This is a genomic window from Marinomonas sp. ef1, assembly GCF_002806845.1.
Lineage (GTDB): Bacteria > Pseudomonadota > Gammaproteobacteria > Pseudomonadales > Marinomonadaceae > Marinomonas > Marinomonas polaris.
Map to the genome: position 1 here is coordinate 57,672 of NZ_NHTT01000011.1, position 57,671 is coordinate 115,342.

At 42.4% G+C, this 57,671-nt stretch carries 41 protein-coding genes (1 of these 41 only partly in view); 26 read left to right on the forward strand and 15 right to left on the reverse strand.

What is annotated here, in order from left to right; all coding sequences use genetic code 11:
* Positions 1-931, reverse strand: the 5' portion of a protein-coding gene (locus tag CCS02_RS15730) for a peptide chain release factor 3 (protein WP_072840289.1). It extends 656 nt beyond the left edge of the window; 931 of the gene's 1,587 nt are visible here — the first part of the coding sequence; the start codon lies at positions 929-931; its stop codon lies off the left edge, out of view.
* Positions 932-1,325: 394 nt separating this feature from the next.
* On the opposite strand from CCS02_RS15730, the gene CCS02_RS15735 reads away from it, so the two are divergent.
* The 5 genes from CCS02_RS15735 to CCS02_RS15755 all read left to right on the forward strand — a co-directional run bounded on the left by CCS02_RS15735 (position 1,326) and on the right by CCS02_RS15755 (position 8,911).
* Positions 1,326-2,090, forward strand: coding sequence for an ABC transporter ATP-binding protein (locus CCS02_RS15735; protein WP_100637067.1), 765 nt, complete (start codon positions 1,326-1,328; stop codon positions 2,088-2,090).
* A 20-nt stretch (positions 2,091-2,110) separates the two neighbouring features.
* Entirely contained in the window at positions 2,111-2,977 is an 867-nt protein-coding gene (locus tag CCS02_RS15740; RefSeq protein ID WP_232617099.1) for an iron-siderophore ABC transporter substrate-binding protein, read from the forward strand.
* Entirely contained in the window at positions 2,977-4,953 is a 1,977-nt protein-coding gene (gene fhuB, locus CCS02_RS15745; protein WP_100637068.1) for a Fe(3+)-hydroxamate ABC transporter permease FhuB, read from the forward strand. The genes CCS02_RS15740 and fhuB overlap by 1 nt, the downstream gene beginning before the upstream one ends.
* An 85-nt stretch (positions 4,954-5,038) precedes the next feature.
* Complete coding sequence (locus CCS02_RS15750; RefSeq protein WP_100637069.1) at positions 5,039-6,694, forward strand: multidrug ABC transporter permease/ATP-binding protein; 1,656 nt, start codon at positions 5,039-5,041, stop codon at positions 6,692-6,694.
* Positions 6,695-6,730: 36 nt separating this feature from the next.
* On the forward strand, positions 6,731-8,911 hold the full coding sequence (locus CCS02_RS15755) for a TonB-dependent siderophore receptor (RefSeq protein WP_072840284.1): 2,181 nt from the start codon (positions 6,731-6,733) through the stop codon (positions 8,909-8,911).
* A 130-nt stretch (positions 8,912-9,041) separates the two neighbouring features.
* On the opposite strand, the gene CCS02_RS15760 is transcribed toward CCS02_RS15755, so the two are convergent.
* The gene (locus tag CCS02_RS15760; RefSeq protein WP_072840283.1) at positions 9,042-9,752 is read right to left on the reverse strand and encodes a 4'-phosphopantetheinyl transferase family protein; all 711 of its coding nucleotides are present in this window, start codon (positions 9,750-9,752) and stop codon (positions 9,042-9,044) included.
* Positions 9,730-10,305, reverse strand: coding sequence for a nitroreductase family protein (locus CCS02_RS15765; protein ID WP_100637070.1), 576 nt, complete (start codon positions 10,303-10,305; stop codon positions 9,730-9,732). Before CCS02_RS15765 ends, CCS02_RS15760 begins: the two co-directional genes overlap by 23 nt.
* A gap of 249 nt (positions 10,306-10,554) precedes the next feature.
* Here CCS02_RS15765 and CCS02_RS15770 point away from each other — a divergent pair, with 249 nt between their 5' ends.
* From CCS02_RS15770 to phnE (CCS02_RS15795), 6 genes are all read left to right on the forward strand, one after another.
* Entirely contained in the window at positions 10,555-12,447 is a 1,893-nt protein-coding gene (locus tag CCS02_RS15770; protein ID WP_072840281.1) for an ATP-binding protein, read from the forward strand.
* The gene (locus tag CCS02_RS15775; protein ID WP_100637071.1) at positions 12,448-13,815 is read left to right on the forward strand and encodes a sigma-54-dependent transcriptional regulator; all 1,368 of its coding nucleotides are present in this window, start codon (positions 12,448-12,450) and stop codon (positions 13,813-13,815) included.
* Positions 13,816-14,034: 219 nt separating this feature from the next.
* Entirely contained in the window at positions 14,035-15,078 is a 1,044-nt protein-coding gene (gene phnD / locus CCS02_RS15780) for a phosphate/phosphite/phosphonate ABC transporter substrate-binding protein (RefSeq protein WP_100637072.1), read from the forward strand.
* Between the two features lie 105 nt (positions 15,079-15,183).
* Entirely contained in the window at positions 15,184-15,969 is a 786-nt protein-coding gene (gene phnC, locus CCS02_RS15785) for a phosphonate ABC transporter ATP-binding protein (protein ID WP_072840278.1), read from the forward strand.
* Positions 15,957-16,751 carry a phosphonate ABC transporter, permease protein PhnE gene (phnE, locus tag CCS02_RS15790; protein ID WP_072840277.1) on the forward strand — a complete coding sequence of 265 codons (795 nt, stop codon included), beginning with the start codon at positions 15,957-15,959 and terminating at the stop codon, positions 16,749-16,751. Before phnC ends, phnE (CCS02_RS15790) begins: the two co-directional genes overlap by 13 nt.
* Before the next feature lie 22 nt (positions 16,752-16,773).
* Positions 16,774-17,571, forward strand: a complete 798-nt coding sequence (gene phnE, locus CCS02_RS15795; RefSeq protein WP_072840276.1) for a phosphonate ABC transporter, permease protein PhnE — start codon at positions 16,774-16,776, stop codon at positions 17,569-17,571.
* 81 nt (positions 17,572-17,652) lie between these two features.
* On the opposite strand, the gene CCS02_RS15800 is transcribed toward phnE (CCS02_RS15795), so the two are convergent.
* Positions 17,653-20,781 (reverse strand): efflux RND transporter permease subunit, encoded by a 3,129-nt coding sequence (locus CCS02_RS15800; RefSeq protein ID WP_100637073.1) that lies wholly within the window; start codon positions 20,779-20,781, stop codon positions 17,653-17,655.
* Positions 20,782-20,784: 3 nt separating this feature from the next.
* Positions 20,785-21,978: an efflux RND transporter periplasmic adaptor subunit gene (locus tag CCS02_RS15805; RefSeq protein WP_100637074.1), complete on the reverse strand. Its 1,194-nt coding sequence runs from the start codon at positions 21,976-21,978 to the stop codon at positions 20,785-20,787.
* A gap of 93 nt (positions 21,979-22,071) precedes the next feature.
* On the opposite strand from CCS02_RS15805, the gene CCS02_RS15810 reads away from it, so the two are divergent.
* Positions 22,072-22,650: a TetR/AcrR family transcriptional regulator gene (locus CCS02_RS15810; RefSeq protein ID WP_100637075.1), complete on the forward strand. Its 579-nt coding sequence runs from the start codon at positions 22,072-22,074 to the stop codon at positions 22,648-22,650.
* On the opposite strand, the gene CCS02_RS15815 is transcribed toward CCS02_RS15810, so the two are convergent.
* The 4 genes from CCS02_RS15815 to CCS02_RS15830 all read right to left on the reverse strand — a co-directional run bounded on the left by CCS02_RS15815 (position 22,651) and on the right by CCS02_RS15830 (position 29,028).
* Positions 22,651-23,541: a DMT family transporter gene (locus CCS02_RS15815; protein WP_072840268.1), complete on the reverse strand. Its 891-nt coding sequence runs from the start codon at positions 23,539-23,541 to the stop codon at positions 22,651-22,653.
* A gap of 132 nt (positions 23,542-23,673) precedes the next feature.
* Positions 23,674-24,987: a Na+/H+ antiporter NhaC family protein gene (locus tag CCS02_RS15820; RefSeq protein WP_072840267.1), complete on the reverse strand. Its 1,314-nt coding sequence runs from the start codon at positions 24,985-24,987 to the stop codon at positions 23,674-23,676.
* A gap of 310 nt (positions 24,988-25,297) precedes the next feature.
* On the reverse strand, positions 25,298-27,637 hold the full coding sequence (locus CCS02_RS15825; RefSeq protein ID WP_100637076.1) for a glucose/quinate/shikimate family membrane-bound PQQ-dependent dehydrogenase: 2,340 nt from the start codon (positions 27,635-27,637) through the stop codon (positions 25,298-25,300).
* A gap of 197 nt (positions 27,638-27,834) precedes the next feature.
* Positions 27,835-29,028 carry an FAD-dependent monooxygenase gene (locus CCS02_RS15830; RefSeq protein WP_100637077.1) on the reverse strand — a complete coding sequence of 398 codons (1,194 nt, stop codon included), beginning with the start codon at positions 29,026-29,028 and terminating at the stop codon, positions 27,835-27,837.
* A 332-nt stretch (positions 29,029-29,360) separates the two neighbouring features.
* On the opposite strand from CCS02_RS15830, the gene CCS02_RS15835 reads away from it, so the two are divergent.
* From CCS02_RS15835 to CCS02_RS15870, 8 genes are all read left to right on the forward strand, one after another.
* The gene (locus tag CCS02_RS15835; protein WP_072840264.1) at positions 29,361-30,815 is read left to right on the forward strand and encodes a circularly permuted type 2 ATP-grasp protein; all 1,455 of its coding nucleotides are present in this window, start codon (positions 29,361-29,363) and stop codon (positions 30,813-30,815) included.
* Positions 30,816-30,817: 2 nt separating this feature from the next.
* Positions 30,818-31,762, forward strand: coding sequence for an alpha-E domain-containing protein (locus CCS02_RS15840; protein ID WP_072840263.1), 945 nt, complete (start codon positions 30,818-30,820; stop codon positions 31,760-31,762).
* A complete protein-coding gene (locus CCS02_RS15845) occupies positions 31,759-35,118 on the forward strand; it encodes a transglutaminase family protein (RefSeq protein WP_100637078.1) in 3,360 nt (1,119 codons plus the stop codon). Before CCS02_RS15840 ends, CCS02_RS15845 begins: the two co-directional genes overlap by 4 nt.
* Before the next feature lie 28 nt (positions 35,119-35,146).
* Positions 35,147-37,726 (forward strand): circularly permuted type 2 ATP-grasp protein, encoded by a 2,580-nt coding sequence (locus CCS02_RS15850; RefSeq protein ID WP_084122443.1) that lies wholly within the window; start codon positions 35,147-35,149, stop codon positions 37,724-37,726.
* On the forward strand, positions 37,723-38,604 hold the full coding sequence (locus CCS02_RS15855; protein ID WP_100186840.1) for a transglutaminase family protein: 882 nt from the start codon (positions 37,723-37,725) through the stop codon (positions 38,602-38,604). The genes CCS02_RS15850 and CCS02_RS15855 overlap by 4 nt, the downstream gene beginning before the upstream one ends.
* Before the next feature lie 235 nt (positions 38,605-38,839).
* Positions 38,840-40,198, forward strand: a complete 1,359-nt coding sequence (locus tag CCS02_RS15860) for a DEAD/DEAH box helicase (RefSeq protein WP_100637079.1) — start codon at positions 38,840-38,842, stop codon at positions 40,196-40,198.
* 107 nt (positions 40,199-40,305) lie between these two features.
* Complete coding sequence (locus tag CCS02_RS15865; RefSeq protein ID WP_100186838.1) at positions 40,306-40,719, forward strand: hypothetical protein; 414 nt, start codon at positions 40,306-40,308, stop codon at positions 40,717-40,719.
* A gap of 94 nt (positions 40,720-40,813) precedes the next feature.
* Positions 40,814-41,218, forward strand: a complete 405-nt coding sequence (locus CCS02_RS15870) for a hypothetical protein (protein ID WP_100186837.1) — start codon at positions 40,814-40,816, stop codon at positions 41,216-41,218.
* Positions 41,219-41,268: 50 nt separating this feature from the next.
* On the opposite strand, the gene CCS02_RS15875 is transcribed toward CCS02_RS15870, so the two are convergent.
* Positions 41,269-43,260 carry a methyl-accepting chemotaxis protein gene (locus tag CCS02_RS15875; protein WP_198515395.1) on the reverse strand — a complete coding sequence of 664 codons (1,992 nt, stop codon included), beginning with the start codon at positions 43,258-43,260 and terminating at the stop codon, positions 41,269-41,271.
* A gap of 202 nt (positions 43,261-43,462) precedes the next feature.
* A complete protein-coding gene (locus CCS02_RS15880) occupies positions 43,463-44,854 on the reverse strand; it encodes an L-cystine transporter (RefSeq protein ID WP_100186835.1) in 1,392 nt (463 codons plus the stop codon).
* 311 nt (positions 44,855-45,165) lie between these two features.
* Between CCS02_RS15880 and CCS02_RS15885 the strand changes: the two genes are divergently transcribed.
* The 4 genes from CCS02_RS15885 to modC all read left to right on the forward strand — a co-directional run bounded on the left by CCS02_RS15885 (position 45,166) and on the right by modC (position 51,090).
* Positions 45,166-48,378: an HD domain-containing phosphohydrolase gene (locus CCS02_RS15885; RefSeq protein ID WP_198515396.1), complete on the forward strand. Its 3,213-nt coding sequence runs from the start codon at positions 45,166-45,168 to the stop codon at positions 48,376-48,378.
* 118 nt (positions 48,379-48,496) lie between these two features.
* Positions 48,497-49,255 (forward strand): molybdate ABC transporter substrate-binding protein, encoded by a 759-nt coding sequence (gene modA, locus CCS02_RS15890; RefSeq protein ID WP_100186833.1) that lies wholly within the window; start codon positions 48,497-48,499, stop codon positions 49,253-49,255.
* Between the two features lie 9 nt (positions 49,256-49,264).
* Positions 49,265-49,948 carry a molybdate ABC transporter permease subunit gene (gene modB / locus CCS02_RS15895; RefSeq protein ID WP_012068696.1) on the forward strand — a complete coding sequence of 228 codons (684 nt, stop codon included), beginning with the start codon at positions 49,265-49,267 and terminating at the stop codon, positions 49,946-49,948.
* 2 nt (positions 49,949-49,950) lie between these two features.
* The gene (gene modC / locus CCS02_RS15900) at positions 49,951-51,090 is read left to right on the forward strand and encodes a molybdenum ABC transporter ATP-binding protein (RefSeq protein WP_100637082.1); all 1,140 of its coding nucleotides are present in this window, start codon (positions 49,951-49,953) and stop codon (positions 51,088-51,090) included.
* A gap of 46 nt (positions 51,091-51,136) precedes the next feature.
* On the opposite strand, the gene CCS02_RS15905 is transcribed toward modC, so the two are convergent.
* Positions 51,137-51,949 carry a TOBE domain-containing protein gene (locus tag CCS02_RS15905; protein ID WP_100637083.1) on the reverse strand — a complete coding sequence of 271 codons (813 nt, stop codon included), beginning with the start codon at positions 51,947-51,949 and terminating at the stop codon, positions 51,137-51,139.
* 216 nt (positions 51,950-52,165) lie between these two features.
* Entirely contained in the window at positions 52,166-53,722 is a 1,557-nt protein-coding gene (locus tag CCS02_RS15910; RefSeq protein WP_100637084.1) for a Fic family protein, read from the reverse strand.
* Positions 53,723-54,967: 1,245 nt separating this feature from the next.
* Between CCS02_RS15910 and CCS02_RS15920 the strand changes: the two genes are divergently transcribed.
* Positions 54,968-56,263, forward strand: coding sequence for a tyrosine-type recombinase/integrase (locus tag CCS02_RS15920; protein ID WP_198515397.1), 1,296 nt, complete (start codon positions 54,968-54,970; stop codon positions 56,261-56,263).
* Between the two features lie 61 nt (positions 56,264-56,324).
* Here the strand turns inward: CCS02_RS15920 and CCS02_RS15925 are convergent, their stop codons facing one another.
* On the reverse strand, positions 56,325-56,534 hold the full coding sequence (locus tag CCS02_RS15925; RefSeq protein ID WP_100637086.1) for a hypothetical protein: 210 nt from the start codon (positions 56,532-56,534) through the stop codon (positions 56,325-56,327).
* A gap of 58 nt (positions 56,535-56,592) precedes the next feature.
* Positions 56,593-57,255, reverse strand: a complete 663-nt coding sequence (locus CCS02_RS15930) for an RNA polymerase sigma factor (RefSeq protein ID WP_100637087.1) — start codon at positions 57,253-57,255, stop codon at positions 56,593-56,595.
* Between the two features lie 124 nt (positions 57,256-57,379).
* Between CCS02_RS15930 and CCS02_RS15935 the strand changes: the two genes are divergently transcribed.
* Positions 57,380-57,571 carry a helix-turn-helix transcriptional regulator gene (locus CCS02_RS15935; protein WP_100637088.1) on the forward strand — a complete coding sequence of 64 codons (192 nt, stop codon included), beginning with the start codon at positions 57,380-57,382 and terminating at the stop codon, positions 57,569-57,571.
* Positions 57,572-57,671: the final 100 nt, after the last annotated feature.

Genomic DNA, 57,671 nt, shown 5'->3' on the forward strand with positions numbered 1-57,671 from the left:
GGTGTTTAGGGTCCATGTTGGCCTGAATTTTAAAAATAAAGCCGGAAAATTTTTCTTCCTTTGCTTCAACTTTGCGGGTATTAGTTTCGCGGTCAATAGGAGCTGGCGCCCATTCCACAAAGCCATCTAACATTTCACGAACACCAAAGTTAGAAAGTGCTGTACCAAAAAACACTGGCGTCAATTCACCAGCTAAATACGCATCAAGCTCGAATTCATGGCTCGCACCACGAACCAATTCGATTTCATCGACATAAGCAGCCCAATCATCACCAAGCAATTCTTTTGCCTTATCAGACTGTAGACCTTCGATTCGAATATCGTCCATCAAGGTATGGCCGCGACCACGAACAAATACATGAATCGTATCGGTATAAAGGTTATAAACACCTTTAAAGAAATCACTCATCCCAATCGGCCAAGTAATCGGTGCTGCAGCGATTTTTAGGACTTCTTCTACTTCATCTAACAATTCAATCGGATCGCGAATATCGCGGTCCATTTTGTTGATGAAAGTCAAAATAGGCGTATCACGTAAACGACAAACGTCCATCAACTTGATAGTACGGTCCTCTACACCTTTTGCTCCGTCGATGATCATCAACACAGAGTCAACCGCAGTAAGTGTTCGGTAAGTATCTTCCGAGAAGTCTTCGTGCCCAGGTGTATCAAGCAAGTTTACGATACGATCTTTGTATGGGAACTGCATCACAGAAGAGGTAATCGAGATACCACGCTGCTTCTCCATCGCCATCCAATCCGATGTCGCATGCTTATCACCTTTGCGGCCTTTTACAGAGCCAGCCGTTTGGATAAGCTGACCAAGCAGCAAAAGCTTTTCAGTGATGGTTGTTTTACCGGCGTCAGGGTGGGAGATGATAGCAAATGTGCGTCTATCGCTTACTTCATTAAGAAAATTCTGGTCTGCCATTAAAGTGTTCTTTTAGGTTATACGCGGGCTCTAAAACACTCGACATAAAAGCCAGTGCTCAACCCCGTTATGTTAATCGTGATTTCGTTGGCGACTATTTTCGCTGATCTCGGCTTTATAAACAATCAATGCCTATGGAATTAATCACTATTTAAACTTTCAGTCACTAACACCCTAAAATAACCATCCAATACAACCCACCGCAATGCACACAAACACAATCACCGAAAACATCAAAGGGCGAAGAGGGAAAAATCAACACCCCTTACAAATGATTTGCATTATTATTAACAACAGCAATAAAATAACCATCTCTCTGAGTATAAGTGCAAACACTCAAATACAGTTTTAATCACTTTCAAGCTTCGATTTAAAGAATGGTAGAGCCTTAAGAATGATAGAGTCTAAAGAACTGCAGTTTAGTATCGGTGACCGTTCACTATTAACAAACTTTTCAATGACCTTTGAGGCGGGAAAAATCTACGCTTTAGTTGGCCATAATGGGTCCGGCAAATCTACCCTTTTAAAACTACTTGCTCAGCAACAAAAACCAACAGCTGGCAACATTTTACTAAATCATCAGTCTATTGCTTCATGGTCTCAAAAAAAGTTTGCTCAGCAAGTGGCGTATCTTCCTCAACAAACACCGTCTACAGATAGCCTTTCTGGAAGAGATCTTGTCAGCTTTGGTCGCTATCCTTGGCATGGTTTACTCGGACGACTAAACAAAGAAGATCAACAATATATTGACGAGGCAATGGAACTAACAGATACAGCAGGCTATGCCGATCGGTTGGTTGACACCTTATCAGGGGGCGAGCGTCAGCGTTTATGGCTAGCCATGTTACTAACCCAACGGACACAATATCTCTTACTGGATGAGCCCCTTTCGGCACTGGATATCGCACACCAAGTTGACATGCTCAACCTCATCAAAAGTCTCAGTAAAAATCTCAATTTAGGCGTTATTATCGTTATCCACGACATTAATATGGCTGCGCGTTTTTGCGATCACATTGTGGCTCTCCACAGTGGTGAAATGATTGCTTCAGGCTCTGTAGACAGCATTTTTAATCAAGACCAATTGCAAAAAATCTATGGTATCAAGATGCATATATCTGAACATCCAGCCGGCTATCCAGTTGCTATGCCTTACTGATGGGAAAAGATTTTATAAAGATGAAACACTCAAAAATTTTAATCATATTTTTTGCTTTTTTTGCATCTAACATTCTTCACGCAGAACAAACAAAGCCACTTAGAGTAATGTCGATTGACTGGACTCAAACCGAAACCTTGATTGCTCTTGGCATAAAGCCTATTGCAATGGCGCAACAATCTGGTTACGAAGCTTGGGTTAAAGCTCCAGCCATTCCAAGCACAACTGCAGATGTAGGATTGAGAACACAACCAAATCTAGAAAGACTATCGGAGCTCAAGCCAGACAAAATTTTCATTTCACCTATGTTTACTTCACTTATTCCTAAGCTTTCCCATATCGCCCCTGTTACTAACATCACACTCTATAAGCAAGACAACATCTCTTGGGATGGTTTTAAGACCTTCACTCGTAGGCTTGGCGACGAGACAAATGCACAGGCAGAAGCAGAAACACTGATTTCCTCCTCAGAAAAAAAACTCGCCGATCTAGCGGGTCAAATAGCAAAAGACACACCACCACTACTGATGGTCCAATTTATGGACAGTAGGCATGTTCGAGTGTTTGGGGACAACAGTATGTACAAGGTTGCGGCGAATAATATTGGCTTAGAAAGCGCATGGAAAGAAGAAACCAATGCTTGGGGATTTTCGCTTGTGGGCATAGATAAGCTGATGAACATAAAAAGTCAAATCATCATAATTAAACCAATACCTGTTGGTGTTGAAGAAAACTTACAGCAAGATCTTTTTTGGCAATATTTAGTAAAACAATCAGGCCAACCCGCTTTGATAGTCGAGCCTGCATGGAGTTTTGGCGCTATCCCTTCCACCATTCGTTTTGCTGAATTACTCACCAACACTTTAAGCCATAAAGAGCAACAATAATGCGAGTTTTCCCTATTAGTTTTATCGCCATATTAACCGCCTGTGTTGCATTGTTTATGGGTTGGCAACTATCACTTAATGACTCTTTCTTACATAACCTAACCAGTTTATTACAGCCAAACTGGCTCTCTGATAACTCAATAAAGCTCCATTTAACCTGGTGGCCTCGCCTCTTTACTACCTTAATTTGTGGTGCGGCATTAGCGACCGCGGGACTTTTAATGCAGCAAGTATTAAGAAACCCATTAGCCTCACCAACCACCCTTGGCGTCGCAAGTGGTGCTAGCTTTAGCTTGATGATGGCCACACTCTATGCGCCATGGCTAATTGAACTATCGCACAGTTTAGTTGCAATGACCGGCGGTTTAATGGCCATGGGGATTGTTTTCGCACTTTCTTGGCGTCGTGCTCTTTCGCCTACAATTGTGGTTATCTCTGGACTAATTCTTAACCTTTACTTTGGCGCTTTCAGCTCTGTCCTACTCATAATGAACCAAGAAAAATTAGCAGGATTGATGATATGGGGAGCTGGATCATTAACACAAACAGGCTGGGGAAATGTTGCCTACTTGGCGCCTAGAATTTTTGCACTTATTCTTATCGCATTTCTCTTCGTCAAACCATTAACGCTCTTACAACTGTCTGAATCTGGCGCGAAAAGCCTTGGTGTCTCACTCGCTAAGTTGAGAGTTATTTGTCTAGGGCTTGCGGTGTTATTAACCTCTTTGGTAGTTGCCACCGTAGGTATAATAGGCTTCATTGGACTAGCAGCACCGGCCATTACACGCCTAATTGGCGTTCATAGATTACTACCAAAATTTCTCGTTTCTATGCTAATTGGTGCACTTTTATTAACCCTAACTGATTTGGCTATACAACGCTTACCTGGCCTTATGTCAATCATGATTCCAACTGGGGCAGCAACCGCCGCTCTCGGCGCTCCACTCATGTTGTGGCTACTACCAAAACTGGCAATGCGTAGCCAAACACATACTGAGACGATTTTAACTCGCCATAGCGAACAAGGACGATATCTCAGCAAATACACCATCTGGATTGCTCTTGGCATTGTTTTTACAGGACTGTTTATTTTTTCAAGTTTATCTATTGGAAATAATGGCTGGAGCTGGATATTCACTACTCACAACTGGTCTGTATTGGAATGGCGACTTCCTCGATTATTAGCCGCCATTTTAGCAGGTGCCATGTTGGCAACCGCCGGAACCATTATTCAACGCCTAAGTGGTAACCCTATGGCAAGTCCAGAAGTGATTGGCATCAGCTCTGGAACCGCACTCGGTGTGATAGTCGTACTATTTTCAGGCCTTAGTTCAAGCTTAACAGGGATGTATATTGGTGGCTTAATTGGCGCTCTATGTGCTGTGGGCTTAATCATATTACTTAACCGAAAATCCGGTTTCCAACCAGAAAAAGTACTATTAACGGGTGTTGCAATAACCGCATTAATGAGTGCGGTACAAAGCATTGTTTTGGCTGGTGGCGACCCAAGAAGCTATCAATTACTTGCCTGGTTAGCTGGCACGACATATTACGTTACGACTGACGCGCTCATTCCACTTACCACTGTGACAATAATCTTAATCGCGATTGGTTTTATCTGCCACCGTTGGCTGGATATTCTACCTTTAGGTGAAGCTAGCACACGCGCTTTAGGTATCAACGTCTCGCGATCAAGAATGCTGCTATTATTGCTAGTTTCAGGATTAACAGTCAGTGCAACATTAGTTGTCGGTCCACTTAGCTTCATCGGCCTAATGGCACCGCACTTGGCTCGTTTATTAGGATTTAGCCGAGCCAAAGAGCACTTGGTAGCCTCGATTATGGTTGGCAGTATGCTAATGCTTTTCTCTGATTGGCTTGGTCGTCAGATACTTTACCCTCAAGACATTCCAACGGGCATGGTCGCCTCTATTATCGGCGGACTCTATTTGATGTGGGGATTACGCCGACTTTAAAACATCTGATATAAAAAATTGAGAATAAACCACTCAATAAATGAGAATGATAATACAAATCACATTCTTTATAAATAGAGACGCTATGAACTTATTCCACCAGCTAGCCAACAATCAACTAAAAACACTATCTCTTGTCGTGTTACTTAGTATTGTTAGCGCATTACTTACTCTCGGTGTCATCGCATTTATCCAATACAAATTATTAAATGCAAATAACCTAACTCCAAATGTAATGTGGCAATTTTTATTGCTTTTAGTGATATTACTAGCCATAGCAACTTGGGCTCAAATTGCACTGCATAAATTAGGGCATCAATTTGTCTATCTAAAACGCTGCCAGCTCATCAAACAATTGATCAATACAGACATTGAGCAAGTCGATAATATTGGTAGTGCTCGCCTACTCGCCTCACTAAGTACTGATATCCGCAATGTCACTGTGGGATTTGTTCACCTTCCCCAGCTTATTTATGGCGTTGTACTGTCTATCGCAGCAATGGGCTATCTTGCCTTTTTATCGATTCCGCTCTTTGGTATCAGCTTACTCATACTTTCTCTTACAGGATTAATTGGCTTTAGTCTCGTGAGTAAAATCACCTTTTATATCAAGCAAGTTCGCGAATATGACGATAGATTATATAAGGATTATCAAGCAATTATTGACGGTCGCAAAGAGCTCACGCTCAACCCACATAAAGCAAAACGCTACTTTCATCAAGAGTTTGACCCCAATGCGCAACATTATCGCCACCAAATAACTCAAGCTGATACGTTTAATGGCTTTGCCGCCAACATTGCAAACACCTTAATTTTAGCTCTAGTTGGTTTGAATTATTACGCCGCACTAGGACTTGGTTGGGCCAGCGTTGAAGTCGCTTCATCCTTCGCTCTTGTAATTCTTTTTATGCGCGCCCCTTTAATGACGGCAATCGCTTCTTTACCTACCTTGATTACTGCGAATGTTTCAATCAAGAAACTCGAATCTTTGGCGCTTAATAAAAATACTGAGTTTATTCAACAACAAAAAGCACCTCACCCATTCAAAACACTAAGCCTGCAACAAGTCACTTATCAATATAAAACAGATTCATCAGATAAGGCATTCCAAGTTGGTCCAATCAACTTCTCCATTAAGCAAGGAGAGACCATCTTTATTGTTGGTGGTAATGGTAGCGGAAAGTCTACTTTTGCCCGCTTACTGACCGGTCTCTATCGCCCTCATTCTGGCAAAATACTTCTCAACGGTGACCCTGTTCAAGCAGAGCAATGGCCAATATATCGACTACAGTTTTCCGCTGTTTTTAGTGACTATTATCTTTTTCGTCAAATCGCCGATGGTCATGGCCATAACATTGACGATGCCACGATTAATGAATGGCTAACTCTCCTAGAAATGTCCCATAAAGTCTCACATCAAAAAGGGCATTTATCAGACACTCGTTACTCTCAAGGACAACGCAAGCGACTTGCATTACTCATGGCAGTAATGGAGCAACGTGGCTGCATTCTTCTTGACGAGTGGGCGGCCGACCAAGATCCAAGATTCAGAAAAATATTCTACCGAGAACTACTACCAAGATTAAAAGAACGAGGTGTCACCGTCATCGCGATAACTCATGACGACAAATACTTCGATGCTGCAGATCGAATTTTCAAAATGGATATGGGTGTCCTAACCGAGCTCAGCATTTCTGAACAGCAGCAAAACCACTCTATTTTTTCTCATATCATTTATTAGAAATGTAAAAATCCAACTTAAAAGAAAGGAGAGGACATGAAACAACGCTTTACACTAACCCCGCTGTCATTTGCTATTGCTTTGGCACTATCAACAAATATTGCCCATGCGGAAGAGATGGGAACACTTGTGGTAGAAGGTGATACAGAACAAAGTTCAACATCGAATAACTTTAACTATGTCAGCAAGGTTGCCCAAACAGCGACAAAAACAGACGAACAAATCACTAAGATTCCTCGCGCCGTTTCTGTGGTTACTAGAGAACAAATGGATGATCGAGCGCCGATCAGCATCTCTGACGCGCTACAATATACGCCAAGCATCCAAACCAACTTTTATGGTGAAGACAACAAACAAGATTGGTTTGTAATTCGCGGCTTTAAACAAGCCAACAACGGTCTATACCAAGACGGCACTCGCCTATATTCTTCCAGCTTTTATAGCTGGCAAATCGACCCTTTCATGCTAGAACGCATTGAGGTGTTACGAGGCCCGGCATCAACACTGAATGGCCAAACACCACCAGGCGGCGTCATTAATGTCATCAGTAAACGCGCTCAGCTTGAAGAAGATTTTGGCTCTGTTACAGGCACCATAGGTTCTAATGACCGCAAAGAAATTAACCTTGATGTCAATAAAGTCATCAATGACAAATTAGCTTTTCGCATGGTAGCAATCACCCGTGAAAATGGCACTAAGGTCGATGAGGTTGAAGCAAACCGAACACTACTTGCTCCTTCTTTAGCATGGAAAATAAGTGATGATACCAAACTGACTGTGCTAGCCAGCTACCAAAAAGACGACTCTGATCCCTATCTGCAATTTTTACCGATGGAAGGTACTCTAACATCCAATGCAAACGGTAAAATTAATTATGATACTGCTTTAGGAAACTCAGATTGGGAAACTTTCCAACGCGAACAAACCTCTGTGGGATATGAGCTAGAACATATCTTCAATGATAACTTAAGCTTCCAACAATCGGCTCGTTTTAGCCATATGGATATTAACTTACGTCAATTGTATTACGCAGCTTACGCTGCAGATTATGGTTTCAGTAGCACAAGAGACACTATTCTCCGTGGCGTCACTTATGAAGATGGCGACTCTGATGCCTTCAACATTGATAACCGTTTTATCTACAAGTTTGATGCAGGGAACACAAAACATACATTACTAACTGGTATTGATTACCAAAGTATCGATATAAATAGTAAATCTTACGCAGGAACTATTCTTGCGGCAGACGACGGTAACTTTCTATTTAATCCGTATAGTCCAAGTTATGGTAGCAGCATTTCACTATACAGCTATAATGGCACGTTAACGTCTGTGACAGATGCAGATCTACAAACCACAAAAACGAAGAATCGACAGCTTGGCTTTTATCTCCAAGATAAAGCCAACATCACAGACAAGTTCACAGTTATTGCTGGCGTACGCTACGATGATACCAGTAACGAAACCAACAACACTTCAACCAACAAAAAAACAGACATAGACCTCCATCAGTGGACAGGGAACTTAGGCGCTTCCTATCAGCTAGATAATGGCCTTGTTCCTTATGCTAATTACGCTCAGTCCTTCACCCCAATTATTGCTTTAGATGCAGATAACAATCCAGCAAAACCAGAAAAAGCAGACAGTTACGAAGTGGGTGTAAAATTCAAACCACAAAGTTTTGACGGGCAGTTTGGTATCGCGGCATATCAAGTCACTAAAGAAAATCTAAGCAGCGGATCCAGTGGTACAGCCAACTTCCGTCAGTTAGGAGAAGTACGTAATCGAGGCATTGAATTTGAAGCTGTTGCCAATCTAAACAGAGCGGTCACTTTAGTCGGAACATTGAGCTATGTCGATTCTGAAATAACCAAAGACACTAATAGTTCTAATGTAGGAAAAACACCGGCCCAAATCGCTAACAAACTAGCTTCTGTATGGGGTAACTACCGCTTTATTGACGGTATACTAGATGGTTTAAAAGTCGGTGCTGGAGTACGTTATATCGGTGAGACCTATGCGGATAACACTGAAACAAACAAAGTACCGTCTTACGCCCTTGTTGATGCCATGGCAAGTTATCAAGTTGATAATTACAAGTTCCAACTAGTGGCAAAGAACTTATTTGATAAAGAGTACATCGCTACTTGTGGTGATGGTTTCTGTTACTACGGTGATAGCCGCAACATCATGGCCAGCGTGACTTACGACTGGTAAGCGTTCTAATTGAAATGCTCTTCTAACTTTAAGAGCGCTTCTAACTTTAAGAGCGCTTCTAACTTTAAAAGCTTTTCAAATCTAAGAGCCTCAAATAATAATGTTCGAGGCTCTTTTTTTGATGAATTAACTAAATGCAAAAAGCCTCAGATACAGGCACTCCAGAAGCCCAATTATCCAGTCTAATATCCGACACAGGCAGATCTGTAGACCACGCAGCAGTAATCACGCCCCAATCAAAAGAAATACTTTGCAGACAATACTGATTGCCTTGCCAATTCAATGGATAAACCTGATCACTCAGTAAGCTAGGCAGGCAATTAATATGATTCAAATCATCTATCAAACCACTTCCACACGCTTTTAGTAGTGCTTCTTTCGCAGTCCAAAGCTTAAAGAAACCTTTGCTTCGATCATGACATCTATCAAGTTGCTGTATCTCATCTGAATGACAGACCATCTCAATCATTGACTCAAGATCATCCATTTCCCGAAAACACTCGATATCCACACCAACAGCACTTTTATCAGTAGATTCGACAAGAGCAACCGCAACTGAGCTGGTACTGTGACTAAGATTAAAGGCAATGCCTTCTTTTATAAAAGGCTTACCAGATGACGTTTGAGCGAAATACCATTCAGATGCTTTTCTAAATGGAAAGTAATGGCTCAAAATCCGTCGTTTAAAAGCATGCGCAAAAATATATTGCTCACGTAGGTGTTCAAATCGAAACATTGAGGCACGTTTTTTTTCACTGTCATCAAGAGTGCAATCTATAGGAAAAGCTTTTTTACTAAATGCGATCGTCAATACCACGCTACTTCCAAGGTTGTAATCCATCCTCTTGATTCCATTCAAAAGTATAATCCACAAAGGATTTTCGTTTAGCCAGAGAAGTACGCTTTGGCGTACCTAAGGAAATAACCCCAAGCACTTGGTCTTCCTCACCCATTTGCAACATTTGACGCAAAGCATCATCCGTTTCTTGGCTATGCCAAATCCCACCAAACCCCATTGCGTGAGCAGCTAATAATATGTGTTCGCAGGCGGCGGCTCCTGCCAACTGTTGATCCAATACCGAAACACTCGTGTCTTGATTTATAGCGGAATAGACACAAATCATCATTGGCGTATTAATGATCTCTTCAATAAAACGCTGGAAATACTCTTCATTTTCCACTTCGCCATCGTAAATGGAACGAAGCAAGCCCTCCAGATCTCTCATACCTTGTCCCTGGATCACCACGAATCGCCAAGGTTTTAAATTACCATGATCAGGAACCGTCATCGCAGTCTGTAAAATTTGCGCTAATTCAGCTCTATTTGGTGCCGGTTGTAAAAGACTGCCCCGTGAATAAGAACGACGCGTCATCAATGCATCAATAGCATCCATTTTCTATTTGTTCCTTCTATAAAGCATATCAAGTCATGCAAAGTTAGATGTCATAAAACACGCTAATAATAACACGCTAAGATGAGATTGATTCCTAAAAACTTAAGATGGTAACAAAAGATAGTAAAAGCTTGTGATGGGACATTTTTGTCCTCAATATAGGCTAAAACCTAGCGATTATAAGGCCTTAAAGTTGGCATCAATCTTTCATTAGGTTATTCAATTATAAAAATAATAGGATATAAATTAATGGGCATTCCTACGCTTTTTTGGCTTCGCAATATTGGTATTGGCGGCAGGCTGTTTTTAGCCTTTGTGTTGATATCTTCTATCACGATTGTTGCAAGCGGTTTGGCGACAAACACTTATTTACAGCTTAGTGATCGTCTTCTTCTACTCAAATATCAGGACATTCCAGGTTTAGATGCAGCCGCTCGACTAAACGATAAAAGTCGTCAAATTGTCGCCACGGCACCACTACTCGTTACCAGTGACGCTTCCATTTCCAGAGAAAAAACCATGAACGAGCTGAGTGCCGCCATCAGTGATATGGATTCTCTCATGCGCAATCTGCCGGACTACAACCGATATTTTCTTGAGCTAATTACACAAATTCAAAACAGCCTGACACTATTGAATCAAAGCGTTGAACGCCGTGAGGTAATAAGAAGCGAACTGGCTACACAGTCATTGCTAATTTTCCCTTTATTTCAGGATCTCATTTTTCAAGTGGATCAATTGGATCGTTCAGCTGAATTAGAGCAGGTCATTAGTCGGCTGTATTATTTTTCAGGCTTAATTGAAAAAGTCAGCAATGATGCCTCTTTTAATGAATTAGACTATACATTTTTACGACTTGAAAAGTTAGGTTCAGAGATTGCCCAATACCTTACCTTATTACCACAAGTACCACTGCCATTACGCCAATCATTGCTCGATTTACTCACCATGAGCTCTCGACAAGGCGAGCTGTTCCAACTCAAGAACGAAGAGCTGGACTTGCTCTATCAACAGAGTTTTCTTTTAGAAAACAGCCAGCAGCACATTCAACAGTTAGCAGCACAAATCAATCAATATACGAACTATACCAATACCAGTATTCGTGGCTCCCTTGAAGGCGCCATCAAATCCATCAACAATAGTATTCGTAATATTCTATTGTTGTCCCTCATCAGCCTAAGTGTTGCTTGTGCTATTTCTTGGTTTTACGTACGCCGCAATGTATTACAACGCATCATCGAGCTGCAAAGAAACATGCGTGCCATCGCCAGCTCTCAACTAGACACAAAAATACGTATTGTCGGCCATGACGAAGTCTCTAGCATGGCTAGAGACTTACAATACTTCCAGCAAACGGCGATAGAAGTAGAGAAAACCAATCAAGCTCTCGCCGCTGAAATAGAAGAAAGAGTCGCCGCTGAAGCGCAATTAAAAGCCGCGCAAAACGAATTAGTCCAAGCAGGAAAACTCGCTGCACTAGGGCAGCTTGGCGTTGGAATCACCCATGAAATAAACCAACCTTTGACCGCTATTGCCAGTCATTTGCACACTGCTGGGCGACATATGGAAAAAGACCAAGTGGATAAAGCGCAAAATAGCTTAGATAAAATTGGTCTGCTTCTCACGAAGATCACGCGAATTACCAAACACCTCAAAGCCTTCGCTCGCGTTGCCGGCACAGAACTGACGCCTGTTTGCTTAGACGCCGTTGTTCAAGATGCTATCGAACTAATGTCTAGCCAGATCATCGACCAGCATTGTACGCTTGATTATCAGACAAACTCAGCGTCATTTTATGTGCTCGCTGAACCGATTCGCCTAGAGCAAGTCATGGTGAACCTTATTAGCAACGCTGTTGATGCCTTATCAAGTGCGCCAGTAAAACAGCTGTCCATCAAAGTCTATGAACTCGACGACAAGATAATGATTGATGTCAGTGATACAGGAATCGGTATTGAAGAAAGCCAATTAGAACAAATTTTCGACCCGTTTTTTACTCAAAAAGAAGTCGGTCAAGGACTCGGTCTAGGCTTATCCATTAGTTACAACATAGTTCAAGATTTTGGCGGCCAAATTAGAGTGTCATCGACACCAGAAGCAGGCAGCCGCTTTACCTTAGAATTAAAAAAGGCAGAAAAATAAATGCTTAATACAATAAAAATAGTCATTATCGACGATGATCAAACCATCATTGAAGCATTAACCGAAATGCTCGAACTCGAAGGTTTTCAAATAGAAAGCCATAGCAGAGCGGACAAAGCCATCGCCTTACTCGATAAAAATAGCGCAGCGGTGGTACTTAGTGATGTCAGAATGCCCAAAATGGATGGAATGAATTTACTGGCTCGCCTGCAACAATTAGACAATGAATTGCCCGTCATATTAATGAGCGGCCATGGCGACATACCTATGGCTATCGAAGCGATGAAAGAAGGCGCATACGACTTTCTAGAAAAACCCTTACAACCTGCTCAACTGATCAACCAACTGCAACGCGCCGCTGAAAAAAGACAACTGGTTTTAGAAAACCGAAAACTAAAACAAAACCTAGCTCAACAAACAGGCTTAGAAGCCTTTATCATTGGCGAATCGGCTGCCATAAAGAACATTCGCCAACATATATCCTCTTTAGCACAAGCAAACGTTGACACCATTATTTATGGCGAAACAGGCTGTGGCAAAGACGTGGTTGCCAGAGCTCTGCATCAATTCAGCCTACGCAACAAAGGCCGATTCATTGCCATTAACTGTGGCGGCATCAGCGAAAGCCTGATTGAAAGTGAGCTTTTTGGCCATGAAGCAGGCTCTTTTACTGGCGCCAATAAACGTCATATCGGCAAGATTGAAGCGGCCAATGGCGGCACGCTATTTTTAGATGAAATAGAAACCATGCCACTGCCGGTACAAATAAAACTATTGCGCGTGCTACAAGACAGAACCATTGAACGAGTTGGCAGCACTATGCCAATTCCCGTCGAACTCACGGTTATTGCGGCTAGTAAAGATAACCTTGCTCAACTAGGCGATGAAGGAAAATTTCGTAAAGACTTATTCTATCGACTGAACGTTGCTAGCCTGACCATTCCACCACTCAGAGATCGGCCAGAAGATATTCTGCCCCTGTTTCATCACTACGCACGAAAAGCCTCTGAGCATTTTTCTAGAGAGTTACCCAGCATCACACCTTCATATTTAGATTATTTGATCCAGCATCAATGGCCAGGCAACGTTCGAGAGCTAAAAAATTCAGCGGATCGATTTGTACTTGGCATTAGCGAAAATTCCCTCGCGTCGATTAAGCGCGAAGACGACATAAATGGTAGCTATGAAGAACGCATGGATCAATTCGAGCGTCACATCATTGAAGAAGGACTAAGAGCCACCAACGGCCTATTAAATGAAGCCGCCGAGCTACTGGATATGTCACGCAAGACCTTGTATCGAAAAATGAAAAAGCACCAACTAGACAAACAGCAATTTAAGGCATTAGAAGATGAAGGACAAGAATGACCCATTTTATATTTTCACATGAGACTAAAGCGTCCCAAAAAACACAAGAAACCCATAGAAAAAACCATTAACCATCTGTTTTTAAAAGATTTATCACTATTGGCATCAGCCTTGCTCTATATCAGTCAATCCTTCATAAGTGTTGGATTGACTCATCTCCGACAACGGAACCTCCCGACCGGTGATAACAATAAAAAATACATCACGAGGAAAACAATAATGCCTATTAAATTATTAACAGGTTTAGTGCTCTCTAGTTCATTACTATTAGGTGCCAGCACCGCCCTAGCCGATGATTGCAGCTACCGTGGCGTTCTGGACGATAAATTCTGTGACGAAAACTACGACTTAGTCGCTGACCTACCAAAAGATTCAAGCCAATGGCGTGATCCAAGTACCCTAGTCTTTACCTACACTCCGGTAGAAGATCCAGCGGTTTACAAAGACGCATTCAGTGATTTCCAAAAATACCTCAGTGAAGTCACTGGCAAAAAAGTGGTGTATTACACAGTTCACTCTAATGCGGCAGAAGTCGAAGCTCTGCGTTCTGGCCGATTACACATTGCTGGCTTCTCCACAGGACCTACTGGCTATGCTGTTAACTTAGGTGGTTTAGTACCAATCGCCGTAAAGGGTACAGAAGAAGAATTTCAAGGTTACAACCTAATTACCATAGTTCGCAAAGATAGCAGCATTACTAAAATGGCAGACTTAAAAGGCAAAGTCGTTGCTCATACATCTGCGTCATCAAACTCAGGTAACTTAGCGCCTCGCGCTATTTTCCCAGCATTGGGTTTAACACCCGATAAAGACTATGAAGTGAAATACTCAGGTAAGCACGATCAATCGGTAATGGGTGTTCTATCTGGTGACTATGATGCAGCGCCAGTTGCCTCAGATGTTTTCAAGCGCATGGTTGATGCGAAACGCGTGAGCAAAGATGATTTCCGTATCATTTATACTAGCCCTCGCTTCCCAACCTCGTCCTTTGGCTACGCTTATGATCTCAATCCTGAGTTGGTTGAAAAGATTAAAAAAGCCTTCTTCACTTTCCGTTTTCCACCAGAAATGCAAAAAACCTTTGGCGGAGCTGATCGCTTCTTCCCAATCACATACAAAGAAGATTGGCAAATCATCCGTGATATTGCTCACTCATCAGGTACTGCTTACACCAAAGCTGGGCTTAAACAGCTAGCCGAAGCGGATGCTGCTAAAGCTGCAGCAGACAAACGCAAAAAAGAAGCCGCCAGTAAAAGCCAATAAGCGGATATCCCTAATCGTTTAATTCATTTTAAAAGACTTACTTTAATAAAGACCAACAGCCTGAACTATCAGGTTGTTGGACCTCTTCGCCTGTAGGAAATCATCATGTCTGTCACTCAAAACACAGCTGAGCGTTCAAACTTTCTAGAAATTCGAAATTTAAAAAAAGAATACACCGCAGGAAATCCTATTTTAAAAGGGATAGACATTAACATCACAGAACCAGGCATCATCGCCATCATAGGGCCTTCTGGAACGGGTAAAAGTACCTTACTACGTTGTATCAACCGTTTAATTGATCCTACGGATGGGCAGATTTTATTTGATGATGCTGATCTTTGCTTAGCCAAAGGGGCTCAACTACGCAAGCTTCGCCGTCAAGTCGGTATGGTGTTCCAAGAATACAACCTTGTCGAACGCTTAACCGTTATTGAAAACGTCTTAACGGGTCGTCTAGGTTATATGTCAGCATGGCAGGCTTGGCGCAGAAAATTCAGCCAAGAAGACATTAATACTGCGTTTGAATTATTAGACGCCGTGGGCTTGACCGAACACGCTAAGAAACGCGCCGATAGCCTTTCTGGTGGTCAACGTCAGCGTGTGGGTATCGCCAGAGCTGTGATGCAAAATCCTAGAATTCTATTGGCTGACGAACCAACCTCTTCTCTCGATCCAAAAACTGCTGTGGAAATCATGGAGCTGCTTGAACGCTTCTCTGCAGAAAAGAACATTCCAGCTTTGGTCAATATTCATGACGTAAAACTGGCCAGTCGTTTTGCTAAACGGATGATCGGCATGAGCAATGGGGTTGTGGTTTACGACGGCCCACCAGAAGGCATTACCGACGAGCACCTAAAACAAATTTATGGAGGTGAATCATGGCTAGTATAAATTCTTCACAAAATAGAGAAAATCCATTTAAACAGAATTGGTTTGTTACTGCTATTTGGCTGCTAATCATCTGCTATGTGGCTTATTCTTTTAACGCTATGGGTCTAAGTTGGGAACGTTTTAACGAAGGCTTAGGGCACGCCAGCAACCTATTAGGTCGCATGGTTCCGCCTAACTTTAGTCGTTGGTCTTTGCTAATGAGCGGACTAATTGAAAGTCTTGAAATTGCAGTTATTTCAAGTATTTGCGGAATTTTTATCTCATTGTTTCTAGGACTATTCGCAGCTCGTAACATGATGCCAAACTGGATCAGTACACCTGTACGAACACTTATCGCACTTTGTCGTACTTTTCACCCTGTGATCATTGCGATCTTGTTTGTTAAGAGTGTGGGATTTGGTGCTTTGGCAGGGATTTTAACTCTAGTTGTCGCATCGGTTGGCTTTATAGCCAAACTCTTTGCTGAAGCCATAGAGGAAATTTCTCTTAAGCAAGTCGAAGCAATCCGCGCCACTGGCGCTGGCTTTACTAGCATCATTTTATTTTCCGTTATGCCGCAGGTGTTTTCTCGCTTTATTGGCTTCTCCACATATCAGCTCGATTCTAACTTGCGTAATTCCACCATGGTGGGGATTGTCGGCGCGGGCGGTTTAGGCGGTACATTATTCTCTGCGTTCCAGCGCTTTGATTACGATTTTGTCGCGGCCATCCTAATCATCATTATCGCTCTAATCATGTTTGGTGAGTTTCTATCAAACATCGTTCGAAGCATTTTTCGCTAGTTTGACCTAGGAGCCTATTTTTATGAACACAATAGATCATCACTGGCAGCGCTTTACGCTAAAACAAAAGCTATCTCGTTATGCTGTTTACCTTGTTCTCGTTATAGCGTTTGTACAATCCATTCAATCCGTCGAAGTCATCCCTGAGTTCTTACTGGATGCACCAGAACAAATGGCAGACATGTTTTCCCGGATGTGGCCCATTGATTTCGCGTACTATCCTGTTGCCGTACACGACGCTATGGTTGAGACGCTAAACATCGCCACGTTAGGTACGCTCATTACATTGATTTTTGCGATTCCGTTAGCATTAATGAATGCCAGCAACATTGTTAATTCAGCTTGGTGCCATTGGATATCTCGATTTTTCCTAGTGTCTTCTCGCTCGGTAAACTCACTGGTTTGGGCATTACTTTTTGTCTCCATCTTTGGCCCAGGCGTAATCGCCGGCGTATTAGCGATTGCCTTCCGCTCTATCGGCTTTGTCGGCAAGCTACTTGGCGAGGCGATCGAAGAAGTGAATATGGGTTCTATTGAGGCACTAAAAGCGACTGGCGCGTCTTGGATGTCTATTCTGCTGAAAGGCTATTGGCCTCAGGTGCTACCTGCTTTCTTTAGTATCGTCTTGTTCCGTTGGGACATTAATGTCCGAGAATCTGCAGTATTAGGCTTGGTGGGGGCTGGTGGCATCGGCGTGGTACTTGATGATTCGATGAATTTATTCCAATGGGATCGTGTTGCTATGTCCCTATTAGCTATTTTTATCATCGTTATCTTGGCTGAAATTGTCGTAGTGAATATTCGTAAACGCTTAATCTAAATTCATTATCTAATCTCAGTATTTTTATCATAAAAAAGGAGCCTAAATTGGCTCCTTTTTCATTCATAACCTTTTAACGAATTACTCAGCGTTTTCGTTACTAGATAAAGCCTCAGGACGCTTAGGGAAAATACGACGTACGATTACAAAGAATAAAGGCACGAAGAAAATTGCCAATACCGTAGCGGTTAATGTACCACCCACAATACCTGAACCAATTGAGATTCGGCTGTTTGCACCAGCACCAGAAGAAAGTGCCAACGGTAATGTACCCACCATAAATGCCATAGACGTCATGATAATCGGACGTAAACGCAAACGAGCGGCTTGGGCGGCGGCATCCCATACGTTCAGCCCTCGACGGTACGCCGCTTCTGCAAACTCAACGATCAAGATCGCATTTTTTGACGAAAGACCAATAGTTGTCAACAAGGCTACTTGGAAATAGACATCATTTTCTAGGCCGCGCAAATGAGCCGCCGCCGCCGAACCAATTACCCCAAGAGGAATAACCAAGATAACAGAAAACGGCACAGTCCAGCTTTCATACAAGGCAGCCAAACATAAGAACACCACCAAAATAGAAATTGCATAAAGGATCTGTGTTTGACCACTTGAGAGGCGTTCTTGATACGACAAACCACTCCAAGAGCCAGTAACACCGCCCGGCAAAGCATCAGCTATATTTTGTAATTCATCCATGGCAGCCCCAGAACTTACACCTGGGGCACCAGAACCCTGAATCTCATAAGAAGCCAAGCCATTAAAACGAGTTAAGCTTTTCGGTCCATACGTCCATTCACTCTTAGCAAAAGCAGAAAATGGCGTCATCGTATTATCATTACCGCGCACATACCAATGTTGTAGATCTTCAGGAGAAGAGCGATATTGAGCTTCGCCTTGCATATAAACCGTTTTAACGCGGCCACGGTCGATAAAGTCATTAATATAAGATCCTGCCCAAGCACTGCTCAAAGTCGAGCTGATATCTGACATAGACAAGCCCAAAGCTGACGCTTTTTCTTGGTCTATATCGATATGTAATTGTGGAGCTTCTGAATCCGAGCCTAAACGAACCCCAGTTAGCAACTGACTTGTATTGGCATTTTGCAGCAAGGCATTACGCATTTCGAGTAACGTTGCACGATCTGTATTCCCTGATGCTTGAAGCTGAAAAGTAAAGCCATTACTCTGACCCAGACCTTGAATAGATGGCGGTATCAAAGAAAAAATTCTCGCATCACGAATTCCCGCAAAAGCACCATATGAACGACCAACAATCGCACTAGCGCTATTAGCAGGACCAACACGCTCGCTCCAGTCTTTTAAAGCAACAAACGCCATACCAGCATTTTGCCCGCTACCCATGAAGTTAAAACCTGAAATGGTAAAAATATCTTCAACATTATCTTTTTCTTGATTCATGAAATAGCTTTCTACGTCACGCATTACCTTGTCAGTGCGTGACATAGCAGCACCTTCAGGCAGAGACACCATAACCATCACTCGGCCTTGATCTTCTGTTGGCAAGAAGCCTGACGGCAATGTGACCATCAAACCAGCTAGACCAGCAACAATAACACCATAGCCTAGCATCCAACGAATCGGTTTCTTAATAATGCTACTAACACTACCAAAATATTTATCCGTAGCGCGATCGAAATTACGGTTAAACCAACCACCCAAGCCTTTATTATTACCACCATGATTCGCTTTTAGCAGGGTCGCACAAAGCGCTGGAGTTAATGTCAATGCAACGATTACAGACAAGGTCATAGACGCTACGATGGTAATAGAAAATTGACGGTAAATAACCCCTGTTGAACCACTGAAGAAAGCCATTGGTAAAAACACCGCTGACAAAACAACCGCAATACCCACTAAGGCGCTGGTAATTTCTTTCATGGATTTGATTGTTGCCTCTTTTGGAGACAACTTATCTTCTTCCATAACCCGTTCTACGTTTTCCACCACTACGATAGCATCATCTACTAGCAGGCCAATGGACAGCACAACACCAAACATGGTTAAGGTATTTATCGAGAAGCCAAATATCTCCAGTACACCAAACGTACCCAAAAGCACAACAGGAACAGCAATCGCAGGAATTAACGTTGCGCGCCAATTCTGCAAAAAGATGAACATAACGATAACAACCAAGACGATGGCTTCAAAAAGGGTTTTCACTACCTCTTCGATTGATATGCGTATAAAAGCGGTATTATCTACAGGGAAGGATAGTTTATAGCCATCAGGTAGGGTTGAAGATAGTCCATTCAATACTTTCTTAACGGCTTCAGATGTTGATAGCGCATTAGCTCCAGGAGCTAGCATAACAGCCATGCCTGAGGCTGGGTGACCATTCAAACGTGGAATGTACCCGTAAGACTCACTACCCAACTCAACCTTCGCCACATCGCTCAAACGAACCGTGGCTCCGCTATCATCATACGCCAAGATAATGTCTCTAAACTGCTCTGCTGTCTGTAATTTAGACTGAGCAGTTACCGTCACATTCAACTCTTGACCCTTTATTATTGGGTAAGCACCTAAGCTACCTGCTGCCACTTGGGTATTTTGAGCATTGATAGCAGAAGATACGTTAGAAGGCATTAATTTATATGACGCAAGCTTCAATGGATCCAACCATATACGCATAGCGTACTCTGCGCCAAACACCTGAATACTACCTACCCCATCAACGCGAGAAACAGGGTCTTGCACACTAGAAACGAGAAAGTCGGAAATATCGTTTGCAGTATCCGTATCCGTTTCATCATAAATAGCCGCAACCATTAAGAAATCAGAATTCGACTTTCTAACAGTCACGCCATTTCTCTGTACTGATTCAGGTAAATTAGAGGTAATTTGTTGAATCTTATTTTGAACCTGCACTTGCGCAATATCAGCATCCGTACCCTGTTCGAAGGTTACATTGATGCTAGTACGACCACTTGAACTACTTGATGATGAGAAATACAACAAGCCGTCTAAACCAGTCAGTTGTTGCTCTAATATTTGCGTAACGCTGTTCTCAACCGTTTCAGCAGAAGCACCAGAATACGTAGCAGAAATACTGATAGTAGGCGGCGCCACATTAGGATATTGGGATATTGGCAAATTCAATATCGATGCCAAACCAGCTAGCATGATGGCGATAGAAATCACCCACGCAAAAACCGGACGATTTATAAAAAAATGAGCTAGCATAAATTAATTCCCTTGAGCCGAAGATGCATTAGCATTCTTTGCAACAATAGCGCCGCTTTTAGGGTCTCTTGTCATTTCAACTGGTACCACCTCAGCCCCCGCTTTCACTTTCAAGGAACCTTCAACAATCACTTTTTCACCAGCCTTAACACCTGAAAGCACCAACCACTGATTACCAATAGCACGTTCAACTGTTAAAATGCGGCTTTCAATTACATTATTTTGATTAACAACTAAAGCGATAGGATTACCTTTCACGTCGCGAGAAACACCCTGCTGTGGCACTAAAAGAGCCGCATTATGAGTTAACTCATGAATCAAACCACGTACAAACATACCTGGTAGCAAAAGATTATCTGGATTTGGAAATTCTGCGCGCAAAGTCACACTGCCAGTAGATTCATTAACACTAACTTCTCGCGCTTTTAAGTTACCTTCATATTGGTATTTAGTGCCGTCCTCAAGTATCAAAGACACGTTATTAGAACCTTTTACAACGTCATCTTGAGATAAGAAATTTCGTTGCTTAAGCTGATCTAAACTGGTTTGTGCTAAATCGACAAAGATAGGATCTAAAGAGCGAACTGTTGTCATCACTGTTGCTTGGCTACCTGTCACCAATGCACCAACAGTAACTTGAGAAATACCAATTCGACCATCTATCGGTGATTTAATCTTGGTATAACCTAGATTAATTTTGGTGTTTTCCAACGCAGCTTCAGAACCTTTTTGCTTAGCAATTGCTTCTAAATAAGCAACATGCGCGTCATCAAGATCTTGCTGAGAAACGTTATTCTGTTTACGCAATTGAGTGTAACGTTCATTTTTCAGTTGCGCAGACTTAAGGCTAGCATTCGCAGACTCTAAATCAGCTTGCGCTTGTTTATAAGAAGAAACATAAGTTGAATCATCCAATTCATAAAGTAAATCGCCAGTTTTTACATCCTGACCTTCCTCAAAAAAGCGCTTCTTAACTATTCCGCCAACTTGAGGACGAATTTCAGCGACCAAACTAGAAGTAGTTCGACCTGGCAGCTCAGTCATCAAGTCTGTTTTTTGAGGCTCAATAGTGACAACACCTACTTCTGCTTTAGGAGGGGCTGATGGTGCAGCCGCTGACTTAGGGGCCTCCTCCTGACAGCCAACCAGCAACAAAACAAGTAACGCACTTGAAGCATATTTAAATTTAGACAACATTGAGGAGACTTCCTTTCGAAATATTGAGAATGATCATTCACAGGCACTATAATATAAGCAATCTACCTAATATATGACAAATCGTGCAAATAAATGAGAACTATTAAATTACCATGTAAAAGCGATCTACGAAAACAATGCATTATTGATGCCACAGAACAACACGTTCTTATTAAAGGCTTTCATAAGGCAAGTATGAGTGAGATTGCAAAAACGGCAGGGTTGAGTGTCGGCCAAATTTACCGCTACTATGCCCATAAAGATGACATTATTTGTGCATTAGTTGAACAGCTTACACAAAAAAGATTACAGTTTATGGCGTCTTTTTTAGATAAAAAAGACTGGCTAGAGCGACACTTTTCTGAAGAAAATCAAGAAACTCATAATATGAGAATAATGCATACTGAGATTCAAGCGGAAGCAACACGTAATCCAGTTATCGCCAAAATCTACAAAGAATCTCATATTCGATTACAAAATCGCGCTGTCGTTATTCTAATGTCACGCTATCCGACTATTACAGAAAGGGAAGCCATTGCCCGTATTGAAATGCTGGTCACTTTAACAGAAGGATTACTCGTTCGCTGGGATTTTCAAACGAGGCCCTTTACTAAAGAAATGCACCAAATTTATAGACAAACATTAGACACTATTTTGCCTGATGTAATTTAATCAAAAAGATTTAACTGGTTTGAAAATCGCCCTAATTTGAGACCAGCGGCTCACTAACATAGCAATAAAAATCAAAAAACAGCCAAAGACTTGACCTGAAGCCATGGTCTCACTAAACCAAAAAACAGCAAAAATAGCCGTCCAAACTGGCTCCAGGTTCATAATCACTGCGGCATGACTCACTGGAGTCAAACTCATCCCATAGGTTTGTAATAGGAAACGTAAACTACTTGCCACCAAAGTACTAACTAAAAACCATCCAGCCACTGCAATACTAATACTGTGCGGAAGCGTTTCTGTTAACAGAGAAAGGAAAAGTAAAAAACACCCAGCTACACTCAATTGAATGGCAGTTAATACTAGAGCATGCATGCGCATTGAAAAGCGAGATAATAAGTTTAATTGGAATGCTGAGCCTAAAGCGGCCCCCAAAAAATACAAGTGCGAAAACTCAAAATTCAGCCCATCGTTCAACGCTAAAAAGCCCAAACCAACAACCGCAATAGGTAAAGCAATCCAAATACTTAACGGCGGCCTAGCACCAAATAGAAAACGAGCAACCACTGGAACGAGTACAACACCAAGACTAGTGATAAAAGCTCCCACCCCTAAGTTTGAGCCTTGATCCAATCCAGTTACCCAAAACATCATGGTGATGCCCATTACCAAACCAACCAAACTCGCTTGCTTAACGTTTTGCCAATCTAAACCGCGAAAATACTTTTGCCCTGCAAGAAACAATACAAAGCCAGCAACAATAAAACGCACGCCCATAAAAAAAAGTGGAGGTAATCCTGCTAGCGCTTCTTTTGAAAAAATCCAACCGAAGCCTGCCAGAACAGTAACAAACACCAGTATCAGTTCGGCCTTTAAATGTGATCCTTGCTTCAAGAATAGTCCTTATTAAAAAAGCTTACTAAATAAAGTTCAAAACATTAAACTAGGGAGCAACAAGCCTGCGCTCCTAGTGATTAGCTACTAAAAGGGCAGGCTTTTCTATGAATAATTTGCTTCTGTTAAGGCCTACTTCGCACCTTTTGGCCAAGCAATAAAAATAGAAATCAAAGCAGCAACAGCCAACATCCAGCTATACTGAACATAACCCACAAGCTCTAATGGCGACACTTTAGCCAAAGAAGACGCCAATAAAATTTGCGCACCATATGGCAATACACCCTGTACCACACATGAGAAAATATCTAACAAGCTGGCACTGCGCTTCGGATCAACATTGTAGCGTTCAGCAATATTTTTTGCGACAGAGCCATTAATTAAAATAGACACCGTGTTATTAGCAGTACATAAATTAGTTAAGGCTACTGCAGCGCTGATACTCAACTCGCCCGCGCGCGTTGATCCCGCTTTTGCACCCAACGCTTTACTAATACGTTCGATAGCACCAACCAGCCACTCCAGACCACCTTGAGCTTTCATTAGTGCAGCAAGGCCACCGATCAACAAAGAAAGAATCAAAATTTCCTGCATCCCTGTGTAACCAGCATAAATATCAGAAGACCAAGACGCCACCGAGTAATCAGGCTGCATAGTCAAACCAATCACACCCGCTAAAACAATACCGCTGAACAACACTAGCATTACGTTAACACCAGCGACAGCCAAGCCCAAGACGACAACGTAAGGCAAAACGCGAATCAGCTCATAGTCTTTAATATCTGTAATGTGCGCATCGCTGCTCTGGAAAAACAACCAAACTAAAGTAACCAATGCCGCAGGCAAAGCAATTTTGAAGTTCATGCGGAATTTATCACGCATGTCACAACCCTGAGTTCGTGTCGCGGCAATTGTGGTGTCAGAAATAATCGATAAATTATCGCCAAACATAGCACCACCAATGACGGTACCAACTGTCAACAACAAAGATAAATCCGCGGCTTCAGCAACGCCAATAGCGATCGGAGCAATGGCTGCAATAGTTCCCATCGACGTTCCCATGGAAGTAGCAACAAATGCAGTAATAACAAATAAACCTGGCAATAAAAGCGAAGCTGGCACCACACTCAGGCCAAAGTTAACGGTCGCATCAACACCACCAACACTTTTAGCCACACTAGCAAAAGCACCAGCCAGCAAATAAATCAATACCATGGTGACGATAGTGTTATCACCCACGCCCTCAATAAAGGTTTCGATGCGCTTATTAAAATGTCCTTTGCCTAATAAAATTGCCAAGGCAATAGCAGGCAAAATAGCAACAGGGGCAGAGATCTGATAGAAGGCAAAGTCCACACCTTCGGACTGATACCAAAGGCCACTGCCAACAAAAAGAACAAGGAAAAGTAACAATGGCAACAATGCCAAAGGAGATTTAGAAGTCATATCGTCTGAGGATTCCAGATTGAGTTAACCCTGCAACTTGTGGTTTTAGGGAAGAAAGGCCCGAATGATAGTAAAAAGTAATACATAGAACCAATAATAAATCGCGATGTCGTTGCCACAAAACGTTATAACAAAAAATACACATAAGTCTAATCATTATACAAAATAGATATAAACGATGTTAGGCCAATAAAAAACCCAGCTATTAAAGCTACCACAATCTGGCAACTTCAATACTGAGCTTTGTTGTAACTTATTAAAGACAGCTCTCTATAAAACAGCTAATAGATAAAGAGGACTGTAAAGAAAGTTACTTTTTAAGTTTATAAGCAACCACATAATCGCCGATGGTTGTACCAATGGAACCATGTCCACCTGCTACCTGAACGACCATTTGCTCACCTTTACTATTTAAGTAAGTCATTGGTGTGGCTTGACCACCTGCAGGCAAACGACCTTTCCACAACTCTTCACCAGTAGACATGTCGTAAGCTCGCAAATAGTTATCAACAGACGCGGCCATGAAAACAACACCGCCATCCGTAATCACTGGACCACCAATACCTGGCATGCCCATTTTTATTGGCAATTTAAATGGTGTCATATCTTCAATAGTGCCGTTTTTATGCTTCCAAACGGTTTTGCCTGTTTTAAGATCGGCACCAGCCACATAACCCCATGGTGGTTGCTGACAAGGAACACCTAAAGGAGATAAGAAAGGCTTCAACTGCACCGCATACTCAGCACCTTCATTAGAATTAACACCCTGCTCGCCTTTATTGGCGTTAGTCAAATCTGCACCTTCTCGTGGCACCAGAGTAGAAGTAAAAGCAAGATACAAAGGCATACCAAACATTTGTTGGCGTTTTGGATCGACAGCAATGCTACCCCAGTTGAATACCCCGAAGTTCCCAGGATAAACAATAGAGCCTTGCTCTGATGGTGGTGTGTAGCGACCTTCATAGCGTAATTGCTTAAATTGAATTCGACACATTAGTTGATCCAATGGTGTCGCGCCCCACATATCTGCTTCCGTTAACTTAGCAGGCTTAAAGGAAAAAGCAGAAGTTGGTTGAGTTTTCGCCGCATAGTCACCAGGAATCGTACCCTGTGGCGCAAGTTCTTCGGTAATAGGAAAAATAGGCTCACCTGTTTTTCTATTTAACACGTACACATCACCTTGTTTGGTTGGGACCACCAAAGCAGGCTGTTTACCTGTTGGCGTATCTAAATCCAACAAAGCAGGTTGCGCTGGCGTGTCCATATCCCATAAATCATGATGAACAAACTGCTGCACCCAAGCGACCTGACCAGTTTCGAGGCTCAAAGCCACAACCGAAGTCGCATACTTTTCTTCCGCAGGAGTACGATACATACCTAACTGATCCGGTGTACGATTCCCCATAGGAAAATACGCCAAGCCAAGCTTTTCATCAGCACTGGCAACCGACCAACTATTTGGTGAACTTGTCGCGTAAGTTTCGTCTGGACCTATAGGCGTTGTGTCGTCTGGATGGCCGGAATCCCAGTTCCATTTCAACTCACCCGTTTTTACATCGTAAGCGCGAATCACGCCGGAAGGCGAATTCACATCGTAGTTATCATTCACTGACCCAGAGACAATGACCACGCCACCAGCCACTAATGGCGGCGACGTAGAATAATAATAACCAGACTGCTTAAACGGCATGTTGTGCATTAAGTCCAATTCGCCATTATCCGCAAAGTTAGCACAACGGGCACCCGTTGTTGGATCTATAGCTACTAAACGAGCATCAGACGTTGGTAAGAACAACTGAGCATCACACTGCATACTGGTTAAGCTTTCCGCCGGAGCCGACTCTTTTTGAATAGGTGGAAGCGGTGTTCCATTGGAAGGAGGTAAATAAGACACACCTCGACAGGTCTGGTGCTGACGCTGACTTTCTGCAGGCACTTTCGCATCATAAACCCATTGCTCTTCACCGGTATCCGCATCTAATGCCACAACCCAGTTATGTGGAGTACAGACATAAAGAGCATTACCGAGCTTCAAAGGCGTTGCTTCGTAAGTTGTTTCCCCCACATCTTTCGGGCCTTTTTTATCGCCTGTTTGATACTGCCAAGCAACTTGAAGCTGATCGGCATTATCCGGTGTAATTTGAGCCAATGGCGAGAATCGCTGACCTAAATTACTACGTCCGTAAGCGTTCCACTCACCCTGATTAACATCACCAGTATCGGCATCAGACATGGTCACTGACCGTGTCATTTTACCTTCAACAGTCGTAGGTGACGTCATAAACAAAGGAGAAATAGTAACTAAAGCGGTTGCTACCCAAACTGGCAATAACAAACGTCCACCACTGCGGCGCTTAAATAAAGCCAATAAAAGAAGAGGAACGGCGAGGATTAAGAAAAGCCCCATTCGCGTTGCGAGAGGCCACCAGCTTAAGCCCGACTCCATAATCGACCAGATTAAGGTTCCAATCAATAAAAGAGCATAAATAAGGTTGGCGATTTTATTGCGCTTTCTTAACAACAAAGCGACAGCGATAAAGGCAACGCCAGCAACAACATAGTAGAGGCTGCCATCAAGTGACACTAGCCAGCCACCACCCAACAGCAAAGCCAAACCAATGACTAAAAACAGTACCGAGAGAACAATCATATGACACAATCCCTTCGAGTTTAATTCGTTTGTTTAATTCATTTAATCTAGGAGTAAAGAAGTAAAACGACCGCAGAACAGCCATCACACCACCTATTTACCATAGATGATTACAGCTCAAAGGAAAAGTGTAGAGTATAAAATGACAAAATAGACTTTTTTCTTACATATTTATAAAGCAATACCCATGTCAATGCTCAATTCTTAGTCACATCATGGCCATACACTGCATCTAATTTAGACTGGATAACACTAGGAGCAAAGCGCCCAGCAGCTTGAAGTGCTTTTAATTTCATTCTGCCGAATACACCACCGTGCATGTGATATAAGCCAGCATTGGCTTTCGACATTAGCTGAATTTTAGTAGCACGAGGTTTACGCACTTGCTCATATTTAAGCAAAGCATCACTCAAGGCATAATTAGACAAACACTTAGCTAAAATATATCCGTCTTCAATCGCCATCGCGGCACCTTGCGCCATGAAAGGCAACATGGGATGACAAGCATCACCCAACAAAACCACTCGACCTTTGTGCCAGGTAGGCAGTTCATCGCGGCCATTTAACGCCCATAAAAACGTACTGCTCGCAGACTTGATTAACTCACTAACTTCAGGGTGCCAATCTGCAAAAGCGCGCTTTAACTCTTCGACATCACCTTCTTCACGCCATGACTCAGACCGCCAATCGCTGCGCTCTTCCACAGCTACGAAGTTCACGTAGTCGCCACCACGCAAATAATAACTCACGAAATGCCGACCAGGACCAGCCCAAACACAAGCATCAGGTTTAACATCAACAGTCAGATCATTGACAGGAATAACGCCACGCCATGCTACTTGCCCCATAAAATTTGGACGCTCTTGCCCTAACATTTGCTCGCGTACTTTTGAGCGAATGCCGTCCGCACCGATCAACAAATCTGCACTAAATTCACGACCATCTTCGAGCAATAAACAGACTTGCTTGAGCTCAGTGTTTTCGCGATAGTCAGTAACCACTGCGTTTAACACCATCTCAACACCAACTTGTGCACAGGCTGCAGCTAAAACCTGATGCAAATCCGCACGATGCAGATGCCAATAAGGCGCACCATAGCGAACTTCAGCTTGCTCGCCCAAAGAGGATTTAAGGTAGTACTCACCGCTTTTATAATCTCGAATCGCGGCGTATTGGGGAACAAAAGCCAACCCGCTCAGTTCAGCTTCCAAGCCAAGCTGTCGCAATACTTTTAAAGCATTAGGGCTTATTTGCAGGCCTGCGCCAACTTCACCAAGGCTCGCAGCTTGCTCACACACTACCACTCGAACACCTTGCTTAGCCAACGCTAGCGCAGCGCACAAACCGCCAATACCTGCACCAGCAATCACAACACAATTAACTTGCCCCACTCATCTTTCCTCTTTGTTAGCGATGCTTTTGCAATAATTAAAGGCGCCATAGTAGCGAATTCCGGCCTAAATAAAACCGACCTATGTCACTTATCATGGAACAAAAAATGTAAAAAAACTTTACAAATACTATGGCTCGATCCTTGCTTTATTCTCTCAGTAGTGCGAAAACACTATGCATAGCCTAGTAAATCAAGGTAATGATATGGCTAGGTTCCACCTTACAAAGTAAAGAAGTCTCCCCAATGTGGGGCGGATGCACAAAAAAAGCCCACAAATGTGTGCAAGTTTAAGGCACCCACCTCCGGCTTGATAAAGAGAACGAGGTATACATGGAAAAACTAACGAGCCATTATCAGTCATCTGATTTTTTTGACGAGTTAATAGATGACAAAGGCGCCCCAAGATCTCCGGCAAAACAACTCTTGGGATATTTGGACAGTCTTTCAGAAGACGAACTAGAAAAGAGGCGCCTCACCGCAGAAGCAACGATACAAGAAATGGGCATCAGCTTCACGGTCTACACAGAGGAAGGCAATATAGACAGAGCATGGCCCTTCGATATTGTCCCTAGAACCATAGAAGCCTCAGACTGGAAAATAGCTGAAGCAGGATTAAAACAACGTCTAACCGCTCTTAACCTTTTCATCAACGATCTCTACCACGACCAAAACGTCATCAAAGACGGCATCATCCCAGAACATATCATCAAAGATTCCAAAAATTTTAGACCAGAATGCGTTGGCGTATCACCAGCCTACGGCGTATGGGCGCATATTTGTGGTACCGATCTAGTACGAGATGAAAATGGCGACTTCTTTGTTTTAGAAGATAACTTACGCGTACCTTCTGGTGTGTCTTACATGTTGGAAAACCGCGCCATTACTAAGCGAGTTCTTCCAGAACTGTTTGAAAACGAATCAATCTTACCAATCGATTCTTACACCTCGCAATTGTTTGACACCTTGGCCTCTTTGTCGCCAAGAGATATAGAAAACCCTGAGATCGTAGTGTTAACACCGGGTATTTATAACTCCGCCTATTTTGAACACGCCTTCTTGGCACAACAAATGGGTGCTGAACTAGTTGAAGGCAGCGATCTATTTGTCGACAACGACGACTGCGTTTACATGAAAACTATTGATGGTCCAGAGCGCGTAGATGTAATCTATCGTCGCATTGACGATTTATTCATCGACCCAGAAGCGTTTGATCCTGAATCAGTCCTAGGTGTTGCTGGTCTAATGCGCGCATGGCGAGCAGGTAATGTCGCACTAGCAAATGCGCCGGGTGCAGGTGTTGCCGATGACAAAGTGGTTTACGCTTATGTCCCAGACATCATTCGTTATTACTTGAACGAAGAGCCGATCCTTAACAACGTCGAAACCTTCTTGTGCGATGACCCAGAGCAACGCGCCTACGTACTCGCCAACCTAGACAAACTGGTTGTTAAACCGGCCAACGAATCTGGCGGTTACGGTATGCTAGTCGGGCCTCATTCAACGAAGAAAGAACAAGCACTGTTTGCCGAGTTAATTACTAAAAATCCGCGTAATTACATTGCTCAACCAACGTTGAAATTATCCACCGCACCAACGCTTATATCCAAAGGTGTCTTAGAACCTCGTCACCTAGACCTTCGTCCATTTATCTTGCAAGCTAAGGAAACCTACGTCACCACTGGCGGCCTAACTCGCGTTGCCATGAAAAAAGGTTCCTTGGTCGTTAATTCGTCACAAGGTGGTGGTAGTAAAGACACTTGGATTGTTGAAACAAAGGGGCAGTAACCATGTTATCTAGAGTCGCAGAACGCTTATATTGGAGCGCACGGTATTTGGAACGCGTTGAAAACACAGCCCGCTTGGTCAGTGTTTATGACGACCTATTATTCGACCTTCCAAAAAACATCGAAGTATCTTGGTATAACTTAATCGAGATACTAAGTGGCGAAGAAATTTTCGAACAACGTTATAAAGTAAAAGACGAACGTAACGTAGTGAAGTTTCTTTTAGCCGATGACACAAACTCAAGCTCTATGCTGTCATCATTAAAAATGGTGCGGGAAAATATCCGGACCACTCGTGATGCGGTTCCTAAAGAAACATGGGAACTAATAAACGAACTAGATCTATACGCACAACAGAATATCAAGCAAGGGATTAACCGTTCAGAACGACATCTTTTCTTGAATACTATTATTGAAGGCTGCCAAAAAATCATCGGCCTCTTTGCTGGTGCAATGAGCCGTGATTCAGGCTGGCATTTCCTCATTATGGGACGTTATTTAGAACGTGCTGATATGGGAACACGTATTCTTGATGCGGCCGTGTCTTTAATGTTGAAATCTGAGCCAGAAGCAAGAATTCAACTTGGACAAGTGACTTGGTCAAAAGTATTAAAGTCTCAAAGTGCGTATTTGGATTATCGCCGCACCGTTAGAACGTCTATCAACGGAGCAAAGGCTACTACATTCTTGATGAATGACCTTTGTTTCCCACGATCTCTAGCTTACTGCCTAGGTCAAATAGGTGAAGCGGCGACAAAATTACCACGCGCCGGTTTAATTACCGCTAAGGTAGATAAACTTTTAGAATTTGATTACCCAATCAATAGTTCAGAAGATTTGGATGAAGACTTTCACAACCATCTCAATGATATACAGATTGCCATTATCGAAATAAATCACCAGATCACCGAAAACTGGTTTCATTTTCGGCAAGGAGACGCTGCATGACCATTAGAGTCGCAATACAGCACAAGACCACTTACGAGTTTGACCGTTTTATTAACGTAGCTCCTCACGTTTTAAGACTGCAACCGGCTGCGCACTCACGCACAAAAATTCATGCTTACTCGCTTAAAGTTTTGCCTGAAACGCATTTTATCAATGTGCAACAAGATCCGTTTGGAAATTTCCAAACTCGCTTAGTGTTTCCTGAAAAGACCAATAAGCTAGAGTTTTACGTGGAAGTTATCGCCGATATGACGGTAATCAACCCATTCGATTTCTTCGTTGAAAGCTACGCGGAAGAATATCCATTTGCCTACGATAAAGCGCTTAAGAAAGAGCTCGATCCTTACTTACAAGTAACTGAATCTTGCCCGTTATTGGACAAATGGCTATCTACGGTTGATCGTAAAAATACGCCGATTAACGATTTTCTCGTGGCGATCAATAGTCGCTTAGCAGCGGATATTGGTTACGGAATTCGTTTAGAGCCAGGCGTTCAGACTTGCGAAGAAACCCTGACCCTGAAAAAAGGTTCTTGTCGTGATACATCATGGTTACTGGTTCAAATACTACGTAGCCTTGGTCTAGCAGCACGTTTCGCGTCTGGTTATCTAGTACAACTAACGTCTGACGTGAAAGCGCTCGACGGCCCATCAGGCCCAGAAGAAGATTTCACCGACCTACACGCATGGTGTGAAGTATTTTTACCTGGCGCAGGCTGGGTTGGATTAGATCCAACTTCAGGCCTATTCGCCGGCGAAGGTCACATCCCTCTAGCTTGTACACCAGAGCCGGCTTCAGCAGCACCGATTACTGGCTTTGTTGACGAATGTGAATGTGAGTTTAGCTACAGCAATATTGTAACTCGTATCCATGAAGATCCGCGTGTGACAAAACCCTATGCAGAAGGCGAATGGGACACCATCAAAGCCTTAGGTTTTGCGGTTGACAAACAGCTTGAAGACGGCGACGTTCGTCTAACAATGGGTGGTGAGCCAACGTTTGTCTCCATCGACGACATGGATTCAGAGCAGTGGAATACCGGCGCATTGGGCGCAGAAAAGCTTAAACTAGCCAAAGACTTGCTGATTAAAATGAAGCAAGAATTCGGCGCTAACGGCCTACTTCATTATGGCCAAGGCAAATGGTATCCGGGCGAAGAAGTACCGCGCTGGGCACTGGGTTGTTTCTGGCGCACCGACGGCGAAGCGTTATGGAATGATCCGAAATATTTAGCGCGCGTAGACAAAGACTACAAACACACCATTAAAGATGCCCAAGCTTTTGGCGAATTATTGTGTGAAAAACTAGCATTGGATAAGCAATATCTACAAAGCACCTACGAAGACACTCTGTATTATTTATGGATGGAGCAATCGCTTCCTGCGGATGCCGATCCAACCAAAGCCGATTTAAAAGACGATTTAGAACGCCGTCGTCTAGCAAAACTGCTTAGCCGTGGTTTAAGCACCACAACTGGCTTCGTTTTGCCGTTAGAATTCGATACGGTAAACAATCGTTGGAATAGCTCCCTTTGGCCAATGCGCAGTGACGTTATTACCTTGATTCCGGGCGATAGCCCAATGGGTTATCGTTTGCCACTGAATTCTTTACCAGCGCAAGCCGAAGAAGATCGTATTCCCGAGCGTGATCCATTTGATCCTCGCCAACCTTTGGCGAACAAAAAAGACAACGCGGTATTAGAAAGCGTTGCCAAGCAGCATTTCGCTAAAAAACCAGCAGCACCTGCCTTAGCGCCAGAAAAAACGTTGAAAAACGTGATTCGCACTACCTTGTGTATCGAACCACGTGATGGCCGCTTGCATGTATTCATGCCGCCTATGACGCATCTTGAGCATTTTGTGAATGTTCTTGAGCATCTTGAAGCGGTTGCGAAAACCCTTGATAAACCTATCGTTGTCGAAGGTTACGAGCCACCAAAAGATCCGCGCTTGCAGAAATTCCTAATCACGCCAGATCCAGGTGTTATCGAGGTGAACATTCACCCTGCGGCAAGCTGGAAAGAATTGGTTCACAATACCGAAACTCTATATCACCAAGCCTACCTTTCTCGTCTAGGCGCAGAAAAATTCATGCTTGATGGTCGCCATACCGGCACAGGTGGTGGTAATCACGTAACGCTTGGAGGCCGTACACCAGCAGACAGTCCGCTGTTACGTCGCCCTGAGTTACTACAAAGTTTAGTAACCTTCTGGCAGCATCATCCAGGTTTATCTTATCTTTTCTCTGGCATGTTTATTGGCCCAACTAGCCAAGCACCACGTCCAGACGAAGGTCGCGACGAAGCCCTATATGAAATGGAAATCGCTTTCCAAAACATGCCGTCTGGTTTTGTTGAAGAACCTTGGTTAGTCGACCGCTTGATGCGTAACTTGCTAGTCGATATCACAGGTAACACGCATCGTTCTGAATTCTGTATTGATAAGCTTTACGCAGCTGGCAGCGCCAGCGGTAGACAAGGTTTATTGGAATTCCGTGGTTTTGAAATGCCACCGCATCCGCACATGTCTCTCGTGCAAATGCTGTTGTTGCGCTGCTTAGTTGCACGCTTCTGGAAAGAACCGTACAAAAAGCCTTTGGTTCGTTGGGGCACCAGCTTGCATGACAAATTCATGCTGCCACATTTTGTTTGGCAGGACGTTAAAGAAGTGGTCGAAGATCTTCAGCGCCATGGTTTCCCATTCAAACTAGAATGGTTAGCACCATTTGAAGAGTTCCGTTTCCCTCATTATGGTCGTCAAAAAATCGATGACATGGAAATTGAACTTCGTTGGGCAATTGAGCCTTGGCATGTTCTAGGTGAAGAAATCACCGGATCGGGTACTGCTCGCTACGTAGATTCTTCCGTCGAACGTTTGCAGGTAAAACTATCTGGCTTAACCGATGGACGTTATGTGCTTAGCTGTAATGGCCGTCGCGTGCCGATTCGTTCCACAGGTCGCAAAGGCGAATACGTTGGCGCGGTTCGCTACAAAGCTTGGGCGCCACCATCTGCCTTGCACCCAACACTAGGGACAGATACGCCACTAATATTTGATTTAATCGATACATGGAACGGCTTATCTGTGGGCGGTTGTACTTATCATGTGTCTCACCCAGGTGGACGTACGTATGACAATGTACCAGTCAATAGCAATGAAGCGGAAGCTCGCCGTGTGAACCGTTTCTGGGATCACGGCTTCACTCAAGGCACGCTATCTCCACCGCCAGCCTTCAGTGCATTGCGCTCTTTTTACCCGAATGGAGACGAGCCTCGTGCAATGTCACCACCAGCTGAAGAGCCAATGAATGAATATCCGCATACATTAGACCTAAGGAAGCAGTATAATGTTCTCTAATAATTAATTTTTTAGGCTCAAGCACATTATGCAACTTCAAACAGGTACTTTTATAACGTCGGTGATAGATGAGAAACCGACGTTATCTTCCGCCTATGATAAACCGATAAATGCTTATGATGAGGCCTTCACGGAAGATCGCCAACCGCGCGCACATTGGGAAGCACTGCTGCGTAACATAAGCAATCTTTCAGACGAGGAAATGCTCGACCGACAACGTCGTGCTCAGCGTATCCTTCGTGAAGACGGAGCTACCTATAATTTAACCAGCGACCCACTCACGCCAAGTGTTTGGTCGCTGGATCTTATTCCCAATATTATTCCGACCGATGAATGGCTTGAGATAGAGCAAGGTTTAGCTCAGCGCTCAAACTTATTCGATCTGATCTTAAAAGACCTCTATGGTCCGCAAGAACTGCTGAAAAACGGCATTATTCCTTCTGAGATTATTTTTAGCCATCCAGGATTTTTACGTCAATGCCACGGTGTTATGGTTCCCGGTGCTCATCAATTACTGCACCATGCGGTGGATCTAGTACGTGACCATGCGGGTCAATTCCAAGTCATTGGCGATCGTACCCAAGCTCCAAATGGCGCGGGCTACGCATTAGAAAACCGTACCGTGGTATCGCGTGTTATTCCGAACAGTTTCCGCGACAGTCAAGTGCGTCGTCTTGCAGGATTTTTCCAATCCTTCAAAAATATGCTGACGTCTCTTGCCAGTCAATGGACAGATACGCCACGTATCGTCATGCTGTCTCCCGGTGCTTACAGTAGCACCTATTTCGAACAAGCCTACTTATCAAACTATCTTGGCTTTCCATTAGTTCAAGGCAGCGATTTAACCGTACGTAATGGCGCGGTATGGATGAAATCTTTAAATGGCTTGGCACGTGTCGATGTTATTTTACGTCGTGTCGATGACGCCTACTGCGATCAAGCCGAACTAAGAGCCGACTCGTTCCTAGGAGTTCCAGGTTTATTAGAAGTAGTACGAGCAGGTAACGTCGTGCTTGCTAACCCATTAGGTAGCGGCATTTTAGAAGCGCCAGCATTAGTTAAATTTTTGCCTGCCATCAGTGAATTTTTGACAGGTAAACAACTAACTTTACCTTCTGTAGCAACCTGGTGGTGTGGTGATAAAGACGACTTAAATTATGTTATCGCCAATCTTAGTAACCTGATTATCAAGCCTGCGATTCGTAGCCATAGCAGCAACAGTATTTATGGTCACACGCTAAGCGAAAAGCAAAAACTTAATACCATAGAAAAAATCAAAAAAGCCCCGCATCTATATGCTGCGCAAAGTTATGTTCCAGGCTCTATGTCGCCTATTTGGTTAAATGGAAAAATACAAGCTAGGCCAAGCCTATTGCGAGCTTTCACCGTTGCTAACCCAACCGGCTACACCGTCATGCCTGGCGGTTTATCTCGTGCTGGCGAATCGACAAAAGATTCCATTGTCACCAATATGTCTAGCTCAAAAAGTAAAGACACTTGGATCATCGCCGCAGAGCCAGAAGCGCAAAGTAACTTAATTACTGATCAAGTTTTATTACAAGACGAAGCCTTACAAGCTAATTTACCAAGCCGAGTGGTAGAAAACTTATTTTGGATGGGGCGTTATGCTGAACGTGCAGAAATCAGTATGCGCTTGCTACGTACCATTTTTAAACAGATGAATGGTATTGACCCATTACCAGAAGAAAGCCGCCGTATGTTACTTGAAATGGCGTCTACGCAAACTGGCTGCTTGCCCGGCTTTATGGAAGCAGACGAAAAGCTCCTCGCCAACCCAGAAGCTGAACTCGTTTCTATCATAACTGATGGCAGCCGAGCGGGATCCGTCAAAGCTAACCTGCAAGCCATGTTAAGTTGTGGCGAGCAAGTGAAAGAAATGCTTTCTGCCGATACTCGTATCATCATCAATGAGCTGCGTGACCATATTCATGAGCTAGATCGTGCTTATACCAATGGTTTACCTTCTGCACCGGAAGAATCGTTAGACAGTCTTGTTACCTCTTTGTTGGCGCTGTCCGGTTTGAACCATGAAAGCATGTTACGCGGACTCGACTGGACGTTTCAAGAAATTGGCCGTCGTACCGAACGTGCATTGCAAACAGCAACCTTGTTACGCTCTGCGCTCACTACGCCACTATCATCTGGACCGCAACAGCAAATTCTAGAATCCGTTTTATTAAGCGTAGAAGCCCTTATTTCCTTCCGTCGCCGCTATCGTAATCGTGCTCGCGTTGCTTATGGATTGGATCTATTGATGATTGATGGTACTAATCCACGCTCTTTACTTTATCAAGTAGAGCAACTGCGTAAATACATCAGAGAACTGCCCAGAAATGAGACAACAACAGCTGGCCTAAGCCCTGAAAATAAAATCATTTTAAAATCGCTAAATGATATTCAGCTTGCCGATTTGGAAGAGCTTGCCAAAATTGATCCAGATAGCCAAAGCCGTCTAAAACTAGAGCAACTCATGACCGAGTTTTTAGCTCAACTTGAGCAATTCACCGTTCTCATTAGCGATAAGTATTTTGACCATACCGCTGGCCCGCAGTCTTTGACTGAAGCCATCAGAGGAACAAATGTATGAGGTACCGCGTTCGCCATATAACGGAATACACTTATGGAGCGCCAGTGAGCTTATGTTACAACATGGCTCACCTCCTACCGCGAGATACGCGCAATCAGCGCTGCTTGAATCAGAAAATACAAATCAATCCGCCACCAGTTTATCAAAACGATGGCGAAGATTATTTCGGTAATCAGACGTTTTATTTTTCGATTCAAGAAGCCCATAAAAAATTGGTGATTGATGTCACCACTGACTTTGAAATTTCACCATTGAATGTACTTCAATGGCAAATACAAAGCACGCTCACTTGTGGTCAATTACGCGCGCAACTAAGTAATCCAAATACACCTGAACTGCGCATGGCAAAAGAATATCTACTGGATTCTCCGCAAATACGTTGTTCAGAAGATTTAAAGGCCTATGCTCTAAGCACTTTTACAGATGACAAACCTGTCTTACAGGCAGCATTGGCTTTCACTCATAAGATCTTCACTGAATTCAAATTCGACCCAGCTAGTACAACCGTTGCGACGCCACTTGAGCAAGTACTAAAACAGCGCAGCGGTGTATGTCAGGATTTCGCTCATTTAGCCATTGGCTGTTTGCGTTCGGTTGGCATTCCAGCTCGTTATATGAGTGGCTACCTAGAAACCTTGCCCCCACCAGGACAAGAAAAATTGGTTGGTGCGGATGCCTCCCACGCATGGTTCGCGGTGTTTATCCCTGAATTAGGTTGGGTAGAATTTGATCCAACCAATGACCTAATGCCAAGCGATCAGCATATCGTCACTGCATGGGGTCGAGATTATGCTGACGTGACACCACTTCAAGGCGTTATTTTTGAAGGTGGCGGCTCTCAGCAACTTGCCGTTTCGGTAGATGTAAAACGAGTCTAACCAAATAGCTTGGTAAGATACGAATAAGTCTTTGCTCGACATAGTTTGCTCGACACATTAAGTCGATGCAAAGACGCTTTTACTGCGCTTTTTATTACAACCTCGGCCAGTACAATTATCATCCAAAAGCCATACTACATAGCATGTAGAGCCGATATAAGGTAAGCTTCGCGAAATTCTTGCATAACCTGACCTTTCAGCTTTGCACCTGCCTTTATAAAACATGAGAACATCTATGAGTTTCAACAAACTTGGGCTTTCTGCCCCCATCTTAAAAGCCATTGAAGATCAAGGCTATACTGAGCCGTCTGCAATTCAAGCTCAGGCAATACCAGCCATTCTTGAAGGCCAAGATGTGATGGCCGCAGCCCAAACAGGGACAGGCAAAACAGCCGGTTTTACCTTACCCTTGCTTGAAATTCTAAGTAAAGGCGAAAACGCACAAAGCAATCAAGTTCGCGCTTTAGTATTAACACCAACTCGTGAATTAGCAGCGCAAGTCGCTGAAAGCGTCAAAAATTACGGTCAGCATCTGTCTCTTAAATCGACAGTAGTATTCGGCGGCGTTAAAATCAATCCTCAAATGATGGCACTACGTCGCGGCGCAGATATTTTGATCGCAACGCCTGGCCGCATGATGGATTTATACAACCAAAAAGCAGTACGTTTCGACAAGCTAGAAATCCTAGTGTTAGACGAAGCAGACCGCATGCTGGACATGGGCTTTATCCATGACATCAAAAAAATCCTCGCTATCCTGCCGAAAAAACGTCAGAACTTATTGTTCTCTGCGACTTTCTCTCCAGAAATTCGCCAGCTAGCAAAAGGCTTAGTAAACAACCCAATCGAAATTTCCGTTACGCCACGCAATGCGACGGCGGTCTCTGTAGAGCAGTGGCTGCATCCGGTGGATAAGAGGCGCAAAACCGAGCTATTAATTCAACTTATCGCTGACGGTCGTTGGGATCAAGCATTGGTCTTTTCTCGCACCAAACACGGCGCTAACAAGATCACCAAACAATTAGAAGACGCAGGCATTCGTGCTAGCGCCATTCACGGCAACAAAAGCCAAGGCGCACGTACTCGCGCCCTATCAGACTTTAAAGAAGGCCGTATTCGCATTCTTGTCGCGACAGACATCGCGGCGCGTGGACTGGACATCGAACAACTACCTCACGTAGTCAACTTTGACCTACCAGATGTAGCAGAAGATTACGTTCACCGTATCGGCCGTACTGGTCGTGCTGGCGCAACAGGCAAAGCCATTTCATTGGTAGCTGCCGACGAACTAGATCAATTACGAGCGATTGAGCGTTTGACTCAGAAGCTAATTGAACGTCGTTACGAAGATGATTTCATGCCAACACACATGTTGCCTGATACCACATTAGATACACGTCCAATCAAGCCTAACAAGCCAAAAAGACCGCGTGAACAAACCAATGCTCCAAGACAAGGTAATGGCGCGAAACAAGGCAATGCGCCTAAGTCTGGCAATCGTCGCCCTAGTGCACCAAAAGCAGAAATGACACCAGGCCAAGGTCTTCGAAGCAAGCCTCTAGCACCAGCGCGTCGTAATCGTAAACCAGATTAATTCTCATCATCTAATCTGCTAGAATAAATAAAGCCACAGTGAGACTATCTCACTGTGGCTTTTTTGAAAAAATAATAAACGAAATTCACCAACATCAAGGACGTGTTATGGGAATAGTAATCCTCCCTCTTTTTTTATTTTGGGTAATCTGCTTTCTTTTCTCGCTTCGAATCGGCTATGTCTTATTGAAAGAAGAGAAGCTGTTTGTCTACAAGATACTACCAACTATAGCCGCCATTCTTCTCGCCATTATGTATATGAAGCACTCTATCAATCAGTTTGAAGGTAGTGAGTCACTCTGGGCATTTGAAATAATATTTTTCTTCTTGTTTAACCTTGATGCTGCACTCTTATACCTAGCTGCGTTTTTAACCTACTTCCTCATCAAGAAACGCATTAAAAACCCATCAATTAAGTCCCTAATTTTCATTATCGCGTTATCTATTTCATTAGGAACACTGCTTGGCTCATTTAGTAGTGAGAGCTTTATGGAAAAACATAATATTGAACAAACTTATTGAATTTAAATAAGCATATATAGAAGCAGAACAACACCGAAAAATATAAATGAAATTAATATAGGTAAAAACCTATAAACTAAAAAAGGATAAAGTAATGGGATTGATTTTAGGGCCAATTTTGATTTTTTGGATTATTGCAGCTGGATTTTCCATTTATATGGGAAATACTTTATTAGAGGATGGTCAATCATTTATAGCCTATTGGATTGTGGTTATAACAACATTGGTTTATGTTTTGCTGAATTTAGTCATTCGATTTGGCAATAAAAAAGAGTTGTGGGCATTTGAGATTCCCTTCTTTTTCGTAACCAACAAAGTTAGCTTGTTTCTATATGGACTGTCGCTTTGCCTTTACATTTTAAGAGGAGCTCCGCCAGACCAAGAATACGCCAACGGGTTGATCTTCATCATAAACGCTACCGTTACGTTTAGCGCGATTATAGGCACATTTAGTAATGATGTTTTCATGAAGACCTTCGAAATAAAGCGCACTCATTAGGTCTAAAAGCAGATCAAGCTCTTATCATGAAAGCTTGATCTGTTATGTAGCTAACTCAATTTATACGAGCTGATCTCTTTCAGCACATTTTCAAAACGTTGTTTGGCTTGACCAGATCCTTCATCAGTTTTATTGACCAAATCCAGAATTCGCTCTGAACGCTCGCTGACATTCTGAATGTTCTTATTAATTTCCTCAGATACTTGAGATTGCTCTTCTGAGGCTGTAGCAACTCGCTCTATAGTCTGAGTAAGCTGCTCAATAGCATCAAATAAGCCTTGCATCATGGTGACATTTTCACCGACCACACTAGACGTTTGTGTTGCCATGCTGGAACATTTATCCATGGATTGTAGGGCACTCTTACCAGCCCCCACCAAGGCTTCAATCATAGAACGAATCTCTTCCGTCGAGTTTTGTGTACGCTGGGCAAGCGTTCTTACTTCATCGGCAACTACAGCAAAGCCTCGTCCTTGTTCACCGGCACGAGCTGCTTCTATAGCCGCGTTTAATGCCAATAAATTGGTCTGTTCAGCGATAGATTCAATGGTTTGCAAGATAGTACTGATTTGCTCTGTATGACCAGTAACCGACTGCACCGCTTTATATCCGCCATCCACTTCTGAAGATAAATTGGCGATAGACTGCAGAATAGTCTGCATCCGCGCTGAACCTTGAGTACTTTGCTCTCGAATATTATCCGTCGCTTCTGCCGAGGACTGCATATCTTGGGAAATGGTATTACTCGTTAAAGACATCTCTTCAACTGCCGACGCCATAAGATCGGTTTGATTAAACTGATCTTTGGTTTCTTGTAATGCACTTCTTGAATAGCCACTCAGAACATTCATACTTTCTTTGGATTCAGACGCCATATCGACCATCAAATGAAAAGATTCACTCAAATGGTCTAAATGGACGTTTAAGTACTGAATAATCTCGCCAAGCTCATCTTTTGATGTATTTTCAATTCTTCCGACTAAGTTACGATCAGAAGACACATTTGATAACGCTTGGCTAATACGTTCAACGCGCTTCGAAAGAGATCGAGTAAGAGAAAATGCCGACCAAATAACAGGAGTAATTAATAGAATAAAACCGATAACTAACCCATTTCGATAAAGCTCACTGCGGGAAGTCAACGAAGCGCTAAGGATATTAATTTCGGAACTGATTTTGTCGGCAACGCCTTTTATCAAGCCTATTTTGGCTGTAGCAAGCTCAAACCAGTCAGCAGGGCCACTCACGGATGAAACATCTTTTGTCGCTAAAAAAGCATCAGTAGCTTGGGTAACTGCCTGCCATTTCTCGTTTTTCATGGCAGCATTCAGTAACGCTTCTTCTTTATCTGACGCAGTCACAATAAAATGCTCTAACTGATGATGCTCGTCTTCTATAAAGGCCGAGATCTGTGACTGTCGCATAAAATTAGTCGATTTAGCGGCATACACGCCATTTAAAGCACCACGATATTGACCAGCGCGCTCTTTCATCAACAATAAACTTAAACGGGCCTCAAGTGCCTTGGCGATTTCTCGATTACTAATATCTAGAATGACGCGTTGAATCGAATTTAACGCTTGGCGATTCACCTCAGAATAAAAATCAAAAGCGCCATTATCAGCAGCCAAAGCATCTACTTTTTGTCGAACTTTATTTTTGTCCTGCAACATTGTTAAAACAGGAGTTCGTAAACGATCCAAACGTTCAGAAGTAAGCACCTCGAAAGCGCTATCATCTATATTTTTAAGCGCCGCCTCTGCATTATCGGCTACTTTACGCTGCGCCAACAAAGCGTCCTTGCCGCTACTCCCCTTACTACCAAGGAAACCAGCACTTAAACCACGTTCAACCGCAAAGTTATGCGCTACGCCATCTAAAATGGTCGACAACTTCACCATATCTTCGGCAATACGTCCCTCATGAACACGTACATTTAAATCTTTAACTAAAAACGCCACAATAATAATGGCAAACAGAGATGGTAAAATGCCAACAATGGCTACCGATTGAGATATTTTGAGATTGGAAAATAAGGACACGAGCCTCTCCTTGTCGTTGTTATTAAGCAAGCTTAGATCAAATAATGCACTTTGCATGCCCAGAACTTAATTTTTAAATTATCCAAATTTCGCTACTTTCCTTTTAACCTCCTATACTTTCTTTCTTAGTATCTTTAATACGTTGCGAAAAAAAACCACCCGGAGGTGGTTTCTATGAATAAGATATTGTTACGCTTTGCTATTAACTATTTTTCAGCTCAGCTTCTGGCGCCTCATCTTGTTCAAACACACTCGAATCAGTATGACCAAGCCACTTCGAGGTAATACTACCAGCCGTCATCGCACCATTTACGTTCACAGCAGTGCGCCCCATATCGATCAAAGGTTCGATGGAAATCAACAAGCCAGCTAATGCAACAGGCATATCTAAAGCAGACAACACAATCAAAGCCGCAAATGTCGCGCCACCACCGATGCCCGCAATACCAAATGAACTAATGGTTACGATAGCAATAAGTGAAATAATGAAGCTTGGATCTAATGGATTAATGCCTACTGTTGGTGCAATCATCACAGCCAACATTGCAGGATATAAACCAGCACAGCCATTTTGCCCCATCGTCGCACCAAAAGAAGCAGAGAAATTGGATTCACCTTCACCGTTACCTAGACGTTTAACCTGAGTATCGATATTCAACGGAATCGTTCCCGCACTAGAGCGAGAAGTAAAAGCAAACAACAATACAGGTAGAACTTTCTTAAAGTAGCGGAGCGGTGAAATGCCATTAAATGCCAACAAACATAAATGCATGACTAAAATAAGCGCCAACCCCACATAAGACGCCACAACAAAGTTAAGCAAAGTCAAAATATCGGAAACATTTGATCCCGCAACAACCTTGGTCATCAACGCAAGAATACCGTATGGCGTAAGGCTTAACACCATACGAACTAAGGTTCTAACGATAGATTGAGCTACATCAACAAAATGCTCAAAACTTGCACCTAACTTTGGTTCAGCACGAGCAACCGTTACGCCAGCTACACCAACAAAAGCTGCAAAAATAACCACAGCAATAGTTGAAGTTGGACGACTACCCGTTAGATCGGCAAAAGGGTTGCCAGGGAAGAAAGAGGTAATCATGTCAGCAAACGATACACTTGCTAGTCCATCAAGGCGTGTTTCCAATGCTGCACCACGCGCCATTTCGCGAGCACCCTGCACAATACCATCCGCAGACAAACCAAATAAGTTGCTAACGAAAACACCGATCAAAGCAGAAACAGCCGTCGTCGCCAATAATATGCCAATAATGCCACCAGACATCTTGCCCAAAGAGCCCGTGTCTTTCACCTTAATAATAGCGCCAATAATAGACACTAAAATCAATGGCATTATGATCATCTTCAGCAAACTAATATAACCATAACCAACGATATTTACGTACTCTAATGTCTCGTTAGCTTCAGCGCTGCCAACACCATAGATAAATTGCAATGCAGCACCAAAGGCAACACCTAAACCCAAACCAGTGAATACCTGAGTGGATAATGTCTTTTTCGCTTTTTGCAGTTTGAACAGCAATGCGATCAACAAAGCGAAAACTGCTAAGTTAATAATGGAATACAACATGGAGAGAAAACCTTAAAAAATAAATCATAGAACACCGACCCCTTACTCATCTAAACATCAATAAATAAGGTAAATCGATAAGTTGCCGCCATGTTAACAAAATGCTGACTAAATGGATAAGAAGGAAATATGATTAACTTATATAAGAAAAATGTATAAGGATGAAACTTGAGCGCATTACAAAATACTCAAAAATCACAAATCGTCACACATATTAATTTGCACAAATGAACGAATTCGGTTTGTATTAGAGAAAGTAGAAACGCCCCACCCAAACTCGGCATTCAAAACTTATTACAAGGACGTGAATGGTGACTAGCAAAAAACGGATATTCAAACGATTATCTATCAGAATTCTAGTCGCAAACATGTTCCTTCTGGCTATTGTTATTACAGCCTCTGTTGCCATTTCACTGCAGTACAGTGCCAGTAAAAGAATGGCCGTCAGCCATATGTTATCTAGCATGAATTTACTTTCTGACCATATGAGCGACAGCGTTTATAGCCTAGAGAATGATGCAAAACAGACTGTCAGCTTACTTGCAGAATTAATCAACAGTGATCTATCTGATGCGAGTATCGAACGTAAAAGCAGTTTATTTGCTCAGTTCTTAAAAAAACGTCCCGAGCTATACAGCCTTTACATTGGTGACAAACAAGAACATTTTTTTCAGCTCATCAACCTAGATTCAGCCAAAGATATAAGACAACGAATGGGTGCTCAGCCAGATGATCGTTGGGCTGTTGTCGAAGTCTCAGGCAGTAATGAAAGACGTCTACGACAAACCTACTTTTACACCTCTACTTTTCACCTTAATCACCAGCAAACGGAAAACAGCAATTTCTACCCAACTGAACGACCATGGTTCGCAGCTTCAGCACAAAATGATATCTATAAAACCCCGCCTTACCTTTTTCAGCATCTACAAATATCCGGGCAAACCTACGCTCAACGAATACGTAATACAGACCAGGTAATTGGCTTAGATATTCTCTTATCGTCTTTATCTGATCAACTGTCTCTATCTTCATCAAAACTAATTAATGGGCAAGAACAAGCTTTTTTGTTTAGCCAAAATGGAGAAATTATTGCCTCGAACATTAATAGCACCCACTCTGTTATCACACCTGAAATACAACCAATACTATTAAGTCAGCAACAAAAAGAAGCCATCACCAATCTAGGTCGCCTTAAAGTATCTAATCAGAATGATTGGCGCCCTTTTGACTTCAGCGAGTCAGGAGTACCAAAAGGCTACTTTATCGAGTTGATGCAAATGATTAGCGCTATGACAGGTCTTAAGTTTGACTACATAAATGGCTTCAGCCGTGAACAACTTGTCCAAAAATACAAAGATGATGGGATTGATATTTTACTGTCTGTACAAAAAGCTCAAAACACAGATATTGAAGGATTATACAGCGTTCCATTGCGAGATATTCCGTATGCCATTGTAACAAAAAATATCACGCAAGAACCAAAGTCCTTAAGTGACTTAAATGGAAAAACCGTCGGCTTTTTAGGCCGCTGGTCAGTCCTACCAACGCTCAAAACACACTTTCCAAACATAAAATGGCAAGAGTCCATCACCGAACGAGATCTCATTTCACGCCTACAATCCGGACAATATGACGCCATTATAGGTGCATCTCCTGTCCTAAAATCGACAATAAGCATAATGGAAGCTGAAGGCTTACAAGTGTACGATGAATTAGTAGAAATCAACAATATCGTACCTAGTCACTTTTATCTGGTAACAAAAGAAAAGCAAAAATTTGCGCTCGATTTAATCAATCAGGCATTAAGTCAAATTACACCTGCTCAACGAGATGCTCTAGATGTTGCTTGGCTACAGCAGAATACCCAGTATATGCAAGATCATCTTGATATTCCCTTTAAAAAATTAATCAAAACTGCTGATGATCCAAACGCTAAACAGCCTCTGATTATCAAAAAAAATGACGGTACCCGCTACTATATTTTTATCAAAAATATAGGTAATGACATATTCACCAAACAATACTTTACCGCTGTCATAACAGAGAAAATGCTTTTCCAACAAGCAACTAAAGAGGCTTTTCATTCAGCATTATTAAGCGCCTTAGTGATGGTGATCCTATTACCGATTATCTGGCTTTTCAGTACGCCGATAGTCCGTCCCATTCGACAATTACAGCGAGTAACAGAGAAAATCAAACTACGCCAATTTGACGATGTAGCATTTGTAGATTCCAATATCAAAGAAATCTGGCAACTGTCCAACTCCTTTGTTTCAATGTCACAAGATATTAAACAGCACGAAGCCAGCCAAAAAGGATTTATGGAGGCATTAATTCGTCTAATCGCAACGGCTATAGATGACAAGTCGGCATATACTGGCGGTCATTGCTATCGGGTTCCTGAACTTGGATTGATGCTTTCTGACGCCTTAGAAAAAGCCGAAGAAGGCCCTTATAAAGCGTTCAAATTCGCCAATGACAATGAACGACTAGAGTTCCGCATTGCCGCTTGGTTACACGACTGCGGCAAAATCACCATGCCAGAACACATCATAGACAAAGGCTCAAAGCTCGAATGCACTTACAATCGCATTCATGAAATTCGCACACGTTTCGAAGTCTTATGGCGTGATGCAGAAATAGATTACTTACATAAAGTACATATTGAAAAGCAAGATCCTACCATCGCCTTAACGGCATGGGAGGAACGCCAAACAATACTTCAAGAAGAATTCGCTATAGTTGCCAAAGCAAACGTCGGCAGTGAATTAATGAGCGAAAAAGACAGACAGAAAATAAAAGAAATTGGCGCGCAAGAATGGATACGTCATTTTAGTAATCGCTTAGGCTTATCCCCTGCAGAAGAAATGATGCTCGCCAAACAAGCTCAAGCAGGCAATCTAGAAAGTGAACAGCTTGGCCAACAAGCAGTGATAGAAACCTTGCTGTCCGATAAACTAGAACACATTATCCCACGACTTAAAAATATCAACTATCCACCTTCCTTGGGTATAAAAATGACCATACCAACACATCAATATAACCAAGGTGAAATCTACAACTTAACGATAAAAAAAGGCACGCTTACTAAAGAAGATAGATTTAAAATCAATGAACACATCATCAGCACCATTACTATGCTGGAGAGCTTGCCATTCCCGCCTGAACTGAGCCGAGTACCTCATTACGCTTCCACTCATCATGAAAGAATGGACGGCCAAGGTTACCCACGAAAGCTCAATGCAGAACAACTCAGCCTTCCTGATAGAGTCCTCATGATCGCCGATGTATTCGAAGCTCTAACAGCCTCAGATCGACCTTATAAAAAAGCCAAACCAATAAGCGTCGCTATCGACATCATGTTTAACATGTGCCAAGAGGGACACCTCGATTTACAGCTATTTCGCTTCTTTTTAGAAAGTGATACCTACTTAAAATACGCCGAGAAATTCTTACCAAAAGACCAGATCGATACCGTTAATATCAAACCTTACTTAGAAAACTTACCTAAAAAACGCACCTAGAAGACTTACCTAAAGATAGGCTAAAAACATCCCCCTCTTGCGCAGATTCGTTATATAACGCAATATATAACGAATCTATATAAATCCTATTTTCAGACAATTCTATAAGGATAAATTCATGCGGTCATTCACCTCACTAAGCATCATGCTATTAAGTTTCTTGGTGCTTAATTCCTCAACTTACGCAGAAGAAATCCATGCTGCGGTAGCATCAAACTTCACGGCCCCTATGAAAGACATAGCCAAACAGTACGAAGAAGATTCGGGTAACAAAGTCATTCTATCTTTTGGTTCCTCAGGTAAATTCTTCGCCCAAATTCAAAACGGCGCTCCGTTTCAGGTATTTCTATCGGCTGATGAAAACAAACCTGATGCCTTAGAAAAAGCAGGATTAATCGTTACAGGTACTCGTTTCACCTATGCTATTGGTGCCCTAGCATTATGGTCAGCTAAGCCTGATTTTATCGATAACAATGATGCTCGTTTAAAAAGCGGTGATTTTAATAAATTAGCATTAGCCAACCCAAAACTTGCGCCCTATGGCGTTGCTGCAACAGAAGTATTAGAGGAGTTAGGACTAACAGAATCAACTAAATCAAAATGGGTAATGGGCGAAAACATTTCACAAACCTATCAGTTTGCCAGTACAGGCAATACAGACTTAGGATTCGTTGCACTGTCACAAATCATGAGTGAAGGGCGAATTGCAAAAGGCTCAAGTTGGATCATTCCCACTGATCAATACAGCCCTATACGCCAAGATGCCGTATTATTAAAAAGCGCAGAAAATAGCACTGCAGCAAAAGAACTACTTGACTACCTACGTAGTGACAAAGCTCGTAGCATCATTCATTCATACGGTTATAAAACGGAATAACACCACAGCATGCTTTCTGCGTCAGACCTAGAAGCCATTTGGCTAACCTTTAAAGTAGCGACAACTGTTACTGTTATTTTACTGCTCATTGGAACCCCAATCGCATGGTGGTTGGCACGTACCCGCTCTCGCCTAAAAGGCCCAGTCGGTGCCATAGTCGCGTTGCCACTAGTTTTGCCTCCCACTGTGCTGGGGTTTTATCTTTTGATAGCAATGGGACCCAATGGCTTTATTGGACAACTAACTCAAGAATTGGGGATAGGAACACTACCTTTTACTTTTTGGGGTCTGATAGTCGCATCAGTGTTTTATTCTCTGCCCTTTGTCGTACAACCCATACAAAACGCCATTGAAGCAATTGGAGAACGACCATTAGAAGTAGCAGCCACTTTACGAGCTGGCAGCTGGGATCGCTTTTTCACTATTGTCTTACCATTAGCAAAGCCCGGTTTTATTACTGCGGCGATTTTGGGTTTTACGCATACTGTCGGTGAATTTGGGGTTGTCTTAATGATTGGCGGCAATATTCCCGGACAGACTCGCGTTGTATCAGTGCAAATCTACGATCATGTTGAAGCACTGGAATATGACCAAGCCCATAAACTTGCCGCTATCATGGTGATTTTTTCATTTTTGGTGTTGCTCGGTCTGTATAGCTTTCAACGAAAAAATACACTATGGGGAGCGAAGTGAGCATGCCAACAAACAACACCACAACAGAGAATACAGAAAGCATAGAAACTACCGAAAAAGGCCTGTATGCCAAATTCCACCTACAACACTCAAATACAAAATCATCAGGTTTTGCTTTAAATGTCGACCTTACTCTTCCGGAAAGTGGCGTGACAGCTATTTTTGGACAATCCGGTTCAGGGAAAACCACCCTACTACGCTGCATCGCAGGACTAGAGCGAGCACAACAAGGGCACTTCATAATGAAAGGGGAGATATGGCAAAACGATACTATTTTCCTACCGACTCATAAACGGCCATTAGGCTATGTGTTTCAAGAATCTAGCCTCTTTACCCATCTAACCGCAAAAGGCAATTTAGATTACGCCATAAAACGCAGTGGCATTCCTCTGCCAGCCAACTTATATGAACAAGTCATTGACTTAATGGGCATAGAATCTGTACTGGCGCATAATTCACAGCAATTGTCTGGCGGTGAAAAACAACGTGTTGCCATCGCCCGAGCCTTATTGATTCAACCCAAAATATTACTCATGGATGAACCCTTAGCATCACTAGATAACGCAAGAAAACAAGAAATCCTGCCCTACCTAGAAAAGCTTCGCTCTACCCTCAAAACACCTATTTTATATGTCAGCCATTCTGTGGAAGAAGTCATGCGCCTGGCAGATCATGTGGTGCTGATGCAAGACGGCAAAGTTGCCACTCAAGGGCGTGTAGAGGAGGTTTTTTCGCAACTTAAATCACCACTGCTGGTGAATAATGACACTGGCGTCATCTGGCAAGGCAAGATTATTGAACAAGACAATAAGTGGCACTTATCAAAAGTATCTTGCGCAGGTAGCGACTTATGGATTCGTAACAACGGCGACACTCTAGGACAAAATGTTCGAGTAAGAATACTCGCCACTGACGTAAGTTTAACGCTCACTTATCATGAAGATTCCAGCATATTGAATCGACTACCAGTAAAAGTCCTCGAAATTGTTGCAGACAAGGACCCAGCCATGGCGTTAGTACGATTACAAACAGAACAAAATACGCTTATAGCAAGATTGACCTACCGATCCGTTGAGCACCTAACCTTAACAGAAGGAAAAGTACTCTGGGCTCAAATTAAAAGTGTGGCTCTTGTAAGGTAATCACATAAACAGAAAAGAGATAAAGAGACTCAGAAGAGAAGAGAATCTATTCGTCTCTGAGTAATATCACGCTTGGAGCCTTAAATAACGCACAAGCTTTATTACCCACTTCTAGCGCTAATTCCGTGGCACTGATGTTGGTAATAATCGCGGACACAGACTTTCCCCCCCCAATATCTAACGTCACGTCCGTATTAACTACACCTGGTAACAAACGCGAGATCGTACCAACCAGCTTGTTTCGAGCACTGGTGACAACACCTGTATCAGTACTCAAAATCACTGACGAAGCCTTGATCAAAGCCACTACGTCACAACCTTTCTTCAACGCAAGTAGCTCAACACTTTCCTGAGTAATCATCGCAATTATCGATTGATTAGTACCGACATCCAACTCAACCTCAGCATTTACAGCACCAAGAGTAATATTACTAACCGTACCTCGAAATTGATTTCTTGCACTCGTTTTCATACTCTCACTCTTCATAAAACTCGCCACATCATTCAATGTATGCAGCTTATCACCTAAACGCTCAATGAATTTTTGATGCTCTTCCTGCAAAGCTTGAAAGCCCGAAATAACCCGATGGCCCAACTCGGTTAACAAAGTTCCGCCGCCGTGCGCGCCGCCGGTAGAACGAACCACCAAAGGCTGAGCCGACATATTATTCATCGCATCAATACGATCCCATGCAGTTTTATAACTGATTCCCACCTGCTTTGCGGCCTTGGAAATAGAACCACACACATCAATAGCGGCCAACAACTCAATTTGCGCAGATGCAAAAGATTTATGCTGCTCGGTTAATAGGAAAACCTCCCCCTTCAACCCAGCCAACGCTGTTTTCTTATCTGTCATAAAAACCTGTTTGCTAATTGCATCTATAATCTTACTAACCAGTTTATATTAAAGACAATTTTAATACCCATGGTATTAAAAAACATCATCAGATAAACCAACGAGAAGAAGTAACAAACTTAATATCGAGAGAGTAATCATGACATATCAGGATGTGAAAGCGAGGGTAGTGGCTTACACAATTTACTGTAGCATTCGCGCGGCATCTTATTTTAGTTAACTGCGAGGTAGTGGAGGTTCTGCCTTACCCTCTAGAGCAGCTTGAACAAGTGATCCTAAAAATTTCGCGAAAGGCTTTATGTTTTGGTTAGTACTTGCCTCTTCAAGTGCTGCCATATAGTCATTGCGTTTTTCTAGCGGCACAATCGTCCAAGGGTAGCCACCACTCGCAAGCATTGCATTCATTAAAAAACGTCCCGTGCGGCCATTCCCATCCATATAAGGGTGAATATAAACAAATATAAAATGCCCAAGCACTACGCGCACAGCGGCATCTTCTTCTCCTTGTAGCAACTCAAAGAATGCGGGCATCGCATCCCGCACAGCCTCTTTACTTGGAGGCGTGTGCATGGAACGTCGGATAAATACAGGAGCATTCCGATAACCTGCTAAATCGGCAGGCTTGTGGATACCAGCCGTTACTCCGGGCGCAAACATTTCGCGATACCATACTCGATGATCATTATCGACGACTTCCCCTGCATTATGTCCATCAAGTATTTGTTCTATACTTTTGCGCACGGCTTGATAAGCCTGCCAGTATCCTCGGGCGGCTAAAGCATTTAACCTTTCTTTATCGTCGGTATTTTGTTCTGGGTTCCAATCTCCGGCTCGAACACGGTTTATTAGCTCTGGTGTTACGCGATAACCCTCGATAGAAAGCGAGTGATAGGCGTCTGTTACATACACGTCTTCAACATGCTTCATGTACACGGTTTTATCGACAGTTTGCGAAGGAGATGTTGGAAAGTGCTCTATCACTATTTCCCGCATATCCTGCCACATAAGCCGAAGACGATTTACGTATGGGGATTGCTCTCGTCGAGAGAAGCTTAGGCTTGACTGACATTCAAACGGGTCTGACTCTCGCAAATCATACCCAGCTGCTCGCATTGTGCTCAAAATATCATCGGCAATTTGATTGCGGCCAATATTCCTGAATGCGCCAGCTAAACGACCAGCAATAGAGCTGTGCCCCCCGTCTAACAGTTGCTCTAGGACGTCGGATGCGTCACTAATCATGGATAATGCGGCACGCATGTCTGTTGGGTTTTGAGTGAAACTTTGTTTATTACAAGCAATTAATGCAGCGGAAAGACTGTAGATGCGCAGCCCATTTTTGACACTAACTTTACCACGTTCAGGGAGAGAAGAACGGATATCCAAAAGTGACGTACCATGAGGTAATACTGTTACATTGTTCCGTGCTTTGATGGCTCGAACCAATAACTGTTTTGGTACTGTCATATTTTCAGAATGAAGCGCGATAGATTGCTCAGGTGACAAGCACCAATCATCGCCTTTTAAATAATTAAGGTAAGCTGCACAAAATTGCCAAAAGGACGCATACCAAGCCGTGCTTTCACCACGCGTTTCATCGGGTCTCGCTGGCACATACCATCCCTTGATAACTTCCTCAAGGAAGCCATTTTGAACGAGGCGTTCACGATAAGTGCGCGAGAGCTCAGCAGAACGTATAGCCACTAAGCCATTTTTTTGGAGTTGATGAAGGGCTTCTAATGCATCAGCCAGTTTTTCGGAGGGGGTTGCCATTGTACCTGCTCTTCCTATTTGCCTGTGAATAGATTCGCTTATCGTACGTACGTATCTATTATTCGCTTATTGAGTTGTACCACTATTCGCTTATTGCGTCTAATCATAATTCGCTTATTGTGCTGGATAGGTAGTGGGCGCTGAGCATTCAAAAGTAAACTCCTGCCAGAGCATTAAAACACTGTCACCGTGGAATTAAGGCAAGAGGTGTTAGAAATAAATAGTTCAGCCCAATCTGTCTCTCTGAGAGCTAACAACCATTATGCCTTAGGGGGCGATTTAAAGTTATCTCAGAACTTATTGATATCGATGAAATTGACCGTTCCAAGAGGGTTGTCAGGGGGCTTCAACGAAATATTGCAAATTACTTTTGCGCGCATTATTGAGAATTACTCAACGTTAGCGGAAACGAGTCAGGACGTTGGACACGGTATAGCGGCTGATATTCAAACAAAAGAGTGGATAAATGACTATCATGCTTGGGCAAAAAATTGCTTTAATATTTGTCATTGAGGTTCTCTTTCTAGTCATGATCACTTCCTGGCAACGTATTAGGTGCAACCAAGTGTTGACGCTCCTCTTGCAAAGCCTGAAAACCGACAATCACACTTTGACCAAATTCCGTCAACAGCATCCACCGCCTTACGCACTACCAGTTAAGCACATCACTCAAACTCAAGGCTGACTAGACATGTTATTCAATGCATCAATACGATTCCATGCTGTCTTATAAATGATCCCCACCTGCTTAGCAGCCTTGGAAATGTATCTATCGCCACCAACAACTCAATCTGTGCTGACGCAAAAGGTTTATGCTGCTCAGTTAAAAGTCTCTTCAGCCCAGCCAACGCTGTTTTTTTATTATCCATGGATACCCGTTTCAAAATCACACTTAAAAGACTATTAATCAGTTTACAGGTATTCAGTAATTACGGCGTATATTCTAACCAACGGCCCCCCAAAGAGTACTTTTCAGACAATAAAAAAGCCCCGATAAGTCAGTTTTCACTAACCTATCGGGGCTTATTTTATATGGTGGGCCTGCCCAGACTTGAACTGGGGACCTGCCGATTATGAGTCGTGTAAAAATGAAACACCTAGAAACAACCTGAAACAAAAAACCACTACAATCAATTGATTTTATAGACTATTTTGTTTCAATGTGTTTCAAAATAGTTCATTATGTTTCATCTTAAGTGCACCCATTAGAGCACCCAAAATAGAAAAAAGAATGGTGGTTGAAAATTGAAAGCCCTTACTGATAAAGAGATCCGCGGCGCAAAAGTTAAGCTGAGTTCGAGTGGCAAAGCAATGAAATATGAACTTGTCGATTCTACTCGTGAACGTGGCGTTGGTAGACTCGTTGTTCGAGTCAGCACTTCTGGTTCAAAAGAGTTTGCGTATAAGTATAAAATCGGAGGAAAAGTATCTTACATACAGATTGGACGTTACCCCTCTCTGTCTCTAGCTGATGCTCGAGAAAGAATTTCCCCCTTCATAAATGACCTAAAAAATGGACTCAATCCAAAACGGGAGCTAGAAAGCAAAAGACAAAACCTTGAGCAGCAACAACGACAAGAAGCTATGCAAGGCTCTATTAATGATCTCTTTCATGCTTACACTGAGCAAATGAGACTGGACGGAAAGCGAACATACCGAACAGTACTCTCTTCATTACAAAAAGAAGTTTTTTCGCTTATCGATCCTTCTACCAAAGCAAAAAACGTTACTAAAGAAGATATAAAAAATATTTTAGCCCACATGATTGAACGAGGAGCAGCCACACAAAGTAATCGTGTTCGCTCGTATCTAATGACAGCATTTAACTATGCTCTCACGCATGACAACAACCCAGCGTCACGGTCACAAAACATTTTTTTTGGTATTGAACATAACCCAGTTACAGTTATACCAAAACAAAAAAACGCTGAAAATGTTGGTAATCATTACTTATCATTAGATGAAGTACAGTACACGCTAGCTAACTTCATCAATACAAAAAAAGTTGGAAGTTTAAACTATGCACTACTATTACTTTGCTTTTTTACCGGAGGACAAAGACCAAATGAACTACTTGCAAGCAAGTGGAGTTCGGTAAACTGGGACGAAAAAACACTTGTGATCACAAGTGACATATCAAAAAATAAGCGAAATCATATTGTACCTTTAACAAACACAGCACTTCTTATACTAAAAAAAATAAATAAAAATGATATAGTCAACAATGGTTTCATTTTTAGTAGCTCAAGAAGCAAAACTGGGCATGCCTTAACTGATAGTTTCTCTACTGCTGTAACAAGATTCATTTTAGAACATAATAACATAAGAAAGTTTGTTCCAAGAGACATTCGTAGAACATGTAAAACTTTGATGGGCGAATTAGGCATCAATAAAGAAACTCGCGATAGGATTCATAATCATGCTCTTAATGATGTTAGCTCAAGACACTATGATAGATATGAATATCTAAAAGAAAAAAGAGATGCGCTGTCAATGTGGGAAAATAAAATACTATTTAATTCTAGTCTAGAAATAAAGTAGAAACAGATCAAAAAATCACCACAATGGATAAAAGTCGTCCAAAATGGTGATTTGATTTCGTTTACTTTCTTCTAAGATCTGCTACGCCCAAGCTGATAAGCTTATCAGCTTGCTCTTCAGACAAAAGAGCTCTAGCAGACTCAAAGCTTAGAAAAGAGCCCAGACCTTCAAAATGAGATTTTATTGAAGATCTTTCCAGATTATCTTTATTAATAGAAAAAGTTACCGAATCAATAATAATTGTAGACTCATCACAAAAGAAAAACGACATATTTAAAACCTTATTATTTTTTATCTTAGCACTATTTAAAAACACAAATCATAGAAAGTCAACGAATATCATTTAACTTTTCTTTCATATATTCTTTTATTAATTTTATTTTTTTTTGATAGCTTGATAAAGAAATACCAAGATAGTTAGAAATTTCCTTCTGGCCCTTACCTTCATTTATACTCATTTTTATATAAGCAGAAAAGATCTCTCTATCCTTATCCGTGAGATCCTGAATTAAACCCTCAATTTCTTTTTCATATAAATAAATAGAATGCTCATTATAAAAATCATGACGATTATCTATAAAATCAGTCTCAACAACATCTTCTATACTAACAAAAGAGTTATTAGAATTATAAAATGTATTTCTATCTGAAGATCTATTTTTAGCACTTTGAGCATTTAATTTTTTTGTTTGATTTTTTATTATTACAGTAAGATATTTTTTAAAGGCACTCTCATCTTTACCGTTATCGTTATCTATAGCTTTATCAGAATTTGCTTTTTTATAAACTGCCTGCCAAACCTCCGTAACAACATCTTCGATGAGGTTTGTATAGCCCTGTCTCATCTGCAAATGCAAACCTTTAGACTCTGTTTCAAAGCACTTTTTACATACCCCTTTCACATAACCATCATATCTGCTTTTAAGCTCTTTGAAGGCAATCTTATCACCTCCACCAATCAAAACCATAAGTTCTAAATCACTTTTAAACATATTTAAACCTTAAAAATCAGTACCTTAATAAAAAATCAATTTATTTTTACGCTTTTTTATAAAAACAAGACATGTATATAGTGAGGGGCTAAGAATGCCTCAACAACAGACGTAGGACAATAAGATGATTGAAGCGAAAAACACAGCACAGCTACTAAGAACACACGACCTAATGAACATGCTTCGTGTCAGTAGAGCGACTCTTTGGCGAATCAGACAGAATAAAAACTTCCCCAAGACAATCTACTTTGGCTCTAGTACTCCATATTGGAGATCACAAGACATTAACAACTGGTTAGCCGACATTAAGATGTGACGTTGACTCAGACCTGAACGCTCCTAGCTGGGCATTAGGTTAATTTTGATAACACGCTAAAACTAAGATAATCAAGGTTTTAGCGTACTTCACTCTTGAA

What these genes read in the sequence shown, in the direction of transcription:
- phnD (WP_100637072.1), top strand. Translation starts at nt 14,035, where the DNA reads ATGCCTATTAAATTATTAACAGGTTTAGTGCTCTCTAGTTCATTACTA.
- CCS02_RS15770 (WP_072840281.1), top strand. Translation starts at nt 10,555, where the DNA reads ATGGGCATTCCTACGCTTTTTTGGCTTCGCAATATTGGTATTGGCGGC.
- CCS02_RS15880 (WP_100186835.1), bottom strand. Translation starts at nt 44,854, where the DNA reads ATGTTGTATTCCATTATTAACTTAGCAGTTTTCGCTTTGTTGATCGCA.
- CCS02_RS15800 (WP_100637073.1), bottom strand. Translation starts at nt 20,781, where the DNA reads ATGCTAGCTCATTTTTTTATAAATCGTCCGGTTTTTGCGTGGGTGATT.
- CCS02_RS15835 (WP_072840264.1), top strand. Translation starts at nt 29,361, where the DNA reads ATGGAAAAACTAACGAGCCATTATCAGTCATCTGATTTTTTTGACGAG.
- phnC (WP_072840278.1), top strand. Translation starts at nt 15,184, where the DNA reads ATGTCTGTCACTCAAAACACAGCTGAGCGTTCAAACTTTCTAGAAATT.
- CCS02_RS15850 (WP_084122443.1), top strand. Translation starts at nt 35,147, where the DNA reads ATGCAACTTCAAACAGGTACTTTTATAACGTCGGTGATAGATGAGAAA.
- CCS02_RS15870 (WP_100186837.1), top strand. Translation starts at nt 40,814, where the DNA reads ATGGGATTGATTTTAGGGCCAATTTTGATTTTTTGGATTATTGCAGCT.
- CCS02_RS15820 (WP_072840267.1), bottom strand. Translation starts at nt 24,987, where the DNA reads ATGACTTCTAAATCTCCTTTGGCATTGTTGCCATTGTTACTTTTCCTT.
- CCS02_RS15755 (WP_072840284.1), top strand. Translation starts at nt 6,731, where the DNA reads ATGAAACAACGCTTTACACTAACCCCGCTGTCATTTGCTATTGCTTTG.
- CCS02_RS15810 (WP_100637075.1), top strand. Translation starts at nt 22,072, where the DNA reads ATGAGAACTATTAAATTACCATGTAAAAGCGATCTACGAAAACAATGC.
- modA (WP_100186833.1), top strand. Translation starts at nt 48,497, where the DNA reads ATGCGGTCATTCACCTCACTAAGCATCATGCTATTAAGTTTCTTGGTG.
- CCS02_RS15750 (WP_100637069.1), top strand. Translation starts at nt 5,039, where the DNA reads ATGAACTTATTCCACCAGCTAGCCAACAATCAACTAAAAACACTATCT.
- CCS02_RS15905 (WP_100637083.1), bottom strand. Translation starts at nt 51,949, where the DNA reads ATGACAGATAAGAAAACAGCGTTGGCTGGGTTGAAGGGGGAGGTTTTC.
- CCS02_RS15860 (WP_100637079.1), top strand. Translation starts at nt 38,840, where the DNA reads ATGAGTTTCAACAAACTTGGGCTTTCTGCCCCCATCTTAAAAGCCATT.
- CCS02_RS15930 (WP_100637087.1), bottom strand. Translation starts at nt 57,255, where the DNA reads ATGTTTAAAAGTGATTTAGAACTTATGGTTTTGATTGGTGGAGGTGAT.
- modC (WP_100637082.1), top strand. Translation starts at nt 49,951, where the DNA reads ATGCCAACAAACAACACCACAACAGAGAATACAGAAAGCATAGAAACT.
- CCS02_RS15825 (WP_100637076.1), bottom strand. Translation starts at nt 27,637, where the DNA reads ATGATTGTTCTCTCGGTACTGTTTTTAGTCATTGGTTTGGCTTTGCTG.
- CCS02_RS15735 (WP_100637067.1), top strand. Translation starts at nt 1,326, where the DNA reads ATGATAGAGTCTAAAGAACTGCAGTTTAGTATCGGTGACCGTTCACTA.
- CCS02_RS15925 (WP_100637086.1), bottom strand. Translation starts at nt 56,534, where the DNA reads ATGTCGTTTTTCTTTTGTGATGAGTCTACAATTATTATTGATTCGGTA.
- CCS02_RS15765 (WP_100637070.1), bottom strand. Translation starts at nt 10,305, where the DNA reads ATGGATGCTATTGATGCATTGATGACGCGTCGTTCTTATTCACGGGGC.
- CCS02_RS15935 (WP_100637088.1), top strand. Translation starts at nt 57,380, where the DNA reads ATGATTGAAGCGAAAAACACAGCACAGCTACTAAGAACACACGACCTA.
- CCS02_RS15775 (WP_100637071.1), top strand. Translation starts at nt 12,448, where the DNA reads ATGCTTAATACAATAAAAATAGTCATTATCGACGATGATCAAACCATC.
- phnE (WP_072840277.1), top strand. Translation starts at nt 15,957, where the DNA reads ATGGCTAGTATAAATTCTTCACAAAATAGAGAAAATCCATTTAAACAG.
- CCS02_RS15865 (WP_100186838.1), top strand. Translation starts at nt 40,306, where the DNA reads ATGGGAATAGTAATCCTCCCTCTTTTTTTATTTTGGGTAATCTGCTTT.
- CCS02_RS15910 (WP_100637084.1), bottom strand. Translation starts at nt 53,722, where the DNA reads ATGGCAACCCCCTCCGAAAAACTGGCTGATGCATTAGAAGCCCTTCAT.
- CCS02_RS15855 (WP_100186840.1), top strand. Translation starts at nt 37,723, where the DNA reads ATGAGGTACCGCGTTCGCCATATAACGGAATACACTTATGGAGCGCCA.
- CCS02_RS15805 (WP_100637074.1), bottom strand. Translation starts at nt 21,978, where the DNA reads ATGTTGTCTAAATTTAAATATGCTTCAAGTGCGTTACTTGTTTTGTTG.
- phnE (WP_072840276.1), top strand. Translation starts at nt 16,774, where the DNA reads ATGAACACAATAGATCATCACTGGCAGCGCTTTACGCTAAAACAAAAG.
- CCS02_RS15840 (WP_072840263.1), top strand. Translation starts at nt 30,818, where the DNA reads ATGTTATCTAGAGTCGCAGAACGCTTATATTGGAGCGCACGGTATTTG.
- CCS02_RS15760 (WP_072840283.1), bottom strand. Translation starts at nt 9,752, where the DNA reads ATGGATTACAACCTTGGAAGTAGCGTGGTATTGACGATCGCATTTAGT.
- CCS02_RS15740 (WP_232617099.1), top strand. Translation starts at nt 2,111, where the DNA reads ATGAAACACTCAAAAATTTTAATCATATTTTTTGCTTTTTTTGCATCT.
- fhuB (WP_100637068.1), top strand. Translation starts at nt 2,977, where the DNA reads ATGCGAGTTTTCCCTATTAGTTTTATCGCCATATTAACCGCCTGTGTT.
- modB (WP_012068696.1), top strand. Translation starts at nt 49,265, where the DNA reads ATGCTTTCTGCGTCAGACCTAGAAGCCATTTGGCTAACCTTTAAAGTA.
- CCS02_RS15845 (WP_100637078.1), top strand. Translation starts at nt 31,759, where the DNA reads ATGACCATTAGAGTCGCAATACAGCACAAGACCACTTACGAGTTTGAC.